The sequence below is a fragment of the Lishizhenia tianjinensis genome (genome assembly GCF_900116425.1).
GTDB classification, from domain to species: Bacteria; Bacteroidota; Bacteroidia; order Flavobacteriales_D; family Crocinitomicaceae; genus Lishizhenia; species Lishizhenia tianjinensis.
On record NZ_FPAS01000006.1, the window covers coordinates 173,014 to 230,684 of the forward strand.

Consider the following 57,671-nt stretch of genomic DNA (forward strand, 5'->3'; position numbering starts at 1 on the left):
CTACCATCCCTGCTCAATACGAAACAGAAGCATCAGGAGGAATTACCATAGAAAACATTCGCGCTTACGGTGAAACGGGAGTAAATTACATCTCTTCTGGAGCCTTAACGCATTCAATAAGTTCTTTAGATCTAAGTCTAAAGGCAACATTCAATAAATAATATATGCAACAAATTACAATCGTTAATATAGAAAAAGCGGTAAACAAAATTGACAACCTAGACGATGATGGATTAGAGAAAATCTCTGAAACTTATGGTTTAGCGCAACAAGACTTTTTAGGTTACGCCCTTTCTGCAGGTATGGAATTCGAAAATGATACCTTAACTGGACTTATCATTTATTATTTCAATATTTTTTTCGAGGCATTTGCTCAACAGCAAGTAAGGTTAAATACCATTACTAATGAGGACATTGACGCTTTCCAAGATGAGTTTTCTCAAGTATTGGAGGAGTACATGGAAGAAGAAGATATCGATTTAATTCTTGCGATTACCAACCAACCTAATTTAATAGCGTTTATGGCTAACGAGTTAGAGATGGCAGATGACGATGGTACAACCTTGGATGATGAAACAGCTACACAATTGTTCATCGTTTCAACTGCAATGATAGGTTTAATGAACAAAGCCATAGCTTAAGATGAAGTCACCCCAAGAGATCGTGAACTTAATGATGCAAGAGGATGCTTTTTCTCAATTATTGGGAATGCAAGTTGATGCGATTGCTGAAGGGAGTTGTACCTTGGAATTAGAGGTGACCAAAGATTTTGTAAATGGATTTAATATTGCACACGGGGGACTATCTTATGCATTAGCAGATAGTGCCCTTGCTTTTGCTTCCAATGCTTACGGATACCAATGCGTGAGTATAGAAACTTCAATTTCACACACGCGCCCTTGTTTTACGGGAGATAAATTAAAGGCCGTTTGCGTGGAAGAGAACAGAAGTAAAAGCTTAGGAATATACACCGTAAAAGTTACCAATCAGGCTGATAAACTGGTAGCTCTTTTTAAAGGTACAGTGCATATTTCTAAAAATATTTGGTAATATAACCCACTACACTTATTAATTGTTAAACAACAACGAAAGGTTATTTGCCAATACACTAATTAATTTTATTAACTTTTGGATATATTCCTACTACGAATACATTCAGACCGGAAAATTTACTACGCTATCCGCACAAATGAAATTCTAGAATTTATTGTGCGCGCTTAGAATATTTTCCTATATTTAAAAGATAGAAATGAGTAATTCTAAAGCAGAAGAAAAAATTGATTTTAGCATACGTCACGCGTGGCATAAAATATCGAGGATGTATAATCAAAAAGCCTCGGTACATGATATGACCATTTCCATAGGTTTTATTTTATTAATCGTGGATAAAGAAGGTACACCAAGTACACAATTGGGACCAAGAATGGGAATGGAGCCAACAAGTTTATCAAGAACCTTGAAAACAATGGAAACAAGAGGTTTGATTTACAGAGAGGCCGACAAATTAGACAAGAGAAAGGTGCTGATTTTCCTAACACCTGCAGGAGTAGAACAACGAAGACTTGCCAAAAATGTAGTTTTGGAATTCAACGAGAAACTCTACGACCGCATTCCAAAGGGAAAATTGAAGGTATTTTTTGAAGTAATGGATAAAATTGATTTAACTGTTGAAGAAGAGCTTAGGAATATGATAAGATTTTTCTAAAACGTTAAACTATGAATAGACACATTCGCAAAGTTGCGGTGCTTGGTTCGGGAGTCATGGGCTCCCGAATAGCATGTCACTTTGCTAACATCGGGCTAGATGTTCTTTTGCTCGATATCGTACCCAGAGAACTCAACGAAAAAGAACAAAAAACAGGATTAACCCTCGAGGACAAATCCGTAAGAAACAGAATCGTCAACGATTCACTTACCACCGCCCTCAAATCCAATCCTTCACCTATCTACAGCAAGTCTTTCGCCGGTAGAATCAAAACCGGAAATTTCGAAGACGATCTTCACAAGATTAAAGATTGCGACTGGACCATAGAAGTGGTCATCGAAAGGCTCGACATCAAACAACAAGTATTTGCAAAAGTTGAGGAACACCGCAAGCCGGGTAGTTTAATTACTTCTAACACTTCAGGTATTCCTATTCACCTTATGCTCGAGGGTAGAAGTGATGATTTCAAAAAACATTTCTGCGGAACTCACTTCTTTAACCCACCAAGATATTTACAACTTTTTGAAGTAATTCCAACTGCTGAAACTTCAGCAGAAGTGGTAGACTTCTTCATGGAATACGGAAGAAAATATTTAGGAAAGAAAACTGTTCTTTGTAAAGATACTCCAGCATTTATTGCCAACAGAGTGGGTGTATACTCTATCATGTCGCTTTTCCATGCAGTGAAAGAACTAGACATGAACATAGAGGAAGTAGACAAATTAACTGGTCCTATTTTAGGCCGACCAAAATCTGCAACCTTTAGAACCTGTGATGTTGTTGGTTTAGATACTTTGGTACACGTGGCTAACGGACTTAAAGAAAATTGTCCAAACGACGAAGCCAAAGAGCTGTTCAACTTACCCGACTACATTTCAAAAATGGTAGAAAACAATTGGCTAGGTTCAAAAACCAACCAAGGTTTCTATAAGAAAGTTGTCGATGAAAATGGTCAGAAAAACATCCTTTCTTTAGATTTAGAAACCTTAGAGTACAGAGAAAAAGCCAATGTGAACTTCCCTACCCTTGCTATGGCCAAACCCATAGATGATTTAAAACAACGTACTAAAATGTTGTTCCAAGGGATGGATAAAGCGGGAGAATTCTACAGAAAAACTTTTGCAGGACTCTTTGCATACGTTACCAATAGAATTCCAGAAATCTCTGATGATTTATACAAAATTGACGATGCAATTAAAGCAGGTTTCGGTTGGGAATTAGGTCCTTTCGAAACCTGGGATTTAATTGGTTTAGACAAAGGGCTAGAATTAATTGCCAAAGAAAGCCACAAAGCTGCAGCATGGGTTGAAGAAATGAAAGCCGCTGGCATTACTTCTTTCTACAAGAATGATAAAGGAAGTAAATTGTACTACGATATCGCTTCTAAAGCATACAAAACCATCCCAGGTACCGAAGACATGGTTATTCTTGATGCCTTGCGCGAAGAGAATACGGTTTGGAAAAATAGCGATGCTACCTTGGTTCATTTAGGAGATGGAATCTTGAATTTGGAATTCCACACGAAAATGAACACCATTGGTGGTGGGGTAATTGAAGGCATTAATAAAGCCATAGACATCGCTGAGAAAGAATACAAAGGATTGGTCATCTCTAATACGGGCCAAAACTTTAGCGCCGGTGCCAATGTGGGTATGATCTTCATGATGGCCGTAGAACAAGATTTTGATGAATTAAATTTTGCAGTCAAAACCTTCCAAGATACCATGATGCGCGTACGTTACAGTGACATTCCTGTAATCGTTGCTCCGCACAACCTTGCTTTAGGTGGTGGATGTGAATTGTCTATGCACTCAGATAAAGTGGTAGCCCATGCCGAACTATACATGGGATTGGTTGAATTTGGAGTGGGTGTTATCCCTGGTGGTGGTGGAACCAAAGAGTTTGTGAAAAGACTCTCTGAGGAATTATCAGAAGGGGATATCCGCATCAACAAAATGCGTGAACGTTTCTTAACCATTGGTCAGGCAAAAGTGGCTACTTCAGCAGAAGAAGCGTTTGAATTGGGCTATTTAAGAAGAGGTCAAGACGAATACGTGATGTCGAGAGAACTACAATTAACTCGCGCCAAAGAAGCTTGTTTAGGATTGGCCAACAAAGGTTATGTAGCTCCAGCCAAAGAGAAAAACATTACCATCCTCGGACAAGAAGGCTTAGGTATCGTTTACGTTGGAGCAGATTCTATGCAATCGGGTAACTACATCTCAGAGCACGACAGACTCATCTCAGAAAAACTAGGATTTGTAATGTGTGGTGGAGATATCTCCGAACGTGTTCAAGTTTCAGAACAATATCTCCTCGATTTAGAAAGAAGAGCCTTCGTAGAACTCTGCGCCGAACGCAAAACACTAGAGCGTCTAGAAAGCATGGTGAAGAAAGGTAAAATTCTTAGAAATTAATGGAGATACCTAGATGTCTAGAGTGCTAGATATCTAGAAGAGGATGAAAAATGAAGAAGCACAACTTTAAAGAAATGATGATTTGGAAAAAAGCCATGGATTTAGTGGTTTCCATTTACCAAATAACTGAAAATCTTCCAGCGAAGGAAAATTTCAATTTGGTGAGTCAAATCAACAGGTGTGCAGTATCCATACCATCAAATATTGCAGAAGGTAGTGGTCGTACAACCAACAAAAGCTTTTCAAATTTTCTAAACTTTAGTTTATCCTCTGCATTTGAATTAGAAACACAATTGATATTGTTAGATCGTATTTACAAGGTTCCAACGAAAACGGAACAAAGCGAACTTGTTGAGCTTCAAAAAATGATAAGGTCCTTCAATAATCAATTAATTAAAAATCTCTAGGCATCTAGAAATCTAGAAGTCTAGCAATCTAAAGAAAAATGAACGCATACATAGTAACAGGATATAGAACCGCAGTTGGGAAAGCCAACAAAGGGGGATTCCGCTTTTACAGACCCGATGATTTGGGAGCGGATGTGATCAAACACATATTAAAAGAAGTGCCGCAATTAGATCCCGCACGTGTGGACGATGTAATTGTTGGTAACGCAACGCCAGAGGCTGAGCAGGGACTAAACATGGGAAGAATGATTTCTTTAATGGGACTCGAAACCGATAAAGTTCCAGGTGTTACCGTTAACCGATACTGTTCTTCTGGATTAGAAACAATTGCCATGGCAACAGCTAAAATCAACGCCGGTATGGCAGATTGTATCATTGCTGGTGGTGTTGAATCTATGTCTGTAATGGCCATGGGTGGTTGGAGAATTGTTCCCAATGCCAAAGTAGCCAAGAAAAACCCAGATTGGTACTGGGGAATGGGATTAACAGCAGAGGCTGTTGCCAAGGAATTTAAGGTAAGTCGTGAAGACCAAGATGCTTTTGCCCTAGAATCTCACCGAAGAGCTTTAGAGGCCATCAAAACTGGAAGATTTAAAGATGACATCGTTCCGATTGAAGTAGAACACATCTTCTTAGACCAAAACGAAAAACGTCAAGTAAAAACTTATACGGTAGATACAGATGAAGGACCACGTCCGGGAGGATCGCTAGAAGCTTTGGGAAGATTGCGTCCTGTATTCGCCCAAGGTGGATCAGTAACGGCAGGTAACTCTTCACAAACTTCTGATGGAGCAGCATTCTGTTTGGTAATGTCTGAGCGTATGGTCAAAGAACTCGGCTTAGAACCCGTAGCGCGTTTGGCTTCTTACTCTGTGGTAGGTGTTCCACCAAGAATCATGGGTATAGGTCCAGTTGATGCTATACCAGCAGCAATCAAACAGGCAGGTTTACAAAAATCTGACATTAGTTTATACGAACTAAACGAGGCTTTTGCTTCTCAATCTCTGGCCGTAATTCGCGAAGTAGGTTTGGACAAAGAAATCGTAAACGTTAACGGTGGAGCCATTAGTTTAGGTCACCCGCTAGGTTGTACAGGTGCTAAATTAACCGTACAAATGATGAACGAATTGAAGAAACGCAAGGAGAAATATGGTGTAGTTACCATGTGTGTAGGTACCGGACAAGGTGCAGCCGGCGTTATCGAAAGGTTATAAAGAACACTTCAAAATATGAAAACGGGTCGCTTTTAGAGTGACCCGTTTTTTATTTTTAACATTCCCATTTAGCAATTGAATTCGTATTTTTGAGTCATGTACAAACTTATTCTACTCTTCTTATTTTTCTGTTTCACAACAGTTTCTTTCAGTCAAAATGATACCATAATATCTACTGTAGACTCAACGAATGCCTCAGAAATTGTTCTGATACAAAGTTTCACTGTGCACAGCTCTATAGATTCTGTTTGGAAGGCCTTTACCACCAAAGAAGGATTAGAAAATTGGTCAGTACCCCTTGCAGAAGTTGACTTGAAAATTGGCGGAAGCATACAAAGCAATTACAATCCAGCAGGTAAAATTGGTGATAGCACAACCATATATACCCACATCATTAATTACGTTCCCTATAAACTTCTCACCTTACAAGCCGAGGTTTCTGAACACTTCCCCGAGTTCATGAAAGCAGATGCCAAGGATTTTTACAATGTTATTCTCTTCGAAGAATTAAAAGACGATCAAGTACAAATCACTTCTTACGGTATAGGATATAAAAACACCCCAAAATATCTTTCTCTTCTCAAATTCTTCATTGCTGGAAACGAAAGTTCTTACAAAGAATTGATTAAATATTTAGAGCAATAGTATTTGTAGTATAAGGCAAACTCCCCAAGCAACTTGGGGTCGGGCTGTACTTCCAATTCACCTCCTGCCCCACTCCTTTTTCTAAACTTTTCTGCGGCTTCTCAGGTCGCCCCATCAAAGCAATTTCAAGGGCAAGTCAATTCGGCTCATTTCCATCCCATCCCTGTTTGAAGATCTATTTCAAAGGTTTAAAAACTATTCCTATTTGTGCACCTATCAATCCGTTGCCATATAAGCCTTCTATTTCATTGCCTGTTTTATAATACTGGAAATAAGGTTGAAGATCTAAATACAACTTCGGCTTCAATTGATACTTTAGTCCCATTTGGATTTGCGCACTTCCTACATATCCCGTTCGTGTTGGAGAAATAAAATAAGTATTCGTATACCCCAATCCTCCATAAGCCGAAAGCTTTTGTCCACTTAAAAACTCAAAATTCACCTGCAAAGGTTGTGATATCACATGACCGTGTAATCCACTCGAATTAAAGGATTGTTCTGTACCCGTCGTCTTTTTCACAAACTGACCATAACCCAATCCTGCTGAAACATTCAACCAAGGTTTTATGGCATAGGCGGCAGATAAATGAACATTCATTCTATTGTTAAAACGAGTTGTTTGATCTATCACAGCGTATTCATTGTTCACCGCAGGAGAATTAACCAAAGCATCATTACTATATCCAACGGAACTCTCTACAGGTCTGTAATCATACGCTTCTCCTACATGTATACCAAACGACCATTTGCTTAATACTACTTCTGGAAGTAAAGACGCACGAGCTAATTCACTGTTCTCTTCTAAGTCTTCTTTAGGGGAAATACTGTCTGCACGACTAATTTTTTGGGCTACAAGCTCCTCCTCATTATTTTGAATTTCAGTAATCCCCGTGCTATCTTTTGTTACATTATCATCAGCTATCAAATACGTCTCATTTTCATTCTCATCCTTCTGTCGAACTTCAATACTATCTCCTAAACCTGGAATCGGTGAGGCTTCTATACTATAAAAGGCAGGTTCAACTCTTTTAAAAGTTGATGGGTTACCTAATAAACTTTCATCCATAGATAAATCGCTACCCCAATACTTAAAACTCGCTTCTGATTTGTCAACCACTACCTCATCAGCTGCATTTTCATCCTTTCGCACATGAATTACATCCCCAGTTTCTTCAACTACAGATTGATCATTATTTTTTTGCTCAAGTGAATTTAAAGGCTCCTTGACTTCCTCAATTTTACTCATCTTATCACCCTCTGGAGTTAGCGTATTCACAAACAGGAAAACTAAAACACTTGTAAGCACCACAAAAGAAGTTCCCGTCCACCAAAGTAGAGCGGCACGTTTCTTTTTCTTCCCTACCAATTCAGCCTCTAAGTTAGACCAAACCTGTTCTGAGGGTGCTGCACCGAATTCCGCAAAGCGATTTTTTAAATTGCTATCCTTTTGCATAATTCATTCTGTTTTTTTCGTTTTCAAGTTCTTCTTCTATCCATTGTCGCAATAAAGCGCGGGCTCTACTGTACTGAGATTTTGAGGTACCCGAAGTAATTTCTAATTGTTGGGCAATTTCCTCATGTGTATATCCTTCTATGGCATAGAGGTTAAATACTGTTCTATACCCTAGGGGTAAGCGTTGAATTTTATTGACCAAATCTTCCAAGGCCATTTTCTCAAAAGCTGTGTCCAAATCAATTGCATCTCCTTGTATGTGCTTATAGTTTTCAAGTCGTAAATCTATGGCCTTGTTTTTTCGATACATTTCAAGTCCAACATTAACAGCTATAGTCCGCAACCATCCTCCTAGATTACCATTAGGTTCAAATGAATGTATGGCCCTAAATGCCCGAAGAAATGCCTCCTGCAAATAATCTTCTGCTTCGGAGGCATCTCTGGCATATCTTAGACATACCCCTTTCATCATGTATGCATATCTGTCATACAACTCACGCTGTGCTTTTAGCTTGCCTTTCTGACAAGCCACAACGAGCTCGGGTTCTGTATATCTATACTTTTTCGTAACCTTCTGATTATTTGAAGATGAAAGCAAACTTTACTTCAAACCTGTTGGATACATAAAGGTAAGACCCATGTGGTGAAAATGGTAAGATATCGTCATAATAATAATAGTAGTTATCATGGGTGCGCTGTTGCCAATGTCTAAAGCCTACGCTGGTTGCAATTCCAACATGTTCACTAAAAAAGTTTTGAAATCCTACCTGAACGCCTGCAGTAAATCCACCTTCAGCACGTTGCCAATAACCTCTTTGTAAGGGTTGTAAATATCCTGTGGTGAAGGAAACAAAAGGTGTCTTCTTTCTGTTTTTCAAAATCAAATATTTCCCTTCAAAGGTCATGGGTAACTGCATTCCTGTCTGATTTCCTTCTAATCCAACTCCAAGTGATAACATGTAACGTTGTCTCAATAATACTCCATTATTAATAGACATTGCAAAATTAGATGCTGTGTTAAAGTCTGTATTCACTCCCAAATTAACGGAAGTTATATAATCTAAATTATTACTGGTCAATTCTGTTTGTGCCGTAGTGTACAACCCTAAACTCATGAGGGCAAATACTGCTAAAATCTTTTTCATCTTATTCTAATTTAGGTTATTGAATTTTACTTAAGTATTGAATATTCTGAACATCTGAACAATCATACTGGTACACACCATCCGTTGTTAAAACAATGGCCAAATCACCCAAAGGAATAATATCTATGGCTTGTATAGAGGTAAAATTACTGATCAATTGATTACCTGCATCCAATGGATTTGTATTGTCAAACACTTTTAATCCGTCACTACCATCACAGATGTACAATACATCATCTTTCACCCCAAGTCCATGAGGATTTGTCATTTGGAAAGTAGCCTGAACCGTTGGGTTAGATGGATTAGAAATATTGACAACATCCAACTGGTTAAGATCTCCCATACACGTTGTTCCCGTTCTCACTGTAACGTAGGCGTAATCCCCTTGTACCACAACTGGGTCACAAGCAGTGGCGTGAAACATGGTCCCCAAGTGATTAGGAGCGGTTGGCGTGGTTGTCGCGTATATCATCATTCCTGTAGTAGTTCCCATATACAATTTATCATCATGCGGAAATAAGGTTTCTACATTCATCCAAATTCTAATCGGTGCACTACTCACTAAGTTCATTGGATCGCTAATGTTTATAGGCACTAAATCACGGTTATTCATGATGTAGAGGTAATCATTAATCACAGCAAACTTGGTGATAGATCCTGAAACGCTAGCATTCGTAGAACCTCCAGTAGCTATACTCTGATTAGAAACAAGCGCATCCATAGCTTCAAAGCTGTAGTAATTGTTCACTTGCGAAACTTCTTCTTTCACTTGTTGTACTTCCCAACCTATTACAACTCCCTTCTCAGGGTCAGGTTGTTTGTAGGCATAATTATTATCTCCTGTCGGATAATTCTGAGGAAAGACACTTTCCAAGCGAGAAATAACTGTTGGCTGATTAATATTCGACACATCAACCACGGCGATGTCTATCAAATTATTAACGTACAACCTATCGTTTTTAATAGCTAATCCTGTACACCCTCTTACATTTAAAAATCCAATTTTTTGTGGTGATGATGGATTGGTGTTGTTTATAAAATGAATCCCTTCGTTTTCTTCTACTACAAATAGATATTGATTCCAAGCGTAAATTCCGGTTTGCTTCTCTATATCCCTAGAAGATTCAAAGGCTATGGAACTTCTAAAGGTTTCGAAATCTTCATAAATGGGCACGTTGGCCATATGCTCGTGGAAGACTTTGTCTTTACAGGCTGTAAAAAGCACTAGAGCTAGACTTATAAAAAGTATTTTTTTCATGATTTAAATATTTGGCGTTTACTAGGGTAATGAAGCCGAGTTGGAAAGGGTTGCAGGTGAAAAGAAAAATTTTGCAAACTTCCTTCGTCTGATTTACTACAATTCAACATCTTGCTCCGCATATTTCTACGATAACATTAACTTTACGCCATGCAAATTTCAAAGTCGACACGTTATATTTTAAGCATACTAAGTGGTTTACTCTTAACCTTTAGTTTTCCCAACACGGGAAGTTTGGCACCACTAGCCTTTTTTGCTTTGGCCCCTCTGTTTATTGTAGAGCACTATATCTACAGTAAACAATACAGGAGTCAAAAAGTATTTACACACGCCTTCATCACTTTTGTTATTTACAATTTTGGTACGTGCTGGTGGATCATGAATGCAGACATTTGGGGAACTATAGTAGGCTTGTTGATTAACGCGCTAATCATGGCTAGCTTCTTTCAATTCTTTGTGTGGACCAAGCGTTTTGTGGGACAAAAAGAAGGATACATCGGTTTACTTTTTTATTGGATAGGACTCGAATATTTCCATTTAAACTGGGAGTTCAGCTTCCCTTGGTTAAACCTAGGAAATGTATTCGCTACCACACCTTCACTTGTACAATGGTATAGTTACTCAGGTGTTTTAGGGGGCACCTTATGGATACTATTAAGTAACCTCTTGATCTTTAAAATCGCTTATAACCTTTGGGTTAAAAAGGAAAAATTTAAAATTCAAACACCTTTTGTATGGATGCTTTCTTTATTGCTACTTATCCCAATTGGGTATTCATGGATACAGTACGCGAGTTCTGATGAAATTCAAATCCCTCTAAACGCCGAGGTTATTGTTACCCAACCCAATGTAGATCCGTACAGTCAAAAATGGAACATACCCGTTGAAGAGCAATTGAACAAGTTTTTAGATTTGGCCGACAGTTTAATAACTCCAGAAACGGACTTTGTTCTTGCCCCAGAAACAGCAATTCCTTATGGTTTTGAAGAAGATGGATTTACCAATAGTTCTGTGTATGAACTATTAAACAAAAGATTAGAGCAATGGAACAACACCAGTTTACTAACGGGTGCTTCTACCTACAAGTTCTTCGATAATCAACACACCTTTGCTGCTCGCTTTATTCCTGAGCGCAAACAATTCGTAGAGCACTACAATACTTCCTTATTAATGGATAAGAATCCTCCGCGTTTTGTACATAAGTCGAAATTGGTAATGGGTGTAGAAATGGTTCCTTTCTCCAAATACCTCCCGTTCATGAACGATTTAGCCATAGAAAATGGGGGGACTTCTGGAAATTTAGGGGTCGAGCCAGAACCCGCAATTATGCAAAGTAAGGGGATAAAATTTGCACCCGTAGTTTGTTATGAATCTGTTTATGGAGATTTTATTGCACAACAATGTAGAAAAGGAGCTCAGGCCATCTTTATTATTACCAATGATGGATGGTGGAAAGATACACCTGGTTACAGACAACATTTAAACTTAGCCCGACTTCGTGCCATAGAAACTGGAAGATGGGTAGCAAGATCTGCAAATACAGGAAGCTCTGCCTTTATCAATCCTAAAGGAGATGTAGTTCAAAAAACAGATTACAATACCAAAACGGCCATTAAACAAAACATACGATTAATAAATAAAGCAACCTTCTATGTCACGTATGGTGATGTGTTGGGTAGAACTTTCGGATTTGGATTCTTTTTGATGCTACTTTTTACTGGAGTAAGATATATGCGTAAGCTGAAAGGATTTTAGGTTAGATACCTAGACAGCTAGATTTCTAGATATCTAGATATCTAGATAAAATATAGAAAAGCTTCTCAATTGATTTTGGGAAGCTTTGTTGTTTTTGTCAGTTTATTATCTGCTTATGACGAACTATTTTGACAATCTGTCAGTGCAAAAACATAAAATTCAGACAATTTTTCGGGGGATGACAGAAAAAAGTGGGTGGCACAAGAATTGACTAAAGCAAACCAAACGATTTAATTAACACGAAAGATAAATAGACATGGGAAAGATAATTGGAATTGACTTAGGTACTACCAACTCTTGTGTATCTGTGATGGAAGGTAACGAACCTGTAGTAATTACAAATGCAGAAGGGAAAAGAACTACACCTTCAGTAGTTGCTTTTGTTGATGGTGGAGAAAGAAAAGTTGGTGATCCTGCAAAACGTCAGGCCATTACCAACCCACATAAAACAATATACTCAATCAAGCGTTTCATGGGTTCGTCTTACGACGAAGTGAGCAAGGAAGCTGGAAGAGTACCTTACGAAATAGTTAAAGGAGACAACAATACTCCAAGAGTAAAAATAGACGACAGAAACTACACACCTCAAGAGATTTCTGCTATGATTCTTCAGAAAATGAAGAAAACTGCAGAAGACTACTTAGGTCAAGAAGTATCTGAAGCAGTTGTTACAGTACCGGCGTACTTTAACGATTCTCAACGTCAGGCTACGAAAGAAGCAGGTGAGATTGCTGGTTTAACAATCAAGCGTATCATCAACGAGCCAACTGCAGCAGCATTGGCATATGGATTAGACAAAAAAGGAGTTGACCAAAAAGTTGTTGTATTTGACTTTGGTGGAGGTACACACGACGTTTCTATCTTAGAATTAGGAGACGGAGTATTTGAAGTATTATCTACAGATGGTGATACACACTTAGGAGGTGATGACGTAGATGACGCTATCATCAACTGGTTGGCAGATGAGTTTAAGAATGACGAAGGATTAGATTTAAGAAAAGATCCTATGGCATTGCAAAGATTGAAGGAAGCTGCTGAGAAAGCAAAAATTGAGCTTTCATCTACAACTTCAACTGAAATCAACTTGCCTTACATTATGCCAGTTGACGGAGTGCCAAAACACTTAGTAAGAACTTTACAACGTGCTAAATTTGAGCAATTAATTTCTGACATCGTTGAGCGTACAATTGCGCCATGTAGATCAGCTTTGAAAAACGCAGGTTTATCTACAAGCGATATAGACGAAATCATTTTAGTAGGTGGATCTACACGTATCCCAGTTATTCAGGATGCAGTGAAGAACTTCTTCGGAAAAGAGCCTTCTAAAGGAGTTAACCCAGACGAGGTTGTTGCAGTAGGTGCCGCTATCCAAGGTGGAGTTTTAACTGGAGAGGTGAAAGACGTATTATTGTTAGACGTTATTCCACTTTCTTTAGGTATCGAAACTATGGGTGGTGTATTTACAAAGTTGATCGAAGCGAACACAACGATTCCTACAAAGAAATCAGAAGTATTCTCTACGGCAGCAGACAACCAGCCTTCAGTAGACATTCACGTGTTACAAGGTGAGCGTCCTATGGCAACGGATAACAAGACATTGGGTAGATTCCAATTGACTGATATTCCACCAGCACAAAGAGGAGTTCCACAAATTGAAGTAACATTTGACATCGATGCTAACGGTATCATGCACATCTCTGCGAAAGACAAAGGAACTGGTAAAGAGCAATCTATCAAGATCGAAGCTTCTTCTGGATTAAGCGAAGAAGAAATTGCAAAAATGAAGGCTGAGGCAGAAGCAAACGCAGATGCAGATGCTAAGAAAAAGCAAGAAGTTGATACCTTGAACAAAGCTGACTCTTTAATTTTCCAAACGGAAAGACAAATGAAAGAGTACGGTGATAAGTTACCAGAAGACAAGAAGTCTGAAATCGAAGGAGCTTTAGCTGAATTAAAGACTGCTTTCGAAGCGAAGAACATGGAAGCTTTAGAACCAGCAATGGAGAAATTAAACACAATTTTCCAAGCGGCTTCTCAAGACATGTACAACGCAGGTAATGCAGAAGGTGCGGCACAAGGTGGAGCACAAGAAGCAAACTCTGAAGACGAAGTAACAGATGTTGACTTTGAAGAAGTAGAAGAAACAAAATAGTTTTCTATACATAAATAAAAAATCCGCTAGTCGAAAGATTAGCGGATTTTTTTATGTATAATACTCAAAAGTTTAGGTATAAAAGAAATCCGCTCGGTTAGAAGCGGATTTTCTTTGATTTGGGGTTCAAAACCACCAGATCATGGATCTAGGTGGTTAGGAAAATGAATAAACTATGTGGACTTCTCCACTACTAAGCGTTTATACTTAGTTGACTGGTACAAACATAAGTCAAAGGAGATGAAATGCACTGCATAATTTTTTTATCTGCCTGTCTTAATTTCTTAACGACATATTTAATTTTTAAAATGTCGTTCTTATCTCGATGAACAATTATCAAAAAACAAAAACTAACTCTAATTATCAGTGATTTACACTTCAATAAAAATTATTCGAATTAAAACTTTCTAACACATTAACTAAATAATTAAGAGAAAGTTTATTATCTTGGTTAGCAGACGCGAATTAATATTTTGTGAGTTTTAGAACTCATTTTCAGTAAAACTTCGACTATGACCACAGCTAAAGACTTTCATAAGACGGTTTTTACAAAAGAGTATTTTGTATTGCCCGATGAGGAAAAACTGTATTATGGAAAACTACTAAAAAGAAAAGAAGAAGAAGCTTTATTTGTTTACAACCTCCGGGATAAGCGCATGGTATATGACGACGGTTGGTTAGACCTTTTAGGCTTAAGAAAGGGTGAAGTAAACATGCTTTATTTGTTAGACTGCATAGATCCTAACTTTAAAGATTTTGTGATCGCCGTTACGGATAATTCTCTTTTCTACCTCTCCGAGAATAGACCTAATATACTAGACTACAGTTTCACCATAGAATTTAAACTCATCCATCAGCTTAGTGGTGAAGGGTTGCCTATACGGGCCACCATTTTTAGTTTTGAATCTGACGAGGAAGGTTACCTAACAGCCATTCTTGGAAGGTTTGAATTGGACAGAACTATTAGTTTCAACAATTTCACCAAGTACACGGTTTACTCTCCTGATAAGCTCAGATATATAGAAGGAATAGACAACAAACTTTTTGAATCGCACCACATCACTTATAAAGAATTAGAAGTACTTCAATTAATATCTAAGGGCTTGGCCATTAAACAGGTTGCAGATGAACTGGAAGTTTCTAACTCTGCGGTAGAAAAACGCATTTACACTTTATATAAACGCTTTGATGTAAAATCTCACGCCCATTTGATTAGCTTTTGCTACAATAATTTGATACTTCCTTTGGAGAAGTAAAGAAGTGTCGACCAAAAAGCAACTTATTAGTACCAGATATACAAAGTGCTGCTTATTTTTGCGCTATGGATTACAATTTAGAATTAGAATTTCAAAAATTAACCAAGCGTTTAAATGAGCAGTTTGATGCTGACTTAGACGTTCAAGCTATCTTGTTCTTAATTGGTGTTCAAGAATTGGGGCAGGGTTACGACAAATACTCTAAACAAGAGAAAACAGAATTAATGCACGTGGCCGTTTGTACTTTATTAGAGCCTTATGGTCATTACAAATTTGTGGGACGCGACAGTGAAAACTGGCCTCATTTTGAGAAAATAGACGATCTACCTTATTTGGATGAAAGACAACAACAGCACCTTATTAAGGAAGCCATACTCGACTATTTTAAAGCAGAACAATACGACTTTTAAGCAGTACCGATAGGAAGGGCATTTTTGAAACAGCAAAGTATTAAAAAGGCAAACCTAAGAAAGCGACAACAGAAGCTCTTTTTAGGTTTTGCCTTTTTTTGTTTGCGTTGAAAAAATATACTGGATAGCGGGTTAAACTGCCCTCCAAAAAAAATCCCTCTTCGTTAAAAGAGGGACTTGAATTATTCTAATATTATCTCTGGTATTCTTACCTGTACACCCATGTGATTTTCTATGGCTTTGAGTTTTTCGAAATGTGCCATCAATTCTTGCGGCAAAGCTTGAGTTTGTACACTCTCTTGCTGTTCTTCGCTAATAATCTCCAAGTAAGCATCTATAGGATTAACTTTTCTGGCTGGGAAATACTCGATAACTGGATCTTCTATTTGCGCATCTTCTACGGCAAACGCAATGGCATCTTTTAAACCACCTATCTCGTCAACCAAACCAACTCTTAGTGCATCTTCACCTGTCCAAACTCTACCTCTGGCTATCGTGTTCACCTGATTTAGGGTTAAACCTCTTCCATCCGCAACGCGTTGCATAAATTGTTGGTACGTGTTGTTTACCTCTCCTTGTATTAAACGCATCTGCTCGTCTGTTAATTTTTCGTTGGTAGTTAAGACCGCGTAAGGATTGGTCCCCACCCTATCGAAACTTAACCCAAGGTTATTTTCCAAGGCTTTTCCTGTGTAAGGAATAACTCCAAAAACACCAATAGACCCCGTAATTGTATTTGAACTTGCAAAAATTCTCTTGGCCGGTGCAGCAACGTAATAACCTCCAGATGCTGCTAAATCTCCCATAGATACAATGACTGTTTTTTCTTCGTTGGCCAATTTTACCTCTCTCCAAATCTCATCACTGGCAAGTGCACTACCACCTGGAGAATTCACTCTAAATACTATGGTTTTAATGTGTTTTGACAAACGCGCCTCACGCAACAATTTTACGTATTTCTCTGATGAAAACTCGCTCCCTCTTTTGGTGATATCTCCTTGAGCTAAAACCACAGCAACGTTGGCCTTTTTAGCACGTACTATATTTTGATCCTCGTAAAATTTATTTCTAGCGTAGTCAGAAAACTTCTTCAACTTTAATTTTTTAAGTGAAGCTGCTCCTACTTTATCTTTGATTTTGTTCAGTACTTCATCTTGGTAAAGGATAGAATCTACCATACCTAATTGATAAGCATCTTCCATGCGCTTTACTTCGTATTTTTCGGCAATTTGGTTTAACTCTTCCTTACTTTTCTTTACGTCATCTGCAATGGTTGCTCTGTAGTTTTCCCAAACATTATCTAAAAGCACTTGGTTTTGCAAACGAGCAGAATCACTCATCTTTGTAAGGAAATATGGTTCTACAGCACTTTTAAAATCATTATTGGCTCCACGTACAACTTGCATTTCAACACCAACTTTATCTAACAATCCTTTAAAGTACATGAGTTCCATTCCCATACCTCCAAATTCCATCATGGTAGAAGAAAAGGCATATTTCTCGTTGGCTACAGAACCTATAAAGAAGTCCTTGAGTCCAACCACCTCACCATTAAAATAAGTCACCAAGAATTTCCCAGAATTTTGGAAGTCTTTCAAGCCCTCGCGAATTTCTTCGGCTGAAGCCAACCCACAACGCACACCTTTTAAATCTATGTATATCCCTTTTACGCGTTCGTCGTTTTTAGCAGTTTCTAAGCCATACAAGATATCGGCCAACCCAATTCTGTCTTCCACTTGAAAATCGTAAGGATTCAATTTACGAGAAGAATTCTCCACAACCGTTCCTTTTAATTCTAGGTGCAATACTGTATTGGAAGGAATACCATATTTCACATCTGGAATTGCAGCAGAAATCACTAAAAAAATTATTCCAAAGATTCCACCTATAACTATAATCAAGGCTAAAAAACTTGGCCAAAAAACTCTTCCGAAACTCACTTTATTATTCATATGTATCTGGGATGTCTTATTTTCGCACAAATATAGAGTTTGAGAATTAAACAACTTGTTGAATTATTATAGATGGTTGTTAATTCGTGTTTGGAGGTTAATTATTCGTTGAATGAGTGTAACAGTATTTTTAGGACTAGGTGGAAATCATGATAATTCTGAAGAATTATTAAAGATTGCGCTACGAAAAATAGGCGAACTAGCTACAAAAATAGTTGCTACTAGTTCCTTTTACCAAACTCCACCATGGGGTTTTGAAGCCGATAATGACTTTATTAACTGCGTAGTTGAAATTGAATATACAGGACATGCAGAGGAACTATTGACGGCCATCAATGCCTTAGAAGCCGAAATGGGGCGCATCAGAACGGGTGAAGGTTATGCCAGCAGACCTATGGATATAGATATACTATACTTTGGTAATCAAGTGATTACGAATGATGTTTTAGACATTCCTCATCCAAGAATGTATCATAGAAACTTTGTCATGCACCCCCTTCATGAAATTGCGCCAAATTGGATAGACCCCTTGCAGAATAAAACGGTAAAAGAACTCTTTGAAAAGTGCGAGGATGACTCTGAAATAATCGCTTTATCTTAAAGTATTTGCGAATAATAGAATTGTATCTCCCTACTTTTTTGGGGGTGAAATTTTCATTATAATTGCACCGTAGAAGTCAATAAAGTTGAATTAAAAATTAAATAATGAAAAATAATAGAATCGCAGGTTTTGCATTCATTGCTGCAGCTGGTTTATACACAACAAGTTGTGATTTAGTTAAGGATGTTGATTACACAGTAACACCAGATCCTTTAGAAATGCACGGAGACAGTGTACGTGTAAAAGTTGATATTACTTTCCCAGAGAAAAGCATCAACAAAAGAGCTTACGCAGAAATTACACCTATGATAGGTGAAACAGCGTTGAAGCCTATAGCTGTTAAAGGAGAAAAAGCAACTGCGAATGGAGAGGCTATTCCTTACAAAGCTGGTAAAACAATTACTTACACAGATGTTGTTGCCTACACACCAGATATGAAAGTATCTAGCTTAGATGTTACAGGTAAAGTATTTAAAGGTGATTCTGAGAATGCACAATTAGACAGAACTAAAATTGCAGAAGCTACTATTGTTACTCCATTATTGGTTAATAAAGACTTCCAAGTGATTTACGCGGCGGATAAGTTTGAGCGTGTAACACAAGAATTATACAATGCTGACATTCACTTCACAAAAGGAAGACACAATGTTAGAACTACAGAATTAAGCGAGCAAGACATCAAAGATTTCTTAGCTTGGTTAACAGAAGAGCAAGGAAACGAGCGTTTGAAAATTAAAACTATCAACATCGTTGGTTACGCATCTATCGAAGGTGAAATCATCAAAAACGGTAACTTATCTATAGACAGAGCAACTGCTGCGAAGGAAGCTATCATGAAATTAGCTGCGAAGAAGGGTGTTGCGAATGAAGCTGCTCAAAACGATGCATCTTACGTTACTACAGGAAGAGGTGAAGACTTCGAAGGATTTAAAGAAGCATTAGCGTTGGCTGATGATATCAATGACAGCGACAAGCAATTGGTATTACGTATTTTAGAATCTTACAAAGATCCAGTTCAAAGAGAACAAGAAATCAAAAACTTGGGAGCAACGTTCACATCTATGGATAAGAACATCTTCCCAATGCAAAGAAGAGCTGAGATCAACGTTGAGTACGAAAAAACAGGTTACACAGACGAAGAATTAGTTGCTTTAACAAAAAACAACATCGATACTTTAAAAATTGAAGAGTTAATGTTTGCTGCTACTTTGGTAGAAGACTTAAATGAAAAATTAAGAATTTACAAAGAAGGTCAGCGTTTATTCCCGAACGATTACAGAGTATTCAACAACGCAGGTGTAGTATTATACATGCAAGGAAATGTTGCTGATGCTAAAACGGAATTCAATGCAGCAAAAAACATAGAAGAGGCAGCTGAGGTTATGAATAACTTAGGTGCAGTAGCTGGAGTAAACGGAGACAGAGCAGCAGCGAAGAACTTATTAAACGCAGCAAACGGAGCAGGAGAAGAAGTTGGATACAACCAAGGTATCTTGGCTATTCAAGATGGAGACTACGCTTCAGCTGTAAGTAACTTTGGAAGCAATGATTCATTCAACAAAGCATTGGCTCAATTGTTAAATGGAGATGCAAACGCAGCTACAGCTACAATTTCTAACTCTGCAGATGCATCATCAGCTCAAGGGTACTACTTGATGGCGATTGCAGCAGCAAGACAAGATGATTTAACAAATGTTGTTAGCAACTTGAAAAACTGTTTCAACCAAGATGCAGCTTACAAGCAAACGGCATTAGAAGATAGAGAATTTTTAGCATACGCAGAGAATACAGCGTTTACAGCTATCATAAAATAAGAGGTTCATTCCTCACCGTAAAAGCCCATTCATCTGAATGGGCTTTTTTTATGAAAAAATATTATATTTATCACACTAATTTTAAACCAACCAGAAATAAAAATCATTCAACCTGGTTAAATTTATTTTTTATGAAACTACTTAAATTAATTGCCGTGGCAACGCTATTGCTTGCTGGAAAATCACAATCTTTTGGTCAGATCTACCTAGGAGGACAAGCAAATTACACCAACTATGCAGGATACGATCTGAGTTTTATAGGTGTAGGATTTAATGGAGATTATGTTAGTGACAGAATTACCTACCGTGCTACATTCAACCTTGGTTTACCAAGAAGTTACGACAGAACTTATCATTTAAACTCTAATGATTGGACAATGCCAGATTCTGAAGTTGAAGGAGTAGAAAAGTACAGTGTATTAAACCTGTGGCTTGATGTAAACTACTTTTTTACTGGAGACGGTGAAGATGGAGGATTTTATGGTAAAGGAGGTTTAGGATTCTCTTTTTTAAGAGTAGCCAATAATCTTGGAGATTACAATGAAAATATGTACCATACGAATTTCGAAGATAGAGAAAACTATTTGCAACCGATATTAAGATTTGGTTTAGGGTACGATTTAGAATTAGATTTCGGAAATGTCTTTTTTGAGGGGTATGGAAATTTACCAGCTAATACGGTTAATGGAGTAGCTATTGATGTTCAATTGCCTTTCTCTTTTGCTGCTGCAGCAGGAGTTAGAATCCCTCTATAATATTAAAAACCCTATATGTAAAGCCCATTCAAACGAATGGGCTTTTTTTTATTTCAATACGTTGATATGACCGGTGAGCAATTTGTCTTGTTCATCCAATGCCTGATAGCGGAGTATATAAACATATACCCCTTCTGGAACCAACTTCCCTTTATAACTGCCGTCCCAATTAAACTCAGGATCCGAAGATTGGAAGATCAATTCTCCCCATCGGTTGTAAATACTCAATTCATACTGATTAAATGTACAAGATGAACGTGGAGTGAATTGATTGTTGTAAGGATCCCCATCTGGAGTAAAGGTGTTAGGTATATAGATATTACAACTACAATCTATACCTTCTAATTCAAAGTATTTCGTTGAAGTTCCACAGTAGTTTGTTGCATCTAAAATATATTCTCCTTCTTGCCCGAGATAAAAGTAGTTTGGAATAGCTTCACTATTTAGGGTATAACTATATTCTGGATTTAAATTAAAGTAAATTTGATCTCCAGCACAAAGTGTTGTGTCGAGCTTGTTTATTACAGGTGTGTACAATTTCTCTAGACTAAAACTATCTATAAATACACAATGCTCTTGGTACACTTCAACCCAATAAATATTGGGGAGTTGAAAGGTTGTAATGGAATTGGTACTCCCCTCATTCCACGCTAAACTATCTATCCAAGGCTCATTAATTTCTACCGAAATACTTTCATCATCGCAGAGCAAAGTGTCGGTATCTAGTTCAAACTCTTCTGCCAGCCTCAATGTAATACTATCCCTAAAAGAGCATCGTTCATCTTCTATTTCAAACCACCAATTTCCAGCTGTTAAAACACGTTGATTACTTTGAACACTATCATTCCAAAGAGTACTCCATACATTGCCATTGATCAACACTTCCATTTCATCCTCTACACACAGCAAGGTGTCACCCGTAAAACTGACGGTAAAATCCATTTGGTGTAAGTATAGGTTCATGGTATCGGACTGACTTCCACATTTGTTGTAAAATGTTACAATGTACATTCCTGTATCCATCACAGCCGTTGTTAAGGAATCTGAGCCCGTATTCCAAAGTAAACTATCGTATACCTGTGCCGAGGCGGTGACGTTAAAGGCATTCAATGCACACACGGTTGTATCTTGCAGCGGAACAATTTCAGGTACATCAATAAATCCAAATTGAAAAGCATCCCGCCCTTCACAAAAACCATCAACGAGGGCCAATTCATATCCATAAGGTATGGTAACATCAATGCTATCTTTCTCAAAAATCAAAATATTCATCCAATATAAGCGTTGCACCAAAGAGGAATCCTGATTAATAATTTGAAGGGTATCATCTGTACATAATAAAGTATCGGGATAGTCCACTACAGGAGGATTAACGAATTCTACCTGAATAGAATCCACTAGATGACAATCATCAAAATTTAAGGTGTAAATGTAAGTACCTGAAGTTTGAACGGTAATATTGCTCAAAGTATCGCCCGTACTCCAATAGCCACTGTCGGCACTTAAAACAGTATGCGCCATCAAGGTTACCGAATCACCATAACAAAGCCGTAAATCACTCAAAGTGTCCATGGTAATAGAATTGGTAAGCTCGAGCTCGCAGACCTCTGCTTCTTCAATATACACCTCATCAATCAAATAAAAACAATGTGAATAATTAGAAGTCATGACCAAATCTACTGGTGTATAAAAATTACCGATGGTTAAATAATCTTCTCCTCCTTGGGCCAAATAATAGCCCGACACCAATTCCCATACTCCCGTGGTATTGATTTTTACTTGAGGAAAGGCTGGAGTAACCGCACCTTGCAGAGTAGACATACCCACTGCCGCATTAAAAATAGATGAATCAGTTAAAGCCACTCCTAAACTATTGGCATTCCCCGTGGTGGTTTCACCTAAATAACAATAAAAACTAATGGAATAGACTTGTCCGGCCACCAAAGGCGATGTAAGTTGAACTTGTAAATATTCGCAGTAAGAATTTGCGCCATCGGAAGTTGTCACCCTAATTCCTCCCACACCGTCTCCACTGTAGGGTGTTCCACTATTAGAATACCAAGAACCCAACATAGAATAACCGCAATCATTCATATAATCAGCCGAAGAACTAATGTTGGTGGCATTCCCCCAAGGATAGGCAAAGGCAATGTTTCCAATACTATTGGGACAAGAAGTATAAGCTTCAAAACCGGGGTTGGGAACCAGACCTTGCGCCATTGAAAAGATGGGCAAACACAATAAGGCAAAGAAAAGTGTCAGTAGTCGTTGATTCATAGTGATGTACAAATTACAACAATCACCGTTTATGCACAAAAAAAGGCCTGATGAATTTTCACCAGGCCTTGATATTTTAACAAAGTACTTTTACTTATTATGTTCAATCACGTAAGTCAAAACTTTGGTCATTAAATGCACTCTATCTTTTCCTCTTACGTTGTGCTCGTGCATAGGGTAAGGGAAGTAATCCATCTGTATACCTAAATCCACAAACTTTTGTACCAATGCGTAGTTGTGTTGTAATACAACTGTTGGGTCTATAGTACCGTGGATCAACAATAAATTTCCTTCTAAATTCTTAGCGTGTGTTAACAAACTTGCTTGCTCGTAACCAGCTGGATTTTCTTCCGGTCTGTCCATGTAACGCTCACCGTACATTACCTCATAGTATTTCCAATCAGTTACTGGTCCACCCGCTACACCCGTAGTAAATGTTCCTGGCTCACGCAACATTAAAGAAGTCGTCATAAAACCACCAAAACTCCATCCGTGAACAGCCAACCTATTTTCATCTACATAAGGTAAAGATTTAAGGTATTCTACCCCTTTCAATTGATCTTCGATTTCTGCCGTACCTAATTGACGGTGAATTACACTTTCAAATGCTTTTCCTCTTTCTCCTGAACCTCTGTTATCAACTGTGTACACTAAGTATCCTTGTTCTGCCATCCAGTACATCCATAAGCTAGCACCATCTAACCAAGAGTTGGTTACCAATTGTGCATGTGGCCCTCCGTATACATAAACTAAAACTGGGTATTTCTTATTCGGATCAAAGTTACTAGGCTTAATCAAACGTTGGTAAAGATCTGTTTTTCCATCTGCTGATTTTATCGTAGAAATCTCAGCGGTACCCATAGTTACATTTTCGTAAGGATTTTTAGCTGTCAACATATTGCTAACTTTTCCTTTACTGGTAATCATTTGTGCCACATTCGGTGTTGAATGATTTGAGTACTGATCGAAAATGTACTTTCCAGAAGGACTTACAGACACACTGTGCGTACCTTCAACTTCAGTTACTAAAGATTGTTTCCCCATGTAATCTACCTTGTACACCATCGTATTCATTCCATTCTCTCCTGTTGCGTAGAAGTAAACTTCATTTGAGTTAGAAGAAATGATGTCTTTCGTTACAAATTTGTTTGAAGTCAATTTTTGAATCAAACCACCATCAATGGTATAGTAGTACAAGTTGTTGTAACCGTCTTGCTCAGAAATCCAGATAAAGTTATTACTTCCTTCTTTTGGGAAATAAGCTGGGTGTTCTGGTTCTGTCCACGTTCCACTTTTTTCAGTAATCAAGGTAGCCACAAATTCACCCTCTACGGTGTATTTGTTCAAGTTCATTTCATTTTGATCACGGTTTACCTCAGCAACTAAAAAGAACTTTTCATCTGGTGTAAAAGTAACATTGGTTAAGTAGGCATCTTCTGCTCCTCTTGGTGTTATGTAAACGATGTTTCCTTTCGAAACATTGTAAATCCCAACACTTGGCTTTTCACTTTTTTGTCCGGCCATTGGGTATTTAATCGACTTCAATTCTCCAGGGTAAGAAGCGTTATCCAACATCGGGTAGTCGTGTACTTCAGATTCATCCTTTTGGTAGAATGCCAAGTAATTACCTGCTTTCGACCAAAATAGGCCCTCTGTAATTCCAAACTCACTTCTTGCAAAAGCTTGTCCAGCTACGATATTTGCATCCGTGTGTTTTGTTACTTGTATGTTTTGATTTCCTTTATTGATAAACACATTGTTATCAACCGTATATGCTACTGTTTTAGAACCAGTATGTACTTTTGGGTTGGCTCCCCCCTCTTCTAATTCAGCAAACAATAGACCTTTGTCTGTATCTACATTATAGCTATAAAACTTCTTTCCTTGTTCTACCACCATAAACTCATTCCCAGAAAGCCAATCGAATCCTGAGAACCAACGCAATTTACCGTTAACCGCTGCATTTACTTCGGCAATTTTAGCTAAAGTATCTACCGCATTTGCCTTTTTAGCACTTCCTTCTAACAAAGAGGTATAAGCTCCTAGATAAGAGAAATTATCTGAGTTTGGTATCCATGAAAAGCCCATGATGTGCTCAGGATAGTATTTTCTGTATTGGTTCATTACAGCTGATTCTATGGTCAGGTTTTCTTTTTGACCATAAGAAAGCATATTTAGACCCACACAGGTCATTACTACTAACTTTTTAAACATTTACTATTACTTTATGTGTTGTGTAAAAAACTTATTTAATTTTTGAGCGGCTTGGTATTGTTCAAGAATGAATTCATCCAAGTCATCTCTTAGAATAGTTTCGGGGGTAAATTTGGCAAAATAATACCAATTCTTATTAAAAATTAAGGGTTCTTTCGCCGCTGCTTCTTTTAGATGTTTGGGTAGAATTTTATTTTTTTCACCTCTAATTTCACCAAAGGTAGATAAGAAGTTTTCATCTTGATAAGCGCTTTGAAACTCTTCTAAATTCTCAGCAATTGCCTCTCGAACTTCTAAAAGTTGCTCCTTATCTAAGGTATAAACACCACCATATACGCGTAAATCTTCCGGACCCATTTCAAAATACAGGCCTGGTGTACTGTGATTTTTCTTTCCGCCTTCCACTAATACTGCAGAACGGTTGAGCTTATAAGGTGTTTTATCTTTAGAAAAACGTATATCTCTGTTAATTCTAAAAATACAATCTTTCGCCTCTAGTTCTCCCCATGCAGGGTTAATCGCTTTCCCTTTTTCAATAAGGTGCTCAACGAAGGCTTTCATTGGGTCTTTCACACTTTTGGTGTATCTCTTTCGATTTTCATCGAACCAATCTTTGTTATTGTTGGGTGCCAACTCTATAAAGAAGTCTAAATAATCTTGGGTGAAAAATGCCATAATTTAGTTTTGAAGTGGGAAGATAAGCAATAATTATTCTTCCTGCTTTTAGATTGTTATTGGAGGTAGAATTTCAGGATGAGAGTGATACTATTTCTTCTTTCGCACTACTGATTTAGAAAGTTTCTAACGTCAATGAAATACTCATTTTTCGTACATTCGCGACCATGGGGTATAGGATAGCTGTAAATGCAAGATTTCTATTGAAACACAAAATGGAAGGATTCGGGTGGTATACATTCGAAAACCTAAAGCGCATCGTTACCCAACATCCTGAGCACGAGTTTTTCTTCTTTTTTGACCGCCAATATGATCCTAAATTTGTGTTCGCCGATAATGTAACTCCTGTGGTGGTGCACCCGCAAGCTAGGCATCCAGAACTTTATAAAATTTGGTTTAACTATTCGGTGACCAGAGCCATTAAAAAGTACAAATGTGATGCATTTATCTCTCCTGATGGTTATTTGAGTTTACGAACGAAGGTTCCACAGCTCATCGTAATGCACGATTTAAATTTTGAACACAACCCGCAAGATTTACCCAAAAGTGCCCTGAATTATTATAAAAAGTACTTTCCCATTTTTGCTCAAAGGGCGAAAAGAATTGTAACTGTATCAGAGTTTTCTAAGCAAGACATCATTCAACAATATCATATTGCTCCGCACAAAATTGATGTAGGACACAATGGTGCCTCTCCTGTATTTAAACCCATTTCAGAGGAGGATAAAGAAATCGTAAAACAAAAATTTAGCAAGGGAAAAAACTACATTCTTTTTGTAGGAGCCTTGAGCCCGAGAAAGAACTTAGGTCGCTTAATTGCTGCTTTTGATGCGCTGCACCAAGAAGGACATAACGACCTTGAATTGGTAATTGTAGGTGAAGATTTGTTCAAATCTATGGAAACGAAGATAGAAGCTTCAACCAAGGTACATATACATTTTACGGGACATTTAAGTCAAACCGACCTTGCCCAAGTGGTAGCAGGCGCGCATATTTTTGCCTTTGTTCCTTACTTTGAAGGATTTGGTATTCCTTTATTAGAAGCCATGCAAAGTGGCGTTCCATGTTTGGCAGCAAATGCTACTTCACTCCCAGAAGTGGGTGGTGATGCTGTACTATACTGCGATCCTTACGATGTAATTTCTATAAAAGAAGGTTTAATTCGCTTAAAAGAAGATAAGACCTTGCGAAGCACTTTAAAAGAAAAAGGACCCCAAAGGGCCCTAAATTTTTCTTGGGATAAGAGTGCCGAAGTACTCTGGTCTGCCTTCCTTAAAATGATGGATTAATTCCAAGAAGCGCGCTCATAAATTTGTGTCCTAACCCTTCCCGAAGTAACATAAAACTTAACGTCTATAGGTTTGTTTAAATATTCCTCCTCGTGGTCGATTAAATCTGCGATGAAATCATCTTGATGCGTGACTTTAACCGCTGAGAAATACCCAACATTCACATGTGGTTCACCCAATAACATGTATACTTCATTTTGTGCTTCCAGGAAACCTATAAAATGTGGTTGAAACCTGCCTTTTCTTTCCACCAATTCCAACACGCGTTGGGTACTATTTTCCTCCGTTCTTATTTTTGAAAAAGCTAAATTCGGAAGCTCTTCGTAGAGATCAGTAGTTCTGAATTGTGTAAAAACAGGTTTTCCTTTTTCGTAATAAGTCCTTTTCTCCGAAAACATTGTTACTTCATTTTCCGAGTACTCATCATAGTTATGGAACACGGCCTGAAGGTTCTGCTCTTCATCAAAATAAAACACTCTAGTTCCTGATTTCCCATCAAACCCCTCCTGATATTTTTCCACAGCTTTCACCAATACACCTTCCAAGTAATATGCATCTACTTGCTCAACATAACCAGAATCAGCAATTTCAAAACGCAAACTCTTATCTACCACAAACTGCTCTATGGGCGTCAACTCTATCTCTTTTACAAAAGCCATAGATGGACCATTGTACGTTTCTGAGTTATTCGCTACATCTGATTCTCCCTGCTTCTCAGGCATAGGTATTAATGTAACTTCTTTATCTGCTATTGTTTTCTGCTCGCAGGCTGTTGTAAGTAACAACGCTGCTAAGGTAAATCCAAGTAGTTTGTGCATACTTTTTTATTTATGAATACAAAAATAGCATTTCGTAACAGATGTTTTCAAAGAAAAAAGTCCCGACAAATTGCCAGGACTCTCAAATTATTTTTGGTAAGAACTATTCAAACACCAAGGTCATTTCTACTCTTCTATTCTGAGCTCTCCCTTCCTCTGTATCATTAGAAGCTATGGGTTGTGTTTCACCGAAAAACAAGGTTTCTATTCTTTGTTCCTCTACCCCTTGTTCCATTAAATAGGCCTTTACTGCTTCTGCTCTTTCCTTCGATAACTGAAGGTTATTCTCTGGAGAACCAACGTTATCGGTATGACCTTCTATTTTTAAATTAAACTCATTGTTTTCCTTCAATACTTGAGCAAGTGCCTCTAATGAACTTAAAGAGGCATCCTTAATTACTGCTTTGGCAGTTTCGAACTCTAAGTTATCGAAAGCGGTTTGTATCACTTTTTTCACTTCTTCTTTTACTACAGGACAACCATTATTTTCTGGAACTCCAGGAGTTTTTACACAAACATCATCTTTATCGAGCACCCCGTCACCATCTGTATCAGGGTAAGGACATCCGTTGTTATCCTTTGGTCCGGCTACATCAACACATTCATCTTCTGGGTCTGCAATACCATCTTTATCGGTATCCGGACATCCATTGAATACTTTGAGTCCTGCCGTATTTGGACAAGCATCCTCGCTATCCTGAACACCATCTTGATCACTATCTGGACAACCTTCAAATTCCTCCAATCCTATAACATCGGGACAACGGTCATTTTTATCGATAATTCCATCCCCATCCGTATCTGGACATCCTTTGTTTACATGATTACCAGGAAGAGAAGGACATTCATCTTCACTGTCTTGAATTCCATCTCCGTCAGAATCTGGACATCCTTTAAAAGCTAAAACACCCGCATCATCCGGACACTTATCCTCCTTGTTTTTGATTCCATCTCCGTCTCTATCTGATTTCTTCACCTTGTTCACGACCTCTTGGGGTTCGCGTTCTTTGGCTTTACGTACCTTTTCTTTGGCCTGTTCCCTTTTATTTTTTTCTCTATTTCCAATAGCCACATTAAACCCTACGCGCGCTTGGAAGTGTTTGGCACTATATGGCAAGGTAATGCTTTGTGTAGAGGTGGTAGGATTTCCAAATTCATCTTCTTCTGAAACCGTACTGGTAAGATCAGCGGTATTAACAGCTAAAACATTATCTACAATGGCATGAATTTGAAAGGCACCTAAACCTAAAACTAGTCCTGCTCCAACATTAGAACGCTTATCTAATAAGGTATAATTGGCCGTTAATTGAATTTTACGAGTTAGGTTTTGGGTATAAGAAAGCGTAAGTGATGGACGTAAAGTTCCTCTGTACAACTCTCCGAAAAACAAAGCTCCGGCCTGCCCTTTCAGTTTAGGATTTTCTATCAACGTATAATTCGCTCCTACATAGAAACGCGTAATTAAAGAAGTAGTGAAGGAGTTTGTATTTCCATTCGTTTGAACTTGATTTTCAAACTCCTCACCCAGTGCAGTATAATGATCTCCGGCAGGGTCTGCAGTTGTATCTGAACTAAACAAAGAACTACTAAAATCTATTCCCGTGTAAGCGATGTCTACGTCTTGTGATTCAAAATTGATATTACCATTTTTCCAATTGATAAAACCAAGATCAATAACACTAGCGCTAACATTCAACTTTGGTGTAACGTTGTAAGAAGCTCCTAAATCTAAGGCTATCCCATAATTTCCGTTTACATTTCTGTAGTAGGCATCCATGGGGGCATTCTCCGTAGTATCTATCCCTGAGGTATACATGGCATAACGTCCAGTTACAGCTAAATCATACGTGGTAGTATCTGTAGTTAATTTAAACGTAGATGACTTCGTATAAACACTATTCATCCCACTTAATAATTTCACTTTAGCTCCAAAGGTCCATTTATCATTTACTTTTCTTTGGTAACCCAATCCAAAACTTCTGTAATGAAAGGCGTCAACACCCATATTTGAAAAATCTAAAACACCCTCTGTTTCCTCAAAATTTCCATTACCGGTAAAGGGGAAAGTTAGTAAATCTTTAGGGAGGGTTACACGGGTGAAAATATTTTCATTTGCCGTAAAGTGTATATAATTCTTCTCTCTGATTTTGAAACCAAATGAAAGTAGCTCTACATTAATGCTTGCACCAACATAGTTCTTTTGGTTCCACAAATTGGTTAAGTGATTCACACGTAGACGAGTACCCGTTGGGGTATTTTCAAATAAATCTTTCGGCGTTGCCAAATTGTTGGTGAAATTAAAGTACAGGGAAGAAATTGCTGGTATACCAATGTAAATTTTCCCATCAACCGTATTGGCAGGATTGGTGTAAAGCGTGTGTTGCAAACTAGAGAGTGTATACAAACTATAATCTTGCTGAGCGCGAACTTGTGTTACCAAAGTTAATACAAGTAAAACTAGGCTCGTTTTAAAAAACATACTATTTCTCATCACTTGTATTAATTAGAAAGGTTAACATTAAGATTGATTTTCGCGGAGAGTGAAACCGTTAATTCATACTCAGGGTAGAATTTCACATCTTGCTGCTGATCTGCATTAGTGGTGTTTAAGTTTGCTCTATATACCACCTTTTTGGTTCCTCCAGAAATTAGATTTTGCAGCTGACCGTTGTTCAGAGGTACATCTGTTATTCTTCTAGAACTCTCTACCACCTTACCATAATTAGGGTCTGTTACAGGAAGAGAAACATCAACAATTCCGGCTGGAATCAAATTATCTAAACTCGGGTTGGCAAAGAGTGAATCTAGCACCACATCATTTTCATCTAAGAAATAAATTTGCGCACCCAATGCCAAGGGCAAACCGTTATCACTAATAATTCGAATAGTTGCGCGGTTTACATCTTTATCGTCAAAGTTAGATTCTGGATCTAAATCCAAGGCTTCTCCCAAATCTAAATCGGAGGTGTCTTGAAAAGAGAAGTTGTATGCATATCCAAATATGGGCAAGATTACTTCCACATCTCCCCAGGCCATGGCATCACTGCTTAAAAAATTCTGACTGAAACCATCTGGATTTGTTTCTGCTGCTAGTTCGTAAACGATGTTGTCTGGACTCGCATCTATCAACTGAGATAAACTCGGTGTTGTATTACCATTGTTTATACTGTGAAAAAAGTCTGCTGTATCCCCTAAAAAACTTGCCCCTGGTATGGTTGGTATATTCGTTAAACCAGGTCCTCCTAAACTCTGACTTGAACCAGAATTTCCATCGTATAAACCTGAGAAATTAATTCCCAGTGGTAACCCTGCAGAAGAACGTATGTATAAATTCAATTGTGGATCGGCAAAATGTAAATCACCTGAAATAAAATTATTAAACACCGGTAAATCTTGGGTATCCTGCGCTACTATATTTTGGAAATTTCCAAAGTATCCGAATATACTCTCAAAGCCTGTGAGGTCTAGATTCAGATCAAAAGAAATACTTTCCGTACCGGTGTAGGGCTGTCCTGTCTTGGTAAGTGTAACATCAACCACAACCTCTAATTCATTATTGGTTTGTCCACCCTTGGTTAAATCCATCACGTAGTTAGACAAATCTATATTGAGCATTTCCTGTGTAGGTGTGGACCCTTGAAAAGATAAATCTACAGTAGTGTTAAAAGAATTCCCGTTTTGTTTTAGGTAGGGGATGGAAATATTCAAGGTAACATCGTGCTGCATGTCTGTAAAGGCATCTATGTTCAATGTTCCGGATGACAAACGTATACTATCTACCTCTTCTCCATTGGAAAAAGCGAAGGTTTCGCTCAGGGTTTCTCCAAAATTAACACTGGTGCCAGCTGGTGCAAAACTAAAAGCTGTTACGGTAGAAGGTGGCACTGAAACAGCATAGTTTAAATTTTGACTTGGTAATTCTATTAATTCACCGGCGTTAAATTCAAAAATATTCTGTCTGTAAACCAAGCGAAATAATTCATCCGCATCATTGTAAATTAGTTCACCTTCATCAAATTCTTTTTCTAAGTCTCCGAGGTTAATGGTTGCTTTTGCCAAAGGTATTGCAAAGCTGGGATCAGCCTCAGACAAGTCTAGCTTATCTACCTCAAAGGTTTCTTTTTTACAGCTTACAATAATTCCAACCAATAGCAGTGGCAAGATAAAGTAGCTTAGTGGGTACTTTTTCATAGGGTTAATTTTTCAAAACAAAGGTAGGCTAAAACTACCTTAGAAAAAAGAAAAAGTCCTATATATCCCTTAGGTTAAATCCTGATTTTAATTCAATTATTTAAGCATTAATGGAAGTTGAATAGATGATTAAATTTTGTTCAACTTGACTTAAAACGAGTAGTTCTTGCGTAGCTTTGTTGTACACAAATGATAATAATCCTTCGCCTTCTTTTGGCCAATCTTTCACCAATTCCCCCTCGTTGTTGAAGAGGTAAATATTATTTTCTAATTGGTCAAGGATTAAAGTATAATATCTGCCCTGTACTTCTAGAGTATGAATTTGCGTAACTTCTTGGTTACTTTTATTGAGTCTGGTCAGAGCATCCCCATAAGCCGAGTATACTATAATCACCCCGTCTTTTAAACCGTAGAAATAATTGGCGTCTTTCCAAAATTTGTTTCCGTCCACACTTCCTACAACTTCACCGGCTATGTTTAACAGTTCTTGTTTTTCATTTTGGTTGAGCACGGCAATCACATCTCCGCCTGATTTTAGCTGCAAGGGAGAAAAGTTAGCAACCTTGTTTTTTAGTTTGGACTTTTCTAATTCAACACAGTACGCCTGTTCTTCTGTTCTTACCCAAGCACTTAAGGTTCCTTTTCTGTTTAAACCATGAATTTCTCCAATTATAGCTTGCTGTGCCGTTTTTTGAATGATCAATTCCATTCCTTTGGCATTTAGCATAATTACTTCGCCTACATGGGTTCCAAAAATATATTTCGACTCACCTCTCCAAGATACTGCAGCGAAATTTGCTGTTAAGGCCTGCTCAAAGTTTACAGGAAATCCACTTACATTATTACCGTTTAGGTCTAAGATATGAAAGGATTGCTCGGTAGTGAAAGCGATTTGATGCTTCTTATTTTGGTAAACATCCACCACCTGTACATCTTTAATTTCTCCTTCTATTTTTCCGTCCCATATTCTTTTCCCTTCAGAGGAGAATAGAAAATAAGCTCCGTCTTTAGCACTCACAAAATAAGAATAGGCTCCTCGTATATGGTCCCAAATAGGCAGTATATTTTGCATGGCTTTTCCAACCGCAATGGTTCTCACTTTACTTCTCTGGTCTCTATCAGAAGGCCTTATCTCTCCTTCAATTTTATCCACTTTAAAACTTTGAAGTTCTGAATAACTAATAGAAGTTGCCCGTTTATCTTCCACCTTTCTGTAATGTACTTCTCGGGTTAAATCTCCATAAATCCTATTCTGTTTACTCACATTTAACGCCAATGTTTTCCCCAATTTATAGTGTAAGGCAATTTGTTTACAAAGGGCTTCTGATTCTGCAAGAACTACCTTATCCTCAACTTCCAAAACATAAATCGCTTTCCCCTTTTTTGGAAAATCACTTGTTAGTTGGAAACCTTCAAAATGCTTTACTTCATTCTCCAAATAGTTGGTATCCACTTTATCGCTTTTCTCCAACAATATTAGAATGGGGTTTTGTTGCGCGCTGTAATCTGAGATAATAAATGTCTGACCTTTTAACTCACCTTTGACTATGCCCTTATCTACCCACTCGGCCATTAAACCCTTTGCGTAAACACTGTCATGATGTTGTAAATAAGCGTATTGATAAAAAGTATAATCTTCCACTTCTTCCGGAACTAAATAAGCAAAATTCAGCTGGTCATCTACCGCACTTCCGAAAGCTTCGTGTGCCAATTTACTTTTGTATTGGTAATTCCCTTGTTGGGTTTTGTAAATATCTGTATTGGCCCCAGTAGTAAAATCAACCGTACTTGCGGAGGCATTTTTGTCGTTTAGGCCTATAAAACTTAACTTTTCTTCATTGAGTTGGATATCCTTCTTTGCCACCAAAAGGTAATCACCATTGTTATACTTTATCTCTGAAGGGTGAAGGTTTAACTGATCGGCAAAGTCCTTTAGTTCTTCTGGGTTCCACTTTCCTTTTTTCTGAGCAATGAAAAAGGGTCTATTGGCTGAAAAATAATATTTGAATTGCGTGTATGGAGGAGTAATTTGTAAGTGTAAATAAGGATTTTTTGCAGGCAATAGCTGTGCTGCATCTTCAATTTCTGACCAACGATTAACCACTAAAACAACACTGTCTTGGTCATTAAAAACAAACTCTGGGTGATAAGAAAACTTCTCTTTTTCTATCAATGAAAATCCTGAATATGCTATCCAAGCTAAACTTCCCAAAAGAAGAAGGACAATCAAAACTGCTCTCATAGACCTCTAAATTAATTCAATTCTCCATCAAGGCATGTAGGCACATGAAAAGATGCAAACATTCTAACTTTAAAAAACTAAAATTTTAGAGAAAGTTGTTCATCAGAAAGCAACTTAAAACTCTTTCTATGGTAAGGCGTTTCTCCATGCTCGAAAATGGCTGCTCTATGTTTTTTGGTAGGATAACCTTTGTTCTTTTTCCAATCATAATATGGAAATTCTTCATGCAGCTCTTCCATAATATCATCTCTGTAGGTTTTGGCTAAAACGGACGCCGCGGCTATGCTTAAAAACCTTCCATCACCCTTTATCATACAGCTATGTGCTACTTCTGGATAGGGGTTAAAACGATTTCCATCAATCAGTAAATGTTCAGGTCTTAATTCCAATTGGTCTATGGCCCTGTGCATCGCCAAAAAACTAGCATTTAAAATATTGATTTCATCTATCTCTTTATGGTCAACTATTCCAACTCCAAAACTTAAGGCATGTTCTTCTATAATCGGTCGCAACAAATAACGTTGTTTCTCGCTTAATTTTTTTGAATCATTTAAGAGATCGTGCGTGAAGTCCTGTGGTAATATAACAGCGGCTGCCACAACTGGTCCAGACAAACAACCTCTTCCAGCCTCGTCGCACCCCGCTTCTACGCGGCCTTCAACTTCAAATGCTAATAGATTTCCCATAGTGCTACAAGATTACAAAATTCTGAGCTTGTAGTAGGTATAAGGCATAAAAGTTGTAGTCTTAGAACTGTAAAAAAGTGAAGCAACTTTTCCTAAGCTTTTTACGTTTAATTGTTTAAGAAACTCAATTATTACTAACTTTAGTGAAAATTGCTTGACTATAAAATATAAAACATGAAAAAATTATTTGCATTCTTATTGGTAGTAACCTGCAGCTTTTTAAGCTTTGGACAAGAAAACCAAGCTGTAGCTCAAGGCACAGAAACTACGTTTAGCGAAAATGTAGCAAAAGGAGTTTTTAGCTTTATTCTACCAGAAGGAACAAGTGCAGAAGAGGTTGAAAAAAACAGTGCTTATTACACATCTTTTTTCACAGTTGAATACGATGCTACAACGCGCAAAGCAACTTTAAAAATGGCGGATAACACAGCAGAATCAAGACACGTTGTGGTGCGTTTTTTAATCTCAAACAAAGTAAGAACAGTAAAGCTAGGGAATACAGAATACACTGTTTCTGAATTCTACGAAAAGCATTTAAAATAAAAAACCTTAATTACCGTAGGGCCGCTACTAATTTTTGTAGCGGCTTTTTTTGTGCCAAAAGTTTTGTATACCCCCTGAAAGTTTATTTTTGAACTATGGCTACTGGCACTCCACATATCTTTTTTATTGCCCCCTATCCCAAAGGAGCTGCTCCCTCGCAACGTTTTCGATTCGAACAATACCTAAGCTTTCTCGAAAAAGAAGGTTATAGTTATGAATTCCATCCCTTTTATGATGAGGATGCCTGGAAAACCTTGTACGCAGAAGGTCAAGTTTTAAAAAAATCTTACCACCTCCTGCGTAGTTTTTGGAGGCGTTTTTTGCTCTTGTTTCAACTCCGAAAAGCCGATTTTATTTTTGTCCACAGAGAAATGTCGCACGTTGGTCCACCCATTTTTGAATGGATTACCACTCAACTTTTAGGCAAGAAAATTATATATGACTTCGACGATGCTATTTGGCTGCCAAATTATAGCGAACAAAATGCACGTTTTCAGCAATTAAAAATGTACAAAAAAGTGTTTCGCATTATGCGTTGGGCTCACTTAATAAGCGCGGGTAATGAATTTTTATGTTCTACCGCACGCAAGTACAACTCCAAAGTAAATTTCATACCTACCACTATAGATTTAAATTATCATCAATCTCCTCCTCGAAAAAAAGGAAGGCTTACCGTAGGTTGGACAGGTACACATACCACCGCTAAATATTTGCACGCTGTATTACCTGTACTAGAAAAATTACAATCCAAATACGATTTCGATTTCTTGGTAATTTCTAACGAAAACCCAGCCTTTGCTTTGCCCAACTTTACCTATATCCCTTGGAATAAAACCACAGAGATACAAGATTTAAATAGCATAGATATAGGTATTATGCCTTTGGAAGACAGTGTGTGGACCCAAGGAAAATGTGCTTTTAAAATACTCCAATACATGGCACTATCTAAGCCCTGTGTTGCTTCTCCTGTAGGGGCGAATTTGTCGGTAATAGAAGAAGGGGTTAACGGACGATTTGCCAAAAGCGAAGAAGAATGGTTCTATGCATTGGAAGAACTACTTAGCAATGAAGACTTGCGTATCCAACTCGGTAAAAAGGCATTTGAAACCGTTCGAGAAGGATATTCTGTTGAAGCCAATCAAGAAAAATACCTTAAATTATTTCAGAAATAGAGCTTAAGCCCGCTCATAACTAGGCAAATTCCTAACATTTTTTTACTTTTGAATTCCTAAAATTTAAGACAAGAAATGGGTAGAGCATTTGAATATCGCCGAGCTGCGAAAGAGAAACGATGGGATAAGATGTCGAAATTATTCCCAAAACTTGCTAAGGCCATCACTATGGCGGCAAAAGAAGGAGGAGATGATCCTGCTATGAATGCTACTTTGCGTACTGCGATTCAAAACGCGAAGGCGCAGAACATGCCAAAAGACAATATTGAAAACGCGATAAAAAGAGCAACTTCTAAGGATGTTGAGAACTTTACAGAAGTAAACTACGAAGGTAAAGGTCCACATGGTGTATTGGTTTACGTAGAATGTGCTACAGACAATACAACTAGAACAGTTGCCAACGTTAAATCTTACTTCAATAAAGCAGGTGGTTCTGTAGTTCCAAATGGATCTTTAGAATTCATGTTTAACCGTAAGGCTGTATTTAGAATTGAAGAAAACTTAGACGCCATAGACGTTGAAGAACTTGAGTTTGAATTAATCGATGCAGGTTTGGAAGAAATCGTTAAAGAAGACGATAACATTACTGTTTACGGTGACTACACAAGCTTCGGTACTTTACAAACTGCCTTGGAAGAGAAAAATATTGAAGTAGCGAAAGCAAACCTTCAACGTATACCTACAAGCTCTGTTGAATTTACAGAAGAGCAATTGGTAGACATAGAAAAGATGTTAGACAAGATAGAGGATGACGATGATATCCAACAAGTCTTTACAAATATTGCTTAATACTTAAAGCATAAAAAAAGCCGAGTGAATCATCACTCGGCTTTTTTATTTGTCATCGTTTTTAGCTGATATTATAGCGTGTCTACTACTTTCAATACCGGTTTCAAGATATACTTTCCGTTTCCAGTTTGGTGAACAGAAGCTTCTGCGTCAAAGTCTATCAATAACTCTACTCCATCATCTGGAATATTTACGTTCTTAATTTTCAATCCTGATTGTTGACCAGAAGGAGTCTTTAGATCATAGTAAACGCTGTCTACTAATACAGTGTTGGCGTCTCCTAATAAAAATCTTAATTCTGTAATAACACCCACTGGTAAAGATGCATCGTATGCTACCTCAAATGAGTTTGTGTCTTGGTATTCTAATAAATCGTAAATCCCTTGATTTGTCGGTAGGTCATACCATCCCGATTGGTTGGGATCATCTGCATCAATTTGTGCACTTACTTGTTCTATTTCTACGTTCACCTCTTGGTAATCACCAGGTGCGTCTGTCATTCTTATGCGTAAAGATGCTTCTTCACTTTTATTACATGAGAAAAGTAATACTGATAATGCAAGTAATGATAAAATCTTGTTTTTCATGGTTCTTTTTCTTTTAGTACACTTCAAAGGTAGAGCCTTGTTGAAGCGAAACCAAAGAATCCATGATATTCGAGAAGCTGAATTATTATTCGTGGGTAATCTCCAATTTAAAGCCTATACCATGTACGTTTTCTATGCTAACTTTTTGGTCCTGACTTAAATATTTGCGCAATTTGGTGATGAAAACGTCTAAACTTCTTCCTACGAAGTAATCATCTTGCCCCCAAACAGCGTTTAAAACGATCTCTCTGGGTAATACCTGATTTTTAAACTTACAAAGCATGGCTAAAATTTGTGCTTCCTTTTTTGTAAGCTTCTTTTCAAACTCAGGATGGGTGAGCATGTAGTTGTCTTTGTCGTAAGTATAACTCCCTAATTTCACCAGGTGCTCCTCCTCTTCTTCTACATCAACATTAACGCGCTTAAGCAAAGCTTTTACCCTAAACTGAAGTTCTTCGTGCGAAAAGGGCTTGGTTAAATAATCATCTCCCCCTGCTTTAAAACCTTCAATTTTATCCTCTGTCATAGATTTGGCCGTCAAGAATAAAATGGGCACATCTGCATTTACCTTTCTCACATCTCTTGCCAACATAAAACCATCTTTCTTGGGCATCATTACATCGAAAATACACAGGTGAAAATGGTCTTCATTAAAAGCTTTAAATCCTTCTTTCCCGTCAGAGGCCAAGTGTACGTCATAGCCCAATGACTTTAATTGATCTGCAATGATGAATCCTAAACTAGTATCGTCTTCGCATAAAAGAATCTTTGCTTTCATATCTATTATTTAAAAGGTAAAAAGATGGTAAATGTTGTTCCTTCGCCTAAATTACTATTTACTTTAATACTTCCGCCATGTTGCTCTACGATCAATTTCACATAGTATAGCCCTAAGCCAAATCCTTTTACATTGTGAAGATTACCTGTAGGAACCCTGTAGAATTTATCGAAAATCATGCGTTGATCTTCTTTTTTCATACCAATTCCATTATCGGTTATCTTCAAAGCAACTCCTTGGTTGTAATTATTGGTAACAATATGTATATCAGGATTCACTTCACAATACTTAATGGCATTGTCCAGCAAATTAAAAATTACATTGGTGATGTGTACCTCATCGGCGAACACCTCATCTTTACGTGCATTCAATTCTAAGGAAATTTGCCCTTTATCTTTTAATTGATTGAACTCAAAATTGTCTTTGGCTTCCTCTAGAATTTCATGCAGAGAGAAAACAGATTTACTCAATTTCAACTCTTCTTTATCGAGCTTGGCAACATTTAAAACTCGTTCTACTTGATTCTCTAAGCGTTTATTTTCCTTGTAAATAATACTTGCATAGCGCTCAAGTCTTTCCTTGTCTTGCGATAAATCCTCTCTCAATATCGTTTCACTCGAAAGGGCGATGGTTGAAATGGGCGTTTTCAACTCGTGGGTCATGTTATTGATGAAATCGGTCTTGACTTCTGAGAGTCTTTTCTGACGAATAATCACACGAATTGAATAAGCAAAAAACAATAAAATAAATGCGACGATGGCAATTAAATACATCCAAGGAGATCTACTTCTTGGGTAATTGGCCAAAGAGATGGGGGTTACATTGGGAAAGAAAACCGTAAAATAATGTCCATCCTCTTGGTCCCAATCTAAATTGGGTGAAGTGATACCGGCTACCGTATCTGATATAGGTTCGTAGTATTTTTCTGTAGAATAACGAATGATGTTTCCAAAAACGATACTGTCGTTGAAACAATCGTAAATACCGTACTGAAAACTTTGGGTGATGTTCTGGTCGTAAAACTCGCGTTTTAATAATTGCTCTAGGTAATAAGGATGCAGATCTTCGTTAATATCTACTTGGTAGTAGTTCGTGCTGACTTGTTTAACCCTACCGTAAAGGTCAGAACTATCAGCGATATAGGTAGAAATTTCTTCCGTCACGTTTCTGAGTGCTACCTTCACTTGTTCATGAAACTGACGCAATTGTAAACTGTCTTGTTTTGCTTGTATATTGATATTGGTTTCTTGCGCCTTGAGGGTACTGTTGATCCAAAAAGCTTGAATAACCAAAATGCTGAGAATAGAACATATTCCCAGCACAATTACGGTATTGATAGTTTTTCTTTGCAAACTCTAATTATTGGGCGTCCAACCAAGCAAGGATTCCACCTTCTAGGTTGTACAAGTTCTCCAAACCATGGTTCTGCTCTAAGTAGGCAATAACATTTGCACTACGCGCACCTGATCTGCAGTGAACTACAACTTTCCCTTCTTTTTTAAAAGCCTCTACATTGTTTGGCACTTCATTCATAGGTATAAGTTGAGCATCCATGTTTGCTTGATCGTACTCGTATTGTTCTCTTACATCAATCAAAGTGAAATTTTCATTGGCTGCTTGCCATTGCTTTAGTTCTTGAACATTAATAGATTTCATTCCATTTAAATTTTGGACTCCACAAAACTCGTGGTAGTCAATTAAAGTAGTTTGTTTATTTTCTTTTCGTGTTAACGGATTGTTCTCATCCTTTTGAAAGCTTAAATTAAACGTTTCTTGTGTAAGTCCATTGTAAAACATCATTTTCTCACACAGCACCTCGCCAATTCCTGTGATTACTTTGACCACTTCCAAGGCCTGCATACTCCCCATAATACCCGGTAAAACTCCTATTACTCCTGCTTCAGAGCAACTTTTAACTTCTCCTGCAGCAGGTGGTTGTGGGTAAATATCTCTGTAATTCGCAGATCTACTTCCATCCTTTTTAAGGAAATTAAATACGGAAAGTTGACCTGTAAATTCATTGATAGAAGCGTGAACGTTTACTTTATCTTTTAAAACACAAGCATCATTAATAAGGTAACGCGTGGGGAAATTATCTGTTCCATCTACTACGATGTCGTAGTCTTCTATTACCTCAAAAATATTGTCTGCTTGTAGGGAAAGATCAAATACTTCGAAATTTACGTAAGGGTTTTGGGCTTTCAAATGTTCTACAGCTGCCCGCGTTTTTTTACTACCAACATCTTCCACTTTGTAAAGGGTTTGACGTTGCAAATTAGAAACATCCACGGTATCAAAATCTACGATTCCTATGTTCCCAACACCTGCAGCACATAAATAAGAAAGTAAGGGGGATCCTAGTCCACCCGCACCAACTACAAGTACACGTGCCTCCTTTAATTTCAATTGGGCTTCTTCTCCAAAACCTTGTAAAATTAAATGACGATTATATCTTACTTTTTCTTTCTCTGTTAACACAAGATAAAGGTAATCATCCTTGCTTTACCCCCTTGTCGTTTTGACGAAAAATCTTTCTTCTTTTAACTTCCGTTGGCCGACAAGTTTTTCGTATTTCGTCCTTTGTTCACGTAAGAAATTTCTATGTTCTCTATTTTAGCACGTTGATGAAATTCTCGTATGATGTCTTTAATGTCTTCGGCCATGTGTACAACACGTCGTTTGTCTATAACAACCTTCGCTTCTCTGGGAATACTATCAAAAGTTGCATTTAAAGAAGCCTTGTTTAAAAAGGTCATGTGTTCCGATAACAACACTACATATTTCTCTTCGCCATCTACCTCCTTTTTTTCCAAATAATGAGAAAGCTTGAAGTTATCATAGAGTATAAAAAGCACAGACACCACTAAACCTAAAGCGATTCCTTTGAGTAAGTCTGTAGCTAATATGCCAACTATGGTAACCATGAAAGGGATGAACTCCGTCCAACCTCTTGCAAACATTTGTTTAAACAAGCTCGGTTTGGCCAACTTGTATCCTACCACAAAAAGAATGGCAGACAAAGATGCAAAAGGAATTAGATTCAGTATGAAAGGGATAGTAAATACACAAATCACCAAAAACACACCGTGATAGACTGCAGCCATTTTCGTTTTACCACTGGCCTCTATATTCGCCGATGAACGTACAATTACTTGGGTAATGGGCAAACCTCCGATAACACCAGCAACAATATTCCCTATCCCTTGGGCCATTAACTCTCGGTTGGGAGGTGTTGCATGTTTCTCCGGGTCTATTTTGTCTGTAGCTTCTACACACAACAAGGTTTCTATGCTGGCTACTATGGCTATAGTAAAAGCTGCTATCCAAACACCCGTATTTGTAATTCCTGCAAAATAAGGCAAGACAATTAAATCCTGAAAAGATCTCCCCTCCACAGCAACGTCCACTCGGTGGGTTGGTATAATTTCCCAACTAGTTCCTTGCGTTAAATACGTGAAAACAATACCCAATACAACCACCACTATGGCCCCTGGTAAAGTTCCTAAAATGGATTTTTTAATAAAGTCGCGCTCCCAAACAATAAGTATGAATAGAGAAATTAATGTTAAACCAAGGATAACAGGAGAAATGGCTCCTTCCGTGGTGAACATGATTTTCAATTCTTCGAAAAAGGTGTATTGTTCATTTACATTATCGTAATCTCCCAAAGTATCAGCATCAAAACCAAAACCATGGGTAATTTCCTTTTTGATCAAAATCAATCCTATGGCAGCCAACATACCTTTAATGACCACATTGGGGAAGTAGTAGGCAACAAAACCTCCTTTCAAAAATCCTAAAATCAATTGAATCACACCTGCGATTACCACAGCAAGAAAAAGCATGCGCAAGGCGTACATAACCGGATCCATTCCCTCGGGTATCGTTCCATTTCTAAATCCTTCGGTAGTAGAAAGTATAATGGCAATTAAACCCGCTGCCGGACCAGAAACTCCAATTCTAGATCCGCTCACAGCTCCTACAACAACTCCTCCTATGATTCCCGCAATAATACCAGACATAGGCGGAACACCAGAAGCTAAAGCTATACCTAAACAAAGCGGTAGAGCTACTAAAAAAACCACAACTCCTGCTTTTATATCGGCTGCGGTATGACGAAATATATTTTCCATTGTGTAAATGAAGGAATCGGATGAATGTGAACTTAAGGTAGGTAAAATAGAGACATAAAAAAAGTCCCCATGAACTACATGAGGACTAATTTACAATAATATATAAGACTTTTTCTTGTATTGATTTTTATCAACGCAAGATCTTAGTCTATCACCTTCAATTCCTTACCAACTTTAATGAAGGCAGCAATTGCTTTGTCTAAGTTTTCTTTAGTGTGACCCGCAGAAATTTGCGTTCTAATTCTCGCTTTTCCTTTCGGTACAACTGGGTAGAAGAATCCGATTGCATAAACACCTTCTTTCAATAACATGTCAGCAAATTTTTGTGACAATGCTGCATCATACAACATGATAGGAACGATAGGAGAATCTCCTTTTACGATGTCAAATCCTGCTTCGATGATGGCTTTTTTAAAGTAAGCTGTGTTTTCTTCTAACTTATCTCTCAACGAAGTATCTGTACTCAAAATATCAAATACTTTGTTTGCCGCTCCTACGATAGAAGGTGCCAAAGAGTTAGAGAATAAGTAAGGTCTAGATTTCTGACGCAACATTTCAATCACTTCTTTCTTACCTGTAGTGTAACCACCCATGGCTCCACCCAAAGCTTTTCCTAAAGTACCTGTAATGATGTCTACTCTATCCAAACAGTTGTGGTATTCTGGAACTCCACGACCTGTTTTACCGATAAATCCTGCAGAGTGACACTCATCTGTCATGACCAATGCATCGTATTTATCTGCCAAATCACAAATCTCATTCATTTTAGCGATGTCACCGTCCATAGAGAAAACTCCATCAGTAACAATGATTCTAAAACGTTGGTCTTGTGCTTTTTTCAATTGCTCTTCTAAGTCAGCCATATCGCTGTGCTTGTAACGGTAACGTTGTGCCTTACACAAACGTACACCATCAATAATAGAAGCGTGGTTCAATTCATCAGAGATAATTGCATCTTCATCCGTAAACAAAGGTTCGAAAACTCCACCGTTTGCATCAAAAGCAGCTGCGTAAAGAATTGTATCTTCTGTTCCGTAGAAGTCAGCAATACGTCCTTCCAATTCTTTGTGAATATCTTGCGTACCACAGATAAAACGAACAGATGACATACCAAAACCGTGTGTATCTAAGGCATCTTTAGAAGCTTGAATAACTTCTGGGTGAGACGACAAACCAAGGTAGTTGTTGGCACACATAATCACTACATCTTCTCCAGTGCTTACGTGTACTTCTGCACCTTGAGGCGTAGTAATGATACGTTCTCTTTTAAATAAACCGTTTTCTTCTATAGCTTTTAACTCACTTGCTAAGTGATCTTGTATTTTTCCGTACATAATTTCCTGTTTTCAGAGGCACGAAGATAATTAAAAATTAGGGGAAAGGCAATCTAGTACACAGGAGCTTTCAGCTTGTGAAAAAGGAGCTCGTTATCTTCTTCAGAAAGTTGATTGGTCCATCCTAAGAAATAAGCATTAATGGAGTCTACCTCTAATTTATTTACATCCTTATAAGACTCCAACATGATAGAATTTTGATATTTCTTTTCAATTTCATCAAACTTAAAAAAGGAATATTCTTGCGTTGGATATAAATCAACTGCTCCAAACAAATGTAAAAATTCATGAGCAATTACAGCCGCGCTTTTACCTTCTATGATAGCAAATTCAACGCTATGATCTGTTGCGGTATTCCAAGCATTCCCCTTTACATCTTCGTAATAGGCATTCATGAAATACATGTGAGCGATGTTTTCATATTCATATTTATCGCGCAACACAGCATTAAAACTTTGTAAATCATTAATTCTTACATAGCTTGCCAAATTCTTGTTTACAGCAGCTCGGTTAGCTCTCCCCATGTATTTGGCAATGCCATCCGACCAATTCATATAATCCTTATACTTTGAAACTCCAGATTTGTAAAAAGCTTTATCGTAATGTTCAAAACTCACTTTAGCATTTTTCTCCTTTATGCTTTTTCTCTTAAATTGATCATGATTAACCAACTTAATTTTTAATGAAACCCCATAATTTGCAGCCTGATCTTCGATCCAATCAATAGCCTTTTTAATAGAATCTTGTGTACTCGCTAAATCAAAAGCAGTATATGGATGATGCTTTTCAACATCAACGAAAGCTGCATATAAAATCACTGAATCTTTCAACAAACCACATACATTTTTGTCTCGCGTATCAGGAATCTTTTCCATTTCTTGATAAACATAGGTTGGCTCTAGGGTAATACAGGCGGTTAAGAAAAAGACCAAAAATGCAAGTAGTAGTTTCATAGGGGTTATTTTATATTTTATAAGCTCTAAAATAGAATTTTGTTACAAATATTTACTCCCCTCTCTCTTCGCTAAAGTTGAAAACTCATGTTCCTCCAAAAAGGCTTTTACAGCTTCTGGGTTATACTTAGAATATTGGCGTAAACTCCAACCTATGGCTTTTTGTATGAAGAATTCTTTGTCACCTTTTAAAGTCAAGATTTGTTTTTTGAGCAAGTCAAAATCTACATCGTCTTTGTATTTTAATTGAAAAATCAAAGTGGAACGCTGTAGCCACAAATGACCAGAAGCGGTAAAGCGCTCTACCATGTATGGAATTTGCTCGGGGTGCTTTTTACAATGGAAACCAAGAATTGTAGAGGCAATATAATCCACGCTGTCCCACCAGTCTTTATGGGTCAACAAGAATTCGATAAAGGCCAAATCATCGGGATGATGAAATTTCTTTTGTTGTTTGGCAAAGAGTTCTTGAGCAATGTATTGGGCTTCTCGCTCTGGGAAATCCCACAATTCTTTGACCAAGGCGCGGTAATCAAAATCAGCATCTTTTAAGGGAAGTAAAGCAAAAAACTCCTTTTGAATTTCTTTACGCTGAGGAGATTTAATACCAAAAGAGGCAAACCTATTCTTAAGGTAGGCGCTCATTTTTTCTGCGGTGCTCTCTTTGCGCTCCGCTTCTAATTTTTCTCGTATGATTTCTGCGTACTCGCTCATTTCTCTCTTCTAATTAATTCTACATGTAGTACTTATCTCGATATCTCGATATCTCGACTCCGCTCGACAACCTTGGTTTTAACCTTTCATTTTGAAAAAGAAACTTTCATTTACAAGGCGAAATGATATTCCATCTGACCTTCTACTGACTGTTGGACTCCGCTTGATAAACTTGTTTTTATTCTATCGTTACTTAATGTTTTCTTTCTTCAGAACTTGATAAATAAGCTTTGGCTGCTTCAATTTCTGAAAGTGCAGCGTCTAATACTTTTTGTTTTTGAGCGGCGATGGCTACATCATTGTTTTTGCGTAAAGTGTCTATTTCGTTTTGAAGTTCTTGTGCTCTAAATTCCATGAGTCCGACTAATGATCTTAAGTAAAGTGGAACAAATTTTTCCGCATCTCCTAAACCACGTTCTGCGACTTGTTGATAGATCTTCCAATTTTCTGCCAAAACAGAAATATCTTCATCTTTCAAATACAAGGTGAAGGCACCTAGCATAGCACTGTAGGTTCCATCATTCATAGTGTTGGTATTTAGATGTGATGTAAAGAAATTCAACTGCTCCTTCTCTCCTATTTCAGCATATAAATCCGATAAGGCAATCAAGATAGAATTGGCTTGTTCCTTTTCAAATTTAGCGGCCCATTCTAAAGCCAATTTGGGTTGTAATCCACCTAAAACACTCAAGGCTTCACCTTTCACCAACCAAGAAGCATCCTCTTTTAACAGTTGCACACACAAAGCCTGTAATTTCGATTTCTTTTCCTTATACCTCAATAGGTGCAAGGCTCTTTGTCGAACTTGAGGTTTAGCATCCTTAAGTGCTAATTCGGCGATGATATTTAGTGCTTTTTTACGTTGATCTTTGTTGAGTTTACCCACCATGGTCAACGCTTCATAACGCACTGCCCAAAAAGGATCATTTAAAGCTTCAAGGACAATATTTTTCAACGCCTCAGAAGAACTTTCCTTTACGGCTTGTAAGACCTCATACCTGTCTAAATAATTCTCTCGCTGGTGGTATTGATTCACAAAAAAGGCATCTGGTTTATCCGTACTTACCTCTGCCAACAAGCTGTTATCACCATCTAAAATAAAGTTCTCCAAACTTCCATCCAATGGAAATTCAAAAACTTCGTATTCATCCTCTATTCTGATGTTATAGGTATAGTTACCTTTTGAGGTATACACCATAAATTTCAAAGGCAATTGGTACAAAGGAGCCTTCATCAAGTTTTGGTTTTGGTGAATTTTCACTTTTAACACGCTGTCTTTCACTTCATGATTTACAATCAAATTCGGAACGTAATCATCCAAAAACCATTGGTTAAAAAACCAGTTCAAGTCTTCTCCACTTACCTTTTCAAAAGCCAAACGCAGATTATGAATTTCAACGCTTTGGTAACTATTTTCTTCCAGGTAATACTTGATGGCATCAAAGAACAAATCATCACCTAAATAAGTGCGCAACATGTGTAAAATACGTCCCCCTTTGTTGTAAGAGTGACCATCGAACATGTCTTCTTTATTTTCGTAATCAAACCAAATCATGTTATGGTGACCAGCAAATGCGGCTGAATTATAAAAACCAAAAGCTTCTTGTTGGGCATTGTAGGCTGCTTCTTCCTTTCCATATTTAAATTCATCCCACAAGTACTGTGAGTAATTAGCAAAGGACTCATTCAAAGGCAGGTTAGACCAGCTCTCACAGGTCAACAAATCTCCGAACCAATGGTGAAACAATTCGTGCGCTATGATGTCATCACTGTTTTTGTCCAAAGCTTCTGCTTCCGTTCTGTATACAAAATCACCAAAAACTACTGCCGAAGTATTTTCCATGGCCCCCGAAACAAAATTCCTTACAATAATCTGACTGTATTTATCCCAAGGAAATTCTACACCCAATAATTTGGAAAAATGCTGAATCATCTCTCCCGTATTTCCAAAAATCTGTTTTGCTTCCCCTTGCCACTCGGGTTCTACATAATAACTTAATGGAAGTATTCTTCCGCTCGCCAAGCGCACACTGTCTTTGATTTCTACAAAATTCCCCACTGCCATCATGCTTAAATAAGGTGCATGCTCCAACTCTTGTTTCCAGTGGTAAACCCAAGCATCCTCAGATTTCTGAATATCAATCAAGGCTCCATTCGAAAGGGCCATGCTATTCGGTTCTACAGTAATATAGATGTCTTGCGCGTGTTTTTGGTTGGGTGTATCCACAGTCGGAAACCAAGCTGAACTCGCTTCTGTTTCGCCTTGCGTCCAAAGCTGGGGCATTCTTCCTCCCTGTTCTTTTTTAGGATTGATAAAATAGAGTCCTTTCGCTTCAGTAATGGCAGCACTACCTTCAGCTTCCAACTCTTCTGGAAAAGCAGTATACACAATGTTTATGGCCAAAGTATCTTTCCTAGTGAATGAACCCGGCAAAGTGATTTTCAAGACCAACCCATCATAGGTATAGTGCAATGTTTCACCTTTCATACTTATCGTTTCAAACGCCATAGATTTTGCATCTAAAACCAACTCTGATATAGGGCGGTAATGAGGTGTGAAAACCAATTTTTCTTTTCCTTTCAAAGCACTATTTTCCCAATCGAAAGCCACCTCTAATTCTGTATGAATAAGGTTTACATGTTGGGTTTCTGAGGCATGATAAACGGGTTGTTTTATCCCCTCTAAGGCTTGAGAAAATGTAAAGTTCGCAAATGAACCCGCGATAAGTAAACTTGAAAATAGTTGAGAAATACGCATAGCTATGAATATCAATTTTGACGTAAATATGCAGAATTTTTAAAGTATTTCCAGTAAGGATAGTCCGAAAGGAATTTTAAGTTTGTATAATTGCAGTATATACTAGAATCATGACTGAAGCAAAATACATCATCAATAATTCTGAAATTACAGCGGTAGATAATGCCACTGTTGAATGGGTAGACGATACTTTCTTCTACATCTTTTTCTTAGGACAAAAATACCACGGTGAAATTTTGGCCGCGAACCTGGAAGAAAATACCCTTACCATCAAAATTAACCAACGTACTTTCGAGGTAAAGCGCAAAGGTGCTTTGGATGATTTGATTAAGAAAATGGGATTAGACCAGAAAAAGGTGAAGAAAATGCACCAGTTGGAATCTCCAATGCCGGGTCGTGTTATTTCTTTTGCTGTTGAAGTTGGACAAGAAGTTGAAGTGGGTTCTCCTTTGTTGACTTTGGAAGCCATGAAAATGGAAAATGTAATTAAAGCAGACGGTGTTGGAACAGTAAAAGGCTTGGCAGTAAACAACGGAGATGTTGTAGATAAAGGTCAAGTTATTATAGAGTTCGAATAAAACACGGGTACTTTACGTTAGATTTGCTGTATGAGCAAAGGTTTTATTTCTAATATCTTCTTGATCGTTTTATTGAACGTTCTAATAAAACCTTTTTACATTTTTGGTATAGATGCTCAAATCCAGAATCAGGTAGGTTTTGAGGAGTATGGTTTGTATTTCTCTTTGTTGAACTTATCTTTTTTGTTCAACATCGTTTTGGATTTTGGGATTACCAATTACAACAGTAAAAACATTGCTCAACACCCCAAGACACTTATAAAATATTTAGGGAGCTTAGTAGGTTTACGCCTCGTGCTCTCTTTTTTGTACCTGGTCATTACCCTTGTGGCAGCCCTGTTAATGGGGCATAATATGGAAACGATGCACCTGCTATTGTTTTTGTGTTTCAACCAAATTCTAGCAGCCTTCACCCTTTATTTCAGGAGTAATTTTGCAGGTTTACACCGCTTTAAAACAGATGCTATACTCTCTGTTCTAGACCGATTAATCTTGATTTTCTTATGTTCAGGTGTATTGTACGCACAACTTTTTGATTTGGCTGTGAGTATAGATAATTTCATCTATGCCCAAAGCATCTCTTACTGTGTTGCAGCACTAACAGGCTTCATCTTAACCCTGCGCTTAGGAAAAAGTAAAATCAAACTTAAAAAACATATCAGTTATGCCCTGCTAAAGAGTAGTTTTCCCTATGCATTGTTGATTTTACTGATGATGCTCTACACCCGAACGGATGCAGTAATGCTAGAACGTTTATTGCCAAACGGGAAAGAACAAACGGGAATTTATGCGGCAGGTTTTAGAATTTTAGATGCGGCGAGTATTTTCCCTCTGCTCATAGCAGGAATATTGCTTCCGATGTTTGCTCGCATGCTCAAAAAGAAGGAAAATTTGAATGCCTTACTTACAACGGCAAGTTCCATTATGCTTCCCATATCAATCATTTGTGCAACCATTTGTTTCTTTTATGCCGATCAACTCCTTGGTTTAATTTACACCCAAACCACCCCCTCAACAAGTGCTTGTTTTAAAATGATAATTCTCAACTTCATTCCTATTTCAACTACTTACATTTTTGGCACTTTGCTCACAGCCAACGGTAGTTTAAAAGCTCTGAACATGATGGCGATTGGAGGCTTTGCTTTGAACCTAAGTTTAAACTTCATTCTAATTCCAAGTTTAGAAGCCCAGGGTGCGGCAATTGCTACCCTTTTAACCCAAGGACTTACTTGTGTAGCACAAATTGTTATTGCACAACAGATCATTGGTTTCCAATTACAAAATAAGTTGACAATCAAACTATTTGTTTTTACGGGAATTTTAATCCTAATCAACCTCTATGTTCAGGCACAGTTTCATTACTTCTGGAGCATAGTCATTAACTTATTACTAGCAGGTTTATTACTCTTCTCCCTACGCATTATAGACCTAAAAGCAGCTTTGGGCTTACTGAAAGAAAAAGTGAATAAATAAGAAACAAGCTTCATCACAGATTTTTAGTTTTCTCTGCCATTTTTTATATTTTTAACGGCATGAAATTCCTATACTGCCTACTACTTGGTATATCTTCTTGTGTAACTTGGGGGCAAGATACTTTAACGGATTCCTTCTGTTCCACTTTTGAGGGGCTGGAAGAAACCTTGAAGAAATATCACTATCAAGTCCCTACACAAGATTCGGTTTTCCACCAAAACATGATACACTATTTTCTGGATGAGATTGATCCTAATGGTCAAATATTAACCCTGGAAGACGAACAAAAAATCACCACTTCCCTCTCGAATACGCCGCGTGAAATGTGCAAACAAATGGAGGATGTAAAAGAAATCTATAAAGCCTCACTGCAACGTTTAGATCATTACTTTAAAAATTTTGAACAAGAAGAATTCCAGCTAAAAAACACTGAAATCTACACCTACAGTTTTACTCCTTCTCGCTTAACTTTGGAAGAACATCAAAAGTTATGGAAAAAGAAAATACGACTCAAAGCCTACGCCAAACACTTGCAAAACTTTGATGAAAAAGACAGTGTTCAACCTTTAACGCAAGACAAATTTCAAGCTTATATAAAGACGGTTCTTGTCACCGAAAACTGTAAGTTAAAAACTTACGAAAATGAAATTGAACACATGGGCGAAAGTTTAATGAATGCCTATGCCATGAGTTTCGACCCACATTCTAATTATTTCTCGGGGAGTAGTTTAATGAATTTTGAAGAACAATTGAGCGATGAAAAACTCTCGTATGGAATAGAATTTAACAAGAACAGAGCCCAAGAAATCGTTATAGCAAGTATAGCTCCAGGTAGTTCGGCATGGAAAAGCAACCAACTCCACGAAGGTGATATCTTAATTAAGACTAAACACCTTGGTACAAGCACAGAAAACTTTGAATGTTCATCTCTTGAGTCCTTGATTGATTTATTACAAGGCTACGCTCCCTCGGCGAAAACTAGCTTCACCTTTAAGAAAAGCAATGGTGAAATTGTAGAAGTTGAACTTGAAAAATCAGAAATTCAAGTCAGTGACAATATCATTTCTTCTTACATACTTGATGGGGAACAAAAAGTAGGCTACATCTATCTCCCTTCTTTCTACACTAATGATGATTTCTACTTTCTACCCAACGGTTGTGCCAATGATTTGGCCAAGGAATTACTTCAATTAAAACGCGAAGGAATTGAAGGTTTGGTGTTAGACCTTAGAGACAATGGTGGAGGTTCTTTGTTAGAAGCTATTCGTTTGGTGGGAAGTTTTATCAATTATGGTGGTATCACTGTCATCGATGAAAGAGGAGAAGAAAGATATACCTTAAAAGATCCGAGCAGGGGGTATGTTTTTGAAAAGCCTTTGGTGGTTATGATCAATCAATTCAGTGCTTCGGCTTCTGAGTTATTTGCCAGTGCCATGCAAGATCAAAACAGAGGTGTAGTTGTGGGATCTCCTAGTTATGGAAAATCTACCATGCAGCACGTTCTTCCTCTGGAAAGAAGTGGAGAATATTTGGCCAATCATTTTGTGAAAGTAACAACGGGGGCATTTTATAGAATAGACGGACAAACCCACCAGAACAAAGGTGTACAGCCCGATATCACGTTCCCACTACCCTATCAAGGACTTCCTATAAGTGAAAAAAACAACGTCAACGCTTTGCAATTTGATACCATTTCTAAAAAGACGTATTATTACCCGCTATCACCCATTATACTGGATAAAATACAGGAGTTAAGCAAAAATCGAATTGAGCAAGACAGTAATTTTCTTGAGGTACAAAACTTCAATCAAAAACTGATAAAACAATTTACAGGTTCGCAAATCTCTTGTAAGTATGAGGATTTTGTGGAGTACTACTACAGCAATAATAGGTTGGAGAGTGATACCTCCAAAATGGCGTTTAAGGCTGATCGACCCAACTATTTCAAAGACAACCTCTACACCGCTAAAGCTGACGAAATTATTGCCAACTCTTTAGAAGGAATTAAAGATGATATTTACCTCAATGAGGCCTATCAAATCTTAATAGATCTTATAAATCAAACACAAAACAAATGAAACATCTAAAAATGCTTTGCGCCCTATCTTGCGCAATGTTCCTAGCTTTTACCAGCTACAGTCAATCATCCGTAGAGTACATGAACAGTGTATTGGAACCTATCGCCGAACTCAAAAAAGAAACGTGGAATTACATGAAGGCCGTTACCAAAGGTAAAGGAGCCCGAAAAGTAGAAGGAAAGCGAATGGAATTAATCATGGGACTGAAAAATGCTAAACGTGAAGTTGCAAAAATTTCTGATTACAAAGGAGATGACAATTTACGCACTGAGGCGGAAGAATATTTAGGAATGAGTATAACTGTTTTGGAAGAAGACTTCGGTAAAATCTTAGACATGGAAGACATCGCCGAGCAGTCTTACGACTTAATGGAAGCTTACTTGTTGGCCAAAGAAAAAGCGAACGACAAACTACAAGCGGCAGGTGATGAATTAGATGCAGCACAAAGAACTTTTGCTGATGCAAATGACATCACTTTAGTGGAAGCTGAAAGCGACAAAACATCAGAGAAAATTAAAAAAGCAGGAAAAGCTTTGAGATACTACAACGAAATCTACTTGATTTTCTTTAAAGTTTACAAGCAAGAAGCTTACGTTATTGACGCACAGAACAGACAAGACGTTATGGCCATGGAGCAAAACATCAACACCTTGAAAGCAGATGCCGAAGCAGGTTTGGAAAAATTAGCTGCACTAGAAGCTTTTGATGGCGATAAAACCTTAATTGCTGCATGTAAAGAAGCGATGGAGTTTTACTTGGATGAAGCCGAAAACACTTTCCCAGCAATGTTGAACTTTTACTTGGCTAAAGATAACTTTGACAAAGCCAAAGAAACCTTTGAAGCAACGAAGAAAAAAGATAGAACGCAGAAAGTAGTTGATAAATACAACAACGCGGGTAAAAAATACAACGAAGCTGTAGGTGAGTTCAATAAAGTAAACGAAAGCTCTAACGACGAAAGAGGAGATACTTTAAAAAATTGGAACAAAAGCGTAGACAAATTCTTTTCAAATCACGCTTAATCTAAATGGACCAATTCGACGTAGGTTTACCTAGAATTGGTCATTTTAATTGCCCTTTCCCCTTTTTGATAATAATTCTTAAAAAGATGATTAATTTTGGGGACTGAAATAGACTTTAGTACAATGATAGAAACAGATATAATAATTATTGGAGCTGGTCCTGTAGGACTTTTCGCCATCTTCGAAGCTGGACTTTTAAAATTGAAATGTCACTTAATCGATTCATTGCCACAAGCGGGTGGACAGTGTTCTGAGATTTACCCAAAAAAACCGATTTACGATATCCCTGGATTTCCATCGGTATTGGCAGGAGATTTAGTAGACAATTTAATGGAACAAGCTAGACCTTTTAAACCTGGATTTACTTTAGGTGAGGCTGCTGAGAAAATTGAAAAGCAAGAAGACGGTTCTTTTATTGTAACTACTTCTAAAGGTACACAACACCACGCTCCTATCGTTATGATAGCAGGAGGTTTAGGTGTATTCGAACCACGTAAACCGCCAGTAGAAAACTTGGCAGATTACGAAGATAAAGGAGTTGAATACATCATCAAAGATCCAGAATTCTACAGAGGTAAACGTTGTGTGATCGCAGGAGGTGGAGATTCAGCATTAGACTGGTCTATTTTCTTAGCAGAGAAAAACATTGCTTCTGAAGTTGCTTTGGTTCACCGTAGAAGTTCTTTCAGAGGTCACTTAGATTCAGTACAAAAAGTAATGGATTTGGCCGAAGCTGGAAAAATCAAATTGATTACAGAAGCTGAGGTTGTAGGTGTTGCTGGAGAAGGTAAAGTTGAAAATGTTACCATCAAACACCAAAAACAAGGTGAGATTGTAATGGATACAGATCACTTCATTCCTTTATTCGGATTGAAACCATCTTTGGGTCCTATCGCAGATTGGGGATTAGAGATAGAAAAGAATGCCATCAAAGTAGATACAAGAGATTACTCTACAAACATTGAAGGTATTTATGCCATCGGTGATGTGAACACTTACGAAGGTAAATTGAAATTAATCTTGTGTGGTTTCCACGAAGGTACAATTGCTTTACAATCGGCGTTTGCACGTATTCACCCAGACAAAAAGAATGTATTAAAGTATACTACTGTAAACGGAGTTCAAGGATTCTAAAACTTGTATACTTGTTAATAAAATTAAAGTCGACTCATTTTGGGTCGACTTTTTTTTGAACCTAATCTTCCCTCAGGTGTACCGTAAGAAAACACCGCATATGAAAACGATCATTCAAATTATTGTAGCCTTACTCCTGTTCTTTTACGGAAAGACAAGTTATGGACAAACCAACGAACCTTATGACGACAGTTTAACTTTATACAATTTTGGTTTGCCTGTCGTTCATCAATACCATATTAAAGACAGCATAGCCAACAGTATGGGCTTCAATTTTAAGTTTGTGGCGGGTTGTACACCCATGCCCGGACAAATGGAAGAAATCCAACAACACAACAAAGAAATACGCAAAAGGTTAAAGCGTTTATTAGGTCCCAATTGGGAAGAAGAATTTAATGCGAAATGCGATGAGGCTATGAAAGAAGGGGTATAAATTATCTACTGGATAAAGGATGGCCAACTAATCCATAAATATTTAAAGCACACAAACAATTTTGAATTTTAAACTTTGAATTTTGAATTGAAATTCGCTTCAACCGCGGGCAGGACTACTTCTTATTACGCTTCCTCCAATTGTAATCTCTGTCGTTAATCAAAACAAAACGCAAAGAAATATAGAGATGATTCGTATTGGTAAAACTTTCCGAAGGAGTTAAAAACATGTACCCCGTTTGTAGGTGTAAGGGTAAAAATTTATAGCCAATTGCCGGACCAATTCCAAAACGTGTCTCTTCAAAATTACTGCGCAAGGCTATGCTTCCACCATAAGTCAAATTCAACCTTCCTTTTTTAAACCAATAACCGGCAGAATAACCCAATACATTCTCTTTGAAATTATAATCAAAACCCATGTTTACCGCATGTGTTTTAGGGTGTATTAATTTCACCTGTTTGAATTGCATTTCTGCTCCAAACTCCAGCTGTCTGTATCTTCCTTGTTGTAAACCTATGTAGGGTCCGGTTTTTCTAACAGAAAGCAAGGGCTTCTTTTTTTGCTCAAACAATTTCCTATCCTGAGCAAAAGTCAAACTAAAAGCACAACACAAAAACGCTATTAACAGACTACTCTTCATCCTTCTTCAATTTATCCTTCAACTCCTCTATACTTACCCCCAATGAATCTGCCTTTTCTTTTAAATCCAACGCATCATTTACCGTTTCATTGAACTCTTCTAAAACGGATTTTTTCTCTTCCACATTGTTCTTTAGCCAAATTCTACTGTCTTCAACGGCAGGAATGGTAACCAAAGCCACCTGTTTCATAGGTTCATACATTTTCGATGCTTCCTTTTGTTCTGTAGGTATGAAGTTGCCACGTTCATCATAGGTCTCTACCAAGATGATAAGTATGCTCAAGGTATATACCATTTTAATGAGAGAAAGCAATACTCCTAACAACTTGTTTACCGAAGAAAGATTCACCAACTCCACCATTTTCTCGAGCATTCTTCCTGCAAAATAAATCAGAGCACCTACGACTAAAAAAGTCAAGGTAAAAGCCACCACAGGAAGGTACTTGTCTTCCATTTCTATACTCCCATTGATCTTCTCCGCGGTAAAATCTGAAAAGTGAATACCTGCATATATTCCTACTAAAAGAGCCAAGAGGGTAAATAATTCAACGATTAATCCTTTCTTAAAACCTTTCCAGGCTGCGTAAGCCAAAGGCACAAGGAGAAGTATATCTATGGTATTCATGACTATAAAAGTAAAAGGGATATGCTTTAGATTTACCCTCCGAAACGGGAGTTGCTAACAGCACATTAGGGATTACCTAATTCTTGCAATTACATGGAGGATCAAATTTCACTTCAACATCCTTTAAAAGGGCTGTCCATTTCTCCACAAAAACTTCGTTAAAGGTTTGTCCACGCAAATCTACATAAGTCAGTTGTCCGTTCAATTTTGCAAATTCTTCTGGTAAGGTAGTGAGCATGCAGTCATAAAGATCCAAAACCATTAAATGTGGCAAAGAACAAATACCTGGGTTCAAATAATTCAAACTGTTCTTTGCTAAACTCAAATACTTTAAAGAAGGTATAAGATTGAGTATAGGCGGACAAGTGGTGAATTCATTTTTGTATAAATCCAAGAATTCAAGCTTATGGAATTCCTTAATATAACTAGGTAAAACGGTAAGTTTATTCTTACTTAAATCTAAAGCCTTTAAATGCTTAAACTTTTGTAATTCGGTAGGAAGACTATCTAATTTAGATTTAGAAAAATCAATGGCATAAACCGTATCGGGGTGTGCATTTTGGGCTACTTCCCAAGTAAGAAAAGCGTAGTTTTCT

Annotated in this window: 50 protein-coding genes (2 of these 50 only partly in view); 25 read left to right on the plus strand and 25 right to left on the minus strand. The window is 37.7% G+C overall.

Annotated features, from left to right (window positions below; translation table 11 throughout):
• From nadC to BM327_RS14790, 8 genes are all read left to right on the plus strand, one after another.
• Positions 1 to 161, plus strand: the final stretch of a protein-coding gene (gene nadC / locus BM327_RS14755; protein ID WP_090252625.1) for a carboxylating nicotinate-nucleotide diphosphorylase. 679 nt of this gene lie to the left of the window's left edge; only the last 161 of its 840 coding nucleotides appear in the window; the start codon falls outside the window, past its left edge; its stop codon occupies positions 159 to 161.
• Positions 162 to 164: 3 nt separating this feature from the next.
• Positions 165 to 641 (plus strand): hypothetical protein, encoded by a 477-nt coding sequence (locus BM327_RS14760; RefSeq protein WP_090252629.1) that lies wholly within the window; start codon positions 165 to 167, stop codon positions 639 to 641.
• A gap of 1 nt (position 642) precedes the next feature.
• Positions 643 to 1,050 (plus strand): hotdog fold thioesterase, encoded by a 408-nt coding sequence (locus BM327_RS14765; protein WP_090252633.1) that lies wholly within the window; start codon positions 643 to 645, stop codon positions 1,048 to 1,050.
• 199 nt (positions 1,051 to 1,249) lie between these two features.
• The gene (locus BM327_RS14770; RefSeq protein WP_090252636.1) at positions 1,250 to 1,705 is read left to right on the plus strand and encodes a MarR family winged helix-turn-helix transcriptional regulator; all 456 of its coding nucleotides are present in this window, start codon (positions 1,250 to 1,252) and stop codon (positions 1,703 to 1,705) included.
• 11 nt (positions 1,706 to 1,716) lie between these two features.
• Positions 1,717 to 4,122 (plus strand): 3-hydroxyacyl-CoA dehydrogenase/enoyl-CoA hydratase family protein, encoded by a 2,406-nt coding sequence (locus BM327_RS14775; RefSeq protein WP_090252641.1) that lies wholly within the window; start codon positions 1,717 to 1,719, stop codon positions 4,120 to 4,122.
• Between the two features lie 50 nt (positions 4,123 to 4,172).
• Entirely contained in the window at positions 4,173 to 4,529 is a 357-nt protein-coding gene (locus BM327_RS14780) for a four helix bundle protein (RefSeq protein WP_090252646.1), read from the plus strand.
• 38 nt (positions 4,530 to 4,567) lie between these two features.
• Positions 4,568 to 5,743, plus strand: coding sequence for an acetyl-CoA C-acyltransferase (locus tag BM327_RS14785; RefSeq protein ID WP_090252651.1), 1,176 nt, complete (start codon positions 4,568 to 4,570; stop codon positions 5,741 to 5,743).
• Positions 5,744 to 5,839: 96 nt separating this feature from the next.
• Positions 5,840 to 6,388: an SRPBCC family protein gene (locus BM327_RS14790; protein ID WP_090252656.1), complete on the plus strand. Its 549-nt coding sequence runs from the start codon at positions 5,840 to 5,842 to the stop codon at positions 6,386 to 6,388.
• Positions 6,389 to 6,563: 175 nt separating this feature from the next.
• Here the strand turns inward: BM327_RS14790 and BM327_RS14795 are convergent, their stop codons facing one another.
• Genes BM327_RS14795 through BM327_RS14810 form a run of 4 tightly spaced genes read right to left on the minus strand, consistent with a single transcriptional unit; the run spans position 6,564 to position 10,244 of the window.
• Positions 6,564 to 7,841 carry a porin family protein gene (locus BM327_RS14795; RefSeq protein WP_090252661.1) on the minus strand — a complete coding sequence of 426 codons (1,278 nt, stop codon included), beginning with the start codon at positions 7,839 to 7,841 and terminating at the stop codon, positions 6,564 to 6,566.
• Positions 7,828 to 8,439: an RNA polymerase sigma factor gene (locus tag BM327_RS14800; RefSeq protein ID WP_090252665.1), complete on the minus strand. Its 612-nt coding sequence runs from the start codon at positions 8,437 to 8,439 to the stop codon at positions 7,828 to 7,830. Before BM327_RS14800 ends, BM327_RS14795 begins: the two co-directional genes overlap by 14 nt.
• Entirely contained in the window at positions 8,420 to 8,986 is a 567-nt protein-coding gene (locus BM327_RS14805; protein WP_090252669.1) for a hypothetical protein, read from the minus strand. Before BM327_RS14805 ends, BM327_RS14800 begins: the two co-directional genes overlap by 20 nt.
• Positions 8,987 to 9,002: 16 nt before the next feature.
• On the minus strand, positions 9,003 to 10,244 hold the full coding sequence (locus BM327_RS14810; RefSeq protein ID WP_090252673.1) for an LVIVD repeat-containing protein: 1,242 nt from the start codon (positions 10,242 to 10,244) through the stop codon (positions 9,003 to 9,005).
• 150 nt (positions 10,245 to 10,394) lie between these two features.
• Between BM327_RS14810 and lnt the strand changes: the two genes are divergently transcribed.
• The 4 genes from lnt to BM327_RS14830 all read left to right on the plus strand — a co-directional run bounded on the left by lnt (position 10,395) and on the right by BM327_RS14830 (position 15,817).
• Positions 10,395 to 11,999, plus strand: coding sequence for an apolipoprotein N-acyltransferase (gene lnt / locus BM327_RS14815; RefSeq protein ID WP_090252677.1), 1,605 nt, complete (start codon positions 10,395 to 10,397; stop codon positions 11,997 to 11,999).
• A gap of 256 nt (positions 12,000 to 12,255) precedes the next feature.
• Entirely contained in the window at positions 12,256 to 14,151 is a 1,896-nt protein-coding gene (dnaK, locus tag BM327_RS14820; RefSeq protein ID WP_090252681.1) for a molecular chaperone DnaK, read from the plus strand.
• A gap of 512 nt (positions 14,152 to 14,663) precedes the next feature.
• Positions 14,664 to 15,407 carry a response regulator transcription factor gene (locus BM327_RS14825; protein WP_090252685.1) on the plus strand — a complete coding sequence of 248 codons (744 nt, stop codon included), beginning with the start codon at positions 14,664 to 14,666 and terminating at the stop codon, positions 15,405 to 15,407.
• 65 nt (positions 15,408 to 15,472) lie between these two features.
• Complete coding sequence (locus BM327_RS14830) at positions 15,473 to 15,817, plus strand: PHD finger domain-containing protein (RefSeq protein ID WP_090252689.1); 345 nt, start codon at positions 15,473 to 15,475, stop codon at positions 15,815 to 15,817.
• A 182-nt stretch (positions 15,818 to 15,999) separates the two neighbouring features.
• Here the strand turns inward: BM327_RS14830 and sppA are convergent, their stop codons facing one another.
• A complete protein-coding gene (sppA, locus tag BM327_RS14835; protein ID WP_090252700.1) occupies positions 16,000 to 17,769 on the minus strand; it encodes a signal peptide peptidase SppA in 1,770 nt (589 codons plus the stop codon).
• Between the two features lie 112 nt (positions 17,770 to 17,881).
• Here sppA and folK point away from each other — a divergent pair, with 112 nt between their 5' ends.
• The 3 genes from folK to BM327_RS14850 all read left to right on the plus strand — a co-directional run bounded on the left by folK (position 17,882) and on the right by BM327_RS14850 (position 20,939).
• Positions 17,882 to 18,370, plus strand: a complete 489-nt coding sequence (gene folK, locus BM327_RS14840; RefSeq protein WP_090252704.1) for a 2-amino-4-hydroxy-6-hydroxymethyldihydropteridine diphosphokinase — start codon at positions 17,882 to 17,884, stop codon at positions 18,368 to 18,370.
• 104 nt (positions 18,371 to 18,474) lie between these two features.
• Complete coding sequence (locus tag BM327_RS14845) at positions 18,475 to 20,184, plus strand: tetratricopeptide repeat protein (RefSeq protein WP_090252709.1); 1,710 nt, start codon at positions 18,475 to 18,477, stop codon at positions 20,182 to 20,184.
• 131 nt (positions 20,185 to 20,315) lie between these two features.
• Complete coding sequence (locus BM327_RS14850; protein WP_139230406.1) at positions 20,316 to 20,939, plus strand: hypothetical protein; 624 nt, start codon at positions 20,316 to 20,318, stop codon at positions 20,937 to 20,939.
• A gap of 48 nt (positions 20,940 to 20,987) precedes the next feature.
• Here BM327_RS14850 and BM327_RS14855 read toward each other — a convergent pair whose 3' ends face one another.
• The 3 genes from BM327_RS14855 to BM327_RS14865 all read right to left on the minus strand — a co-directional run bounded on the left by BM327_RS14855 (position 20,988) and on the right by BM327_RS14865 (position 26,105).
• Positions 20,988 to 23,216, minus strand: a complete 2,229-nt coding sequence (locus BM327_RS14855) for a T9SS type B sorting domain-containing protein (RefSeq protein WP_090252723.1) — start codon at positions 23,214 to 23,216, stop codon at positions 20,988 to 20,990.
• A gap of 90 nt (positions 23,217 to 23,306) precedes the next feature.
• Positions 23,307 to 25,430, minus strand: coding sequence for a S9 family peptidase (locus tag BM327_RS14860; protein ID WP_090252726.1), 2,124 nt, complete (start codon positions 25,428 to 25,430; stop codon positions 23,307 to 23,309).
• Positions 25,431 to 25,436: 6 nt separating this feature from the next.
• Positions 25,437 to 26,105 carry a DUF2461 domain-containing protein gene (locus BM327_RS14865; protein ID WP_090252728.1) on the minus strand — a complete coding sequence of 223 codons (669 nt, stop codon included), beginning with the start codon at positions 26,103 to 26,105 and terminating at the stop codon, positions 25,437 to 25,439.
• A 167-nt stretch (positions 26,106 to 26,272) separates the two neighbouring features.
• On the opposite strand from BM327_RS14865, the gene BM327_RS14870 reads away from it, so the two are divergent.
• Positions 26,273 to 27,394, plus strand: coding sequence for a glycosyltransferase family 4 protein (locus BM327_RS14870; protein WP_090252731.1), 1,122 nt, complete (start codon positions 26,273 to 26,275; stop codon positions 27,392 to 27,394).
• Here BM327_RS14870 and BM327_RS14875 read toward each other — a convergent pair.
• The 5 genes from BM327_RS14875 to BM327_RS14895 form a co-directional block, all read right to left on the minus strand.
• The gene (locus BM327_RS14875; RefSeq protein ID WP_090252735.1) at positions 27,391 to 28,212 is read right to left on the minus strand and encodes a hypothetical protein; all 822 of its coding nucleotides are present in this window, start codon (positions 28,210 to 28,212) and stop codon (positions 27,391 to 27,393) included. The two genes, BM327_RS14870 and BM327_RS14875, sit on opposite strands and share 4 nt — an antisense overlap.
• Positions 28,213 to 28,315: 103 nt before the next feature.
• A complete protein-coding gene (locus BM327_RS14880) occupies positions 28,316 to 30,652 on the minus strand; it encodes a DUF5723 family protein (RefSeq protein WP_170853778.1) in 2,337 nt (778 codons plus the stop codon).
• A gap of 59 nt (positions 30,653 to 30,711) precedes the next feature.
• On the minus strand, positions 30,712 to 32,403 hold the full coding sequence (locus BM327_RS14885) for a hypothetical protein (RefSeq protein WP_090252743.1): 1,692 nt from the start codon (positions 32,401 to 32,403) through the stop codon (positions 30,712 to 30,714).
• A gap of 100 nt (positions 32,404 to 32,503) precedes the next feature.
• On the minus strand, positions 32,504 to 34,645 hold the full coding sequence (locus BM327_RS14890; protein ID WP_090252748.1) for a hypothetical protein: 2,142 nt from the start codon (positions 34,643 to 34,645) through the stop codon (positions 32,504 to 32,506).
• A 77-nt stretch (positions 34,646 to 34,722) separates the two neighbouring features.
• The gene (locus BM327_RS14895) at positions 34,723 to 35,331 is read right to left on the minus strand and encodes a ribonuclease HII (RefSeq protein ID WP_090252752.1); all 609 of its coding nucleotides are present in this window, start codon (positions 35,329 to 35,331) and stop codon (positions 34,723 to 34,725) included.
• 174 nt (positions 35,332 to 35,505) lie between these two features.
• Here BM327_RS14895 and BM327_RS14900 point away from each other — a divergent pair, with 174 nt between their 5' ends.
• The 3 genes from BM327_RS14900 (at position 35,506) to BM327_RS14910 (ending at position 37,835) form a co-directional block, all read left to right on the plus strand.
• Positions 35,506 to 35,874 carry a hypothetical protein gene (locus BM327_RS14900; RefSeq protein ID WP_090252756.1) on the plus strand — a complete coding sequence of 123 codons (369 nt, stop codon included), beginning with the start codon at positions 35,506 to 35,508 and terminating at the stop codon, positions 35,872 to 35,874.
• 95 nt (positions 35,875 to 35,969) lie between these two features.
• A complete protein-coding gene (locus tag BM327_RS14905) occupies positions 35,970 to 37,046 on the plus strand; it encodes a glycosyltransferase family 4 protein (protein ID WP_090252759.1) in 1,077 nt (358 codons plus the stop codon).
• A 75-nt stretch (positions 37,047 to 37,121) separates the two neighbouring features.
• Complete coding sequence (locus BM327_RS14910) at positions 37,122 to 37,835, plus strand: YebC/PmpR family DNA-binding transcriptional regulator (RefSeq protein ID WP_090252764.1); 714 nt, start codon at positions 37,122 to 37,124, stop codon at positions 37,833 to 37,835.
• Positions 37,836 to 37,906: 71 nt separating this feature from the next.
• Here the strand turns inward: BM327_RS14910 and BM327_RS14915 are convergent, their stop codons facing one another.
• The 9 genes from BM327_RS14915 to BM327_RS14955 all read right to left on the minus strand — a co-directional run bounded on the left by BM327_RS14915 (position 37,907) and on the right by BM327_RS14955 (position 49,092).
• The gene (locus BM327_RS14915) at positions 37,907 to 38,422 is read right to left on the minus strand and encodes a DUF4382 domain-containing protein (RefSeq protein ID WP_090252769.1); all 516 of its coding nucleotides are present in this window, start codon (positions 38,420 to 38,422) and stop codon (positions 37,907 to 37,909) included.
• Positions 38,423 to 38,507: 85 nt separating this feature from the next.
• On the minus strand, positions 38,508 to 39,200 hold the full coding sequence (locus tag BM327_RS14920; protein WP_244526235.1) for a response regulator transcription factor: 693 nt from the start codon (positions 39,198 to 39,200) through the stop codon (positions 38,508 to 38,510).
• A gap of 5 nt (positions 39,201 to 39,205) precedes the next feature.
• Positions 39,206 to 40,552 carry a sensor histidine kinase gene (locus tag BM327_RS14925; protein ID WP_139230408.1) on the minus strand — a complete coding sequence of 449 codons (1,347 nt, stop codon included), beginning with the start codon at positions 40,550 to 40,552 and terminating at the stop codon, positions 39,206 to 39,208.
• 7 nt (positions 40,553 to 40,559) lie between these two features.
• A complete protein-coding gene (locus BM327_RS14930; protein ID WP_090252786.1) occupies positions 40,560 to 41,678 on the minus strand; it encodes a ThiF family adenylyltransferase in 1,119 nt (372 codons plus the stop codon).
• 62 nt (positions 41,679 to 41,740) lie between these two features.
• Positions 41,741 to 43,333, minus strand: coding sequence for a SulP family inorganic anion transporter (locus BM327_RS14935; protein ID WP_090252791.1), 1,593 nt, complete (start codon positions 43,331 to 43,333; stop codon positions 41,741 to 41,743).
• A 143-nt stretch (positions 43,334 to 43,476) separates the two neighbouring features.
• A complete protein-coding gene (gene kbl / locus BM327_RS14940; RefSeq protein ID WP_090252795.1) occupies positions 43,477 to 44,667 on the minus strand; it encodes a glycine C-acetyltransferase in 1,191 nt (396 codons plus the stop codon).
• A gap of 53 nt (positions 44,668 to 44,720) precedes the next feature.
• A complete protein-coding gene (locus BM327_RS14945) occupies positions 44,721 to 45,620 on the minus strand; it encodes a hypothetical protein (protein WP_090252798.1) in 900 nt (299 codons plus the stop codon).
• A gap of 42 nt (positions 45,621 to 45,662) precedes the next feature.
• Positions 45,663 to 46,334 carry a DNA alkylation repair protein gene (locus BM327_RS14950; RefSeq protein ID WP_090252802.1) on the minus strand — a complete coding sequence of 224 codons (672 nt, stop codon included), beginning with the start codon at positions 46,332 to 46,334 and terminating at the stop codon, positions 45,663 to 45,665.
• Between the two features lie 193 nt (positions 46,335 to 46,527).
• A complete protein-coding gene (locus tag BM327_RS14955) occupies positions 46,528 to 49,092 on the minus strand; it encodes a M1 family metallopeptidase (RefSeq protein ID WP_090252806.1) in 2,565 nt (854 codons plus the stop codon).
• Positions 49,093 to 49,202: 110 nt separating this feature from the next.
• Between BM327_RS14955 and BM327_RS14960 the strand changes: the two genes are divergently transcribed.
• From BM327_RS14960 to BM327_RS14985, 6 genes are all read left to right on the plus strand, one after another.
• Complete coding sequence (locus BM327_RS14960; RefSeq protein WP_090252811.1) at positions 49,203 to 49,670, plus strand: acyl-CoA carboxylase biotin carboxyl carrier protein subunit; 468 nt, start codon at positions 49,203 to 49,205, stop codon at positions 49,668 to 49,670.
• 30 nt (positions 49,671 to 49,700) lie between these two features.
• Complete coding sequence (locus BM327_RS14965; RefSeq protein ID WP_090252815.1) at positions 49,701 to 51,143, plus strand: oligosaccharide flippase family protein; 1,443 nt, start codon at positions 49,701 to 49,703, stop codon at positions 51,141 to 51,143.
• Between the two features lie 59 nt (positions 51,144 to 51,202).
• Complete coding sequence (locus BM327_RS14970; RefSeq protein ID WP_090252819.1) at positions 51,203 to 53,221, plus strand: carboxy terminal-processing peptidase; 2,019 nt, start codon at positions 51,203 to 51,205, stop codon at positions 53,219 to 53,221.
• Positions 53,218 to 54,243 carry an LIC11966 family surface protein gene (locus BM327_RS14975; protein ID WP_139230409.1) on the plus strand — a complete coding sequence of 342 codons (1,026 nt, stop codon included), beginning with the start codon at positions 53,218 to 53,220 and terminating at the stop codon, positions 54,241 to 54,243. Before BM327_RS14970 ends, BM327_RS14975 begins: the two co-directional genes overlap by 4 nt.
• 123 nt (positions 54,244 to 54,366) lie before the next feature.
• Entirely contained in the window at positions 54,367 to 55,377 is a 1,011-nt protein-coding gene (locus BM327_RS14980) for an NAD(P)/FAD-dependent oxidoreductase (protein ID WP_090252828.1), read from the plus strand.
• Positions 55,378 to 55,477: 100 nt separating this feature from the next.
• On the plus strand, positions 55,478 to 55,810 hold the full coding sequence (locus BM327_RS14985) for a hypothetical protein (protein WP_139230410.1): 333 nt from the start codon (positions 55,478 to 55,480) through the stop codon (positions 55,808 to 55,810).
• Between the two features lie 115 nt (positions 55,811 to 55,925).
• Here the strand turns inward: BM327_RS14985 and BM327_RS14990 are convergent, their stop codons facing one another.
• The 3 genes from BM327_RS14990 to BM327_RS15000 all read right to left on the minus strand — a co-directional run.
• Positions 55,926 to 56,450 (minus strand): hypothetical protein, encoded by a 525-nt coding sequence (locus BM327_RS14990; RefSeq protein WP_139230411.1) that lies wholly within the window; start codon positions 56,448 to 56,450, stop codon positions 55,926 to 55,928.
• Positions 56,440 to 57,075 (minus strand): CvpA family protein, encoded by a 636-nt coding sequence (locus tag BM327_RS14995; RefSeq protein ID WP_090252840.1) that lies wholly within the window; start codon positions 57,073 to 57,075, stop codon positions 56,440 to 56,442. Before BM327_RS14995 ends, BM327_RS14990 begins: the two co-directional genes overlap by 11 nt.
• Before the next feature lie 76 nt (positions 57,076 to 57,151).
• A protein-coding gene (locus BM327_RS15000) for a leucine-rich repeat domain-containing protein (RefSeq protein WP_139230412.1) crosses the window boundary here: on the minus strand, positions 57,152 to 57,671 show its 3' portion. 71 nt of this gene lie beyond the right edge of the window; 520 of the gene's 591 nt are visible here — the last part of the coding sequence; its start codon lies beyond the right edge, outside the window; its stop codon occupies positions 57,152 to 57,154.

Coding starts and splice junctions, on each gene's coding strand:
- BM327_RS14760 (WP_090252629.1), top strand. CDS start 165: ATGCAACAAATTACAATCGTTAATATAGAAAAAGCGGTAAACAAAATT.
- BM327_RS14765 (WP_090252633.1), top strand. CDS start 643: ATGAAGTCACCCCAAGAGATCGTGAACTTAATGATGCAAGAGGATGCT.
- BM327_RS14770 (WP_090252636.1), top strand. CDS start 1,250: ATGAGTAATTCTAAAGCAGAAGAAAAAATTGATTTTAGCATACGTCAC.
- BM327_RS14775 (WP_090252641.1), top strand. CDS start 1,717: ATGAATAGACACATTCGCAAAGTTGCGGTGCTTGGTTCGGGAGTCATG.
- BM327_RS14780 (WP_090252646.1), top strand. CDS start 4,173: ATGAAGAAGCACAACTTTAAAGAAATGATGATTTGGAAAAAAGCCATG.
- BM327_RS14785 (WP_090252651.1), top strand. CDS start 4,568: ATGAACGCATACATAGTAACAGGATATAGAACCGCAGTTGGGAAAGCC.
- BM327_RS14790 (WP_090252656.1), top strand. CDS start 5,840: ATGTACAAACTTATTCTACTCTTCTTATTTTTCTGTTTCACAACAGTT.
- BM327_RS14795 (WP_090252661.1), bottom strand. CDS start 7,841: ATGCAAAAGGATAGCAATTTAAAAAATCGCTTTGCGGAATTCGGTGCA.
- BM327_RS14805 (WP_090252669.1), bottom strand. CDS start 8,986: ATGAAAAAGATTTTAGCAGTATTTGCCCTCATGAGTTTAGGGTTGTAC.
- BM327_RS14810 (WP_090252673.1), bottom strand. CDS start 10,244: ATGAAAAAAATACTTTTTATAAGTCTAGCTCTAGTGCTTTTTACAGCC.
- lnt (WP_090252677.1), top strand. CDS start 10,395: ATGCAAATTTCAAAGTCGACACGTTATATTTTAAGCATACTAAGTGGT.
- dnaK (WP_090252681.1), top strand. CDS start 12,256: ATGGGAAAGATAATTGGAATTGACTTAGGTACTACCAACTCTTGTGTA.
- BM327_RS14825 (WP_090252685.1), top strand. CDS start 14,664: ATGACCACAGCTAAAGACTTTCATAAGACGGTTTTTACAAAAGAGTAT.
- BM327_RS14830 (WP_090252689.1), top strand. CDS start 15,473: ATGGATTACAATTTAGAATTAGAATTTCAAAAATTAACCAAGCGTTTA.
- sppA (WP_090252700.1), bottom strand. CDS start 17,769: ATGAATAATAAAGTGAGTTTCGGAAGAGTTTTTTGGCCAAGTTTTTTA.
- folK (WP_090252704.1), top strand. CDS start 17,882: ATGAGTGTAACAGTATTTTTAGGACTAGGTGGAAATCATGATAATTCT.
- BM327_RS14845 (WP_090252709.1), top strand. CDS start 18,475: ATGAAAAATAATAGAATCGCAGGTTTTGCATTCATTGCTGCAGCTGGT.
- BM327_RS14850 (WP_139230406.1), top strand. CDS start 20,316: ATGAAACTACTTAAATTAATTGCCGTGGCAACGCTATTGCTTGCTGGA.
- BM327_RS14855 (WP_090252723.1), bottom strand. CDS start 23,216: ATGAATCAACGACTACTGACACTTTTCTTTGCCTTATTGTGTTTGCCC.
- BM327_RS14860 (WP_090252726.1), bottom strand. CDS start 25,430: ATGTTTAAAAAGTTAGTAGTAATGACCTGTGTGGGTCTAAATATGCTT.
- BM327_RS14865 (WP_090252728.1), bottom strand. CDS start 26,105: ATGGCATTTTTCACCCAAGATTATTTAGACTTCTTTATAGAGTTGGCA.
- BM327_RS14870 (WP_090252731.1), top strand. CDS start 26,273: ATGGGGTATAGGATAGCTGTAAATGCAAGATTTCTATTGAAACACAAA.
- BM327_RS14875 (WP_090252735.1), bottom strand. CDS start 28,212: ATGCACAAACTACTTGGATTTACCTTAGCAGCGTTGTTACTTACAACA.
- BM327_RS14885 (WP_090252743.1), bottom strand. CDS start 32,403: ATGAAAAAGTACCCACTAAGCTACTTTATCTTGCCACTGCTATTGGTT.
- BM327_RS14890 (WP_090252748.1), bottom strand. CDS start 34,645: ATGAGAGCAGTTTTGATTGTCCTTCTTCTTTTGGGAAGTTTAGCTTGG.
- BM327_RS14895 (WP_090252752.1), bottom strand. CDS start 35,331: ATGGGAAATCTATTAGCATTTGAAGTTGAAGGCCGCGTAGAAGCGGGG.
- BM327_RS14900 (WP_090252756.1), top strand. CDS start 35,506: ATGAAAAAATTATTTGCATTCTTATTGGTAGTAACCTGCAGCTTTTTA.
- BM327_RS14905 (WP_090252759.1), top strand. CDS start 35,970: ATGGCTACTGGCACTCCACATATCTTTTTTATTGCCCCCTATCCCAAA.
- BM327_RS14910 (WP_090252764.1), top strand. CDS start 37,122: ATGGGTAGAGCATTTGAATATCGCCGAGCTGCGAAAGAGAAACGATGG.
- BM327_RS14915 (WP_090252769.1), bottom strand. CDS start 38,422: ATGAAAAACAAGATTTTATCATTACTTGCATTATCAGTATTACTTTTC.
- BM327_RS14920 (WP_244526235.1), bottom strand. CDS start 39,200: ATGAAAGCAAAGATTCTTTTATGCGAAGACGATACTAGTTTAGGATTC.
- BM327_RS14935 (WP_090252791.1), bottom strand. CDS start 43,333: ATGGAAAATATATTTCGTCATACCGCAGCCGATATAAAAGCAGGAGTT.
- kbl (WP_090252795.1), bottom strand. CDS start 44,667: ATGTACGGAAAAATACAAGATCACTTAGCAAGTGAGTTAAAAGCTATA.
- BM327_RS14945 (WP_090252798.1), bottom strand. CDS start 45,620: ATGAAACTACTACTTGCATTTTTGGTCTTTTTCTTAACCGCCTGTATT.
- BM327_RS14950 (WP_090252802.1), bottom strand. CDS start 46,334: ATGAGCGAGTACGCAGAAATCATACGAGAAAAATTAGAAGCGGAGCGC.
- BM327_RS14955 (WP_090252806.1), bottom strand. CDS start 49,092: ATGCGTATTTCTCAACTATTTTCAAGTTTACTTATCGCGGGTTCATTT.
- BM327_RS14960 (WP_090252811.1), top strand. CDS start 49,203: ATGACTGAAGCAAAATACATCATCAATAATTCTGAAATTACAGCGGTA.
- BM327_RS14965 (WP_090252815.1), top strand. CDS start 49,701: ATGAGCAAAGGTTTTATTTCTAATATCTTCTTGATCGTTTTATTGAAC.
- BM327_RS14970 (WP_090252819.1), top strand. CDS start 51,203: ATGAAATTCCTATACTGCCTACTACTTGGTATATCTTCTTGTGTAACT.
- BM327_RS14975 (WP_139230409.1), top strand. CDS start 53,218: ATGAAACATCTAAAAATGCTTTGCGCCCTATCTTGCGCAATGTTCCTA.
- BM327_RS14980 (WP_090252828.1), top strand. CDS start 54,367: ATGATAGAAACAGATATAATAATTATTGGAGCTGGTCCTGTAGGACTT.
- BM327_RS14985 (WP_139230410.1), top strand. CDS start 55,478: ATGAAAACGATCATTCAAATTATTGTAGCCTTACTCCTGTTCTTTTAC.
- BM327_RS14990 (WP_139230411.1), bottom strand. CDS start 56,450: ATGAAGAGTAGTCTGTTAATAGCGTTTTTGTGTTGTGCTTTTAGTTTG.
- BM327_RS14995 (WP_090252840.1), bottom strand. CDS start 57,075: ATGAATACCATAGATATACTTCTCCTTGTGCCTTTGGCTTACGCAGCC.